This window comes from Saccharothrix sp. AJ9571, from assembly GCF_021725495.1.
Lineage (GTDB): Bacteria > Actinomycetota > Actinomycetes > Mycobacteriales > Pseudonocardiaceae > Amycolatopsis > Amycolatopsis magusensis.
On sequence record NZ_CP091382.1, the window covers coordinates 4,479,080 to 4,534,527 of the forward strand.

General features: G+C 70.0%; 60 protein-coding genes (2 of these 60 running past the window's edge). 44 read left to right on the forward strand and 16 right to left on the reverse strand.

Annotated elements, in window-relative coordinates; genetic code table 11:
• From pucL to L3Q67_RS20590, 5 genes are all read right to left on the reverse strand, one after another.
• Positions 1–23, reverse strand: partial view of a urate oxidase gene (gene pucL, locus L3Q67_RS20570; protein ID WP_499191012.1) — the 5' portion only. 850 nt of this gene lie to the left of the window's left edge; the window shows 23 of its 873 coding nt (coding positions 1–23); its start codon is at positions 21–23; the stop codon falls past the left edge of the window.
• Between the two features lie 2 nt (positions 24–25).
• On the reverse strand, positions 26–340 hold the full coding sequence (gene uraH, locus L3Q67_RS20575; protein ID WP_499191013.1) for a hydroxyisourate hydrolase: 315 nt from the start codon (positions 338–340) through the stop codon (positions 26–28).
• Positions 337–828, reverse strand: coding sequence for a 2-oxo-4-hydroxy-4-carboxy-5-ureidoimidazoline decarboxylase (gene uraD / locus L3Q67_RS20580; RefSeq protein ID WP_499191014.1), 492 nt, complete (start codon positions 826–828; stop codon positions 337–339). Before uraD ends, uraH begins: the two co-directional genes overlap by 4 nt.
• Positions 829–889: 61 nt before the next feature.
• Positions 890–1,276, reverse strand: coding sequence for a helix-turn-helix domain-containing protein (locus tag L3Q67_RS20585; RefSeq protein ID WP_499191015.1), 387 nt, complete (start codon positions 1,274–1,276; stop codon positions 890–892).
• Positions 1,277–1,522, reverse strand: coding sequence for a YkoF family thiamine-binding protein (locus L3Q67_RS20590; protein WP_499191016.1), 246 nt, complete (start codon positions 1,520–1,522; stop codon positions 1,277–1,279).
• 97 nt (positions 1,523–1,619) lie between these two features.
• Between L3Q67_RS20590 and allB the strand changes: the two genes are divergently transcribed.
• Positions 1,620–2,942, forward strand: a complete 1,323-nt coding sequence (allB, locus tag L3Q67_RS20595; protein ID WP_499191017.1) for an amidohydrolase family protein — start codon at positions 1,620–1,622, stop codon at positions 2,940–2,942.
• Between the two features lie 12 nt (positions 2,943–2,954).
• A complete protein-coding gene (gene alc / locus L3Q67_RS20600) occupies positions 2,955–3,953 on the forward strand; it encodes an allantoicase (RefSeq protein WP_499191598.1) in 999 nt (332 codons plus the stop codon).
• A gap of 103 nt (positions 3,954–4,056) precedes the next feature.
• On the opposite strand, the gene L3Q67_RS20605 is transcribed toward alc, so the two are convergent.
• Both L3Q67_RS20605 and L3Q67_RS20610 read right to left on the reverse strand, forming a co-directional pair.
• Complete coding sequence (locus tag L3Q67_RS20605) at positions 4,057–4,533, reverse strand: CoA-binding protein (protein WP_499191018.1); 477 nt, start codon at positions 4,531–4,533, stop codon at positions 4,057–4,059.
• On the reverse strand, positions 4,530–5,819 hold the full coding sequence (locus L3Q67_RS20610) for an O-acetylhomoserine aminocarboxypropyltransferase/cysteine synthase family protein (protein ID WP_499191019.1): 1,290 nt from the start codon (positions 5,817–5,819) through the stop codon (positions 4,530–4,532). The genes L3Q67_RS20605 and L3Q67_RS20610 overlap by 4 nt, the downstream gene beginning before the upstream one ends.
• A 60-nt stretch (positions 5,820–5,879) precedes the next feature.
• Between L3Q67_RS20610 and L3Q67_RS20615 the strand changes: the two genes are divergently transcribed.
• Positions 5,880–6,764 (forward strand): aldo/keto reductase, encoded by an 885-nt coding sequence (locus L3Q67_RS20615; RefSeq protein WP_499191020.1) that lies wholly within the window; start codon positions 5,880–5,882, stop codon positions 6,762–6,764.
• 52 nt (positions 6,765–6,816) lie between these two features.
• Here the strand turns inward: L3Q67_RS20615 and L3Q67_RS20620 are convergent, their stop codons facing one another.
• Entirely contained in the window at positions 6,817–7,428 is a 612-nt protein-coding gene (locus L3Q67_RS20620) for a (2Fe-2S)-binding protein (protein ID WP_499191021.1), read from the reverse strand.
• On the reverse strand, positions 7,425–8,249 hold the full coding sequence (locus tag L3Q67_RS20625; protein WP_499191022.1) for a class I SAM-dependent methyltransferase: 825 nt from the start codon (positions 8,247–8,249) through the stop codon (positions 7,425–7,427). The genes L3Q67_RS20620 and L3Q67_RS20625 overlap by 4 nt, the downstream gene beginning before the upstream one ends.
• Positions 8,250–8,534: 285 nt before the next feature.
• Between L3Q67_RS20625 and L3Q67_RS20630 the strand changes: the two genes are divergently transcribed.
• From L3Q67_RS20630 to L3Q67_RS20735, 22 genes are all read left to right on the forward strand, one after another.
• Complete coding sequence (locus L3Q67_RS20630; protein ID WP_499191023.1) at positions 8,535–9,866, forward strand: ammonium transporter; 1,332 nt, start codon at positions 8,535–8,537, stop codon at positions 9,864–9,866.
• Positions 9,863–10,201 (forward strand): P-II family nitrogen regulator, encoded by a 339-nt coding sequence (locus tag L3Q67_RS20635; protein WP_423584435.1) that lies wholly within the window; start codon positions 9,863–9,865, stop codon positions 10,199–10,201. The genes L3Q67_RS20630 and L3Q67_RS20635 overlap by 4 nt, the downstream gene beginning before the upstream one ends.
• 5 nt (positions 10,202–10,206) lie before the next feature.
• Positions 10,207–12,519 carry a bifunctional uridylyltransferase/uridylyl-removing enzyme gene (locus tag L3Q67_RS20640; protein ID WP_499191024.1) on the forward strand — a complete coding sequence of 771 codons (2,313 nt, stop codon included), beginning with the start codon at positions 10,207–10,209 and terminating at the stop codon, positions 12,517–12,519.
• 109 nt (positions 12,520–12,628) lie between these two features.
• Positions 12,629–12,949, forward strand: coding sequence for a hypothetical protein (locus L3Q67_RS20645; protein ID WP_499191025.1), 321 nt, complete (start codon positions 12,629–12,631; stop codon positions 12,947–12,949).
• A gap of 38 nt (positions 12,950–12,987) precedes the next feature.
• A complete protein-coding gene (gene ku, locus L3Q67_RS20650) occupies positions 12,988–13,860 on the forward strand; it encodes a Ku protein (RefSeq protein WP_499191026.1) in 873 nt (290 codons plus the stop codon).
• A gap of 282 nt (positions 13,861–14,142) precedes the next feature.
• The gene (ffh, locus tag L3Q67_RS20655; RefSeq protein WP_499191027.1) at positions 14,143–15,699 is read left to right on the forward strand and encodes a signal recognition particle protein; all 1,557 of its coding nucleotides are present in this window, start codon (positions 14,143–14,145) and stop codon (positions 15,697–15,699) included.
• Positions 15,700–16,764, forward strand: coding sequence for an amidohydrolase family protein (locus L3Q67_RS20660; RefSeq protein WP_499191028.1), 1,065 nt, complete (start codon positions 15,700–15,702; stop codon positions 16,762–16,764).
• Positions 16,765–16,840: 76 nt separating this feature from the next.
• Positions 16,841–17,581: a CPBP family intramembrane glutamic endopeptidase gene (locus L3Q67_RS20665; RefSeq protein ID WP_499191029.1), complete on the forward strand. Its 741-nt coding sequence runs from the start codon at positions 16,841–16,843 to the stop codon at positions 17,579–17,581.
• A 131-nt stretch (positions 17,582–17,712) separates the two neighbouring features.
• Entirely contained in the window at positions 17,713–18,513 is an 801-nt protein-coding gene (locus L3Q67_RS20670) for a CPBP family intramembrane glutamic endopeptidase (protein WP_499191030.1), read from the forward strand.
• 166 nt (positions 18,514–18,679) lie between these two features.
• The gene (gene rpsP / locus L3Q67_RS20675; RefSeq protein ID WP_499191031.1) at positions 18,680–19,123 is read left to right on the forward strand and encodes a 30S ribosomal protein S16; all 444 of its coding nucleotides are present in this window, start codon (positions 18,680–18,682) and stop codon (positions 19,121–19,123) included.
• The gene (locus L3Q67_RS20680; RefSeq protein ID WP_113693495.1) at positions 19,120–19,359 is read left to right on the forward strand and encodes an RNA-binding protein; all 240 of its coding nucleotides are present in this window, start codon (positions 19,120–19,122) and stop codon (positions 19,357–19,359) included. Before rpsP ends, L3Q67_RS20680 begins: the two co-directional genes overlap by 4 nt.
• Positions 19,360–19,369: 10 nt before the next feature.
• Positions 19,370–19,885 carry a ribosome maturation factor RimM gene (rimM, locus tag L3Q67_RS20685; protein WP_499191032.1) on the forward strand — a complete coding sequence of 172 codons (516 nt, stop codon included), beginning with the start codon at positions 19,370–19,372 and terminating at the stop codon, positions 19,883–19,885.
• Positions 19,885–20,640 (forward strand): tRNA (guanine(37)-N(1))-methyltransferase, encoded by a 756-nt coding sequence (gene trmD, locus L3Q67_RS20690; protein WP_499191033.1) that lies wholly within the window; start codon positions 19,885–19,887, stop codon positions 20,638–20,640. The genes rimM and trmD overlap by 1 nt, the downstream gene beginning before the upstream one ends.
• A gap of 161 nt (positions 20,641–20,801) precedes the next feature.
• Positions 20,802–21,155, forward strand: coding sequence for a 50S ribosomal protein L19 (gene rplS, locus L3Q67_RS20695; RefSeq protein WP_209669498.1), 354 nt, complete (start codon positions 20,802–20,804; stop codon positions 21,153–21,155).
• 30 nt (positions 21,156–21,185) lie between these two features.
• Positions 21,186–22,127 carry a S26 family signal peptidase gene (gene lepB / locus L3Q67_RS20700; protein WP_499191034.1) on the forward strand — a complete coding sequence of 314 codons (942 nt, stop codon included), beginning with the start codon at positions 21,186–21,188 and terminating at the stop codon, positions 22,125–22,127.
• A gap of 4 nt (positions 22,128–22,131) precedes the next feature.
• Positions 22,132–22,938 (forward strand): ribonuclease HII, encoded by an 807-nt coding sequence (locus L3Q67_RS20705; protein WP_499191035.1) that lies wholly within the window; start codon positions 22,132–22,134, stop codon positions 22,936–22,938.
• Entirely contained in the window at positions 22,935–23,258 is a 324-nt protein-coding gene (locus tag L3Q67_RS20710; protein WP_113693489.1) for a DUF2469 domain-containing protein, read from the forward strand. The genes L3Q67_RS20705 and L3Q67_RS20710 overlap by 4 nt, the downstream gene beginning before the upstream one ends.
• A 132-nt stretch (positions 23,259–23,390) precedes the next feature.
• Positions 23,391–23,771, forward strand: coding sequence for a YraN family protein (locus L3Q67_RS20715; RefSeq protein WP_499191036.1), 381 nt, complete (start codon positions 23,391–23,393; stop codon positions 23,769–23,771).
• 477 nt (positions 23,772–24,248) lie between these two features.
• Complete coding sequence (locus L3Q67_RS20720) at positions 24,249–25,766, forward strand: YifB family Mg chelatase-like AAA ATPase (RefSeq protein WP_499191037.1); 1,518 nt, start codon at positions 24,249–24,251, stop codon at positions 25,764–25,766.
• The gene (gene dprA / locus L3Q67_RS20725) at positions 25,763–26,950 is read left to right on the forward strand and encodes a DNA-processing protein DprA (RefSeq protein WP_499191038.1); all 1,188 of its coding nucleotides are present in this window, start codon (positions 25,763–25,765) and stop codon (positions 26,948–26,950) included. Before L3Q67_RS20720 ends, dprA begins: the two co-directional genes overlap by 4 nt.
• 177 nt (positions 26,951–27,127) lie before the next feature.
• The gene (locus L3Q67_RS20730; protein WP_499191599.1) at positions 27,128–28,120 is read left to right on the forward strand and encodes a tyrosine recombinase XerC; all 993 of its coding nucleotides are present in this window, start codon (positions 27,128–27,130) and stop codon (positions 28,118–28,120) included.
• Positions 28,092–29,090 carry a FliA/WhiG family RNA polymerase sigma factor gene (locus L3Q67_RS20735; RefSeq protein ID WP_499191039.1) on the forward strand — a complete coding sequence of 333 codons (999 nt, stop codon included), beginning with the start codon at positions 28,092–28,094 and terminating at the stop codon, positions 29,088–29,090. Before L3Q67_RS20730 ends, L3Q67_RS20735 begins: the two co-directional genes overlap by 29 nt.
• A gap of 8 nt (positions 29,091–29,098) precedes the next feature.
• On the opposite strand, the gene L3Q67_RS20740 is transcribed toward L3Q67_RS20735, so the two are convergent.
• Positions 29,099–29,635 carry a M23 family metallopeptidase gene (locus L3Q67_RS20740; protein WP_499191040.1) on the reverse strand — a complete coding sequence of 179 codons (537 nt, stop codon included), beginning with the start codon at positions 29,633–29,635 and terminating at the stop codon, positions 29,099–29,101.
• 376 nt (positions 29,636–30,011) lie between these two features.
• Between L3Q67_RS20740 and rpsB the strand changes: the two genes are divergently transcribed.
• The 5 genes from rpsB (at position 30,012) to L3Q67_RS20765 (ending at position 34,194) form a co-directional block, all read left to right on the forward strand.
• A complete protein-coding gene (rpsB, locus tag L3Q67_RS20745) occupies positions 30,012–30,920 on the forward strand; it encodes a small ribosomal subunit protein uS2 (RefSeq protein WP_499191041.1) in 909 nt (302 codons plus the stop codon).
• 94 nt (positions 30,921–31,014) lie between these two features.
• Positions 31,015–31,839, forward strand: a complete 825-nt coding sequence (tsf, locus tag L3Q67_RS20750; RefSeq protein ID WP_209669478.1) for a translation elongation factor Ts — start codon at positions 31,015–31,017, stop codon at positions 31,837–31,839.
• Between the two features lie 97 nt (positions 31,840–31,936).
• On the forward strand, positions 31,937–32,683 hold the full coding sequence (gene pyrH / locus L3Q67_RS20755) for a UMP kinase (protein WP_209669475.1): 747 nt from the start codon (positions 31,937–31,939) through the stop codon (positions 32,681–32,683).
• A 61-nt stretch (positions 32,684–32,744) separates the two neighbouring features.
• On the forward strand, positions 32,745–33,302 hold the full coding sequence (gene frr / locus L3Q67_RS20760) for a ribosome-recycling factor (protein ID WP_499191042.1): 558 nt from the start codon (positions 32,745–32,747) through the stop codon (positions 33,300–33,302).
• 19 nt (positions 33,303–33,321) lie between these two features.
• Positions 33,322–34,194, forward strand: coding sequence for a phosphatidate cytidylyltransferase (locus L3Q67_RS20765; protein ID WP_499191043.1), 873 nt, complete (start codon positions 33,322–33,324; stop codon positions 34,192–34,194).
• On the opposite strand, the gene L3Q67_RS20770 is transcribed toward L3Q67_RS20765, so the two are convergent.
• Positions 34,191–34,547 (reverse strand): VOC family protein, encoded by a 357-nt coding sequence (locus L3Q67_RS20770; protein ID WP_499191044.1) that lies wholly within the window; start codon positions 34,545–34,547, stop codon positions 34,191–34,193. The two genes, L3Q67_RS20765 and L3Q67_RS20770, sit on opposite strands and share 4 nt — an antisense overlap.
• On the reverse strand, positions 34,547–35,392 hold the full coding sequence (locus L3Q67_RS20775) for a VOC family protein (protein ID WP_499191045.1): 846 nt from the start codon (positions 35,390–35,392) through the stop codon (positions 34,547–34,549). The genes L3Q67_RS20770 and L3Q67_RS20775 overlap by 1 nt, the downstream gene beginning before the upstream one ends.
• A gap of 151 nt (positions 35,393–35,543) precedes the next feature.
• On the opposite strand from L3Q67_RS20775, the gene L3Q67_RS20780 reads away from it, so the two are divergent.
• Positions 35,544–36,356 carry a class I SAM-dependent methyltransferase gene (locus L3Q67_RS20780; RefSeq protein ID WP_499191046.1) on the forward strand — a complete coding sequence of 271 codons (813 nt, stop codon included), beginning with the start codon at positions 35,544–35,546 and terminating at the stop codon, positions 36,354–36,356.
• Here the strand turns inward: L3Q67_RS20780 and L3Q67_RS20785 are convergent.
• On the reverse strand, positions 36,302–36,913 hold the full coding sequence (locus tag L3Q67_RS20785; protein WP_499191047.1) for a PadR family transcriptional regulator: 612 nt from the start codon (positions 36,911–36,913) through the stop codon (positions 36,302–36,304). The genes L3Q67_RS20780 and L3Q67_RS20785 overlap by 55 nt on opposite strands.
• 119 nt (positions 36,914–37,032) lie before the next feature.
• Between L3Q67_RS20785 and rlmN the strand changes: the two genes are divergently transcribed.
• The 4 genes from rlmN (at position 37,033) to L3Q67_RS20805 (ending at position 41,680) form a co-directional block, all read left to right on the forward strand.
• Entirely contained in the window at positions 37,033–38,139 is a 1,107-nt protein-coding gene (gene rlmN / locus L3Q67_RS20790; RefSeq protein WP_499191048.1) for a 23S rRNA (adenine(2503)-C(2))-methyltransferase RlmN, read from the forward strand.
• 28 nt (positions 38,140–38,167) lie between these two features.
• The gene (locus L3Q67_RS20795) at positions 38,168–38,443 is read left to right on the forward strand and encodes a hypothetical protein (RefSeq protein ID WP_499191049.1); all 276 of its coding nucleotides are present in this window, start codon (positions 38,168–38,170) and stop codon (positions 38,441–38,443) included.
• Positions 38,444–38,748: 305 nt separating this feature from the next.
• Positions 38,749–39,699: a hypothetical protein gene (locus tag L3Q67_RS20800; protein WP_499191050.1), complete on the forward strand. Its 951-nt coding sequence runs from the start codon at positions 38,749–38,751 to the stop codon at positions 39,697–39,699.
• 226 nt (positions 39,700–39,925) lie between these two features.
• Positions 39,926–41,680 (forward strand): hypothetical protein, encoded by a 1,755-nt coding sequence (locus L3Q67_RS20805; RefSeq protein WP_499191051.1) that lies wholly within the window; start codon positions 39,926–39,928, stop codon positions 41,678–41,680.
• A 31-nt stretch (positions 41,681–41,711) separates the two neighbouring features.
• On the opposite strand, the gene L3Q67_RS20810 is transcribed toward L3Q67_RS20805, so the two are convergent.
• Positions 41,712–42,701: an SEFIR domain-containing protein gene (locus tag L3Q67_RS20810; RefSeq protein WP_499191052.1), complete on the reverse strand. Its 990-nt coding sequence runs from the start codon at positions 42,699–42,701 to the stop codon at positions 41,712–41,714.
• A 205-nt stretch (positions 42,702–42,906) separates the two neighbouring features.
• Here L3Q67_RS20810 and L3Q67_RS20815 point away from each other — a divergent pair, with 205 nt between their 5' ends.
• Genes L3Q67_RS20815 through L3Q67_RS20830 form a run of 4 tightly spaced genes read left to right on the forward strand, consistent with a single transcriptional unit; the run spans position 42,907 to position 48,877 of the window.
• On the forward strand, positions 42,907–43,488 hold the full coding sequence (locus L3Q67_RS20815) for a TIR domain-containing protein (protein WP_499191053.1): 582 nt from the start codon (positions 42,907–42,909) through the stop codon (positions 43,486–43,488).
• A gap of 3 nt (positions 43,489–43,491) precedes the next feature.
• Entirely contained in the window at positions 43,492–45,099 is a 1,608-nt protein-coding gene (locus L3Q67_RS20820; protein ID WP_499191054.1) for a KGGVGR-motif variant AAA ATPase, read from the forward strand.
• Positions 45,100–45,137: 38 nt separating this feature from the next.
• Entirely contained in the window at positions 45,138–45,767 is a 630-nt protein-coding gene (locus tag L3Q67_RS20825) for a hypothetical protein (protein WP_499191055.1), read from the forward strand.
• Entirely contained in the window at positions 45,767–48,877 is a 3,111-nt protein-coding gene (locus L3Q67_RS20830) for a helicase HerA domain-containing protein (RefSeq protein ID WP_499191056.1), read from the forward strand. Before L3Q67_RS20825 ends, L3Q67_RS20830 begins: the two co-directional genes overlap by 1 nt.
• A 12-nt stretch (positions 48,878–48,889) precedes the next feature.
• Here L3Q67_RS20830 and L3Q67_RS20835 read toward each other — a convergent pair whose 3' ends face one another.
• The gene (locus L3Q67_RS20835) at positions 48,890–49,936 is read right to left on the reverse strand and encodes a beta family protein (protein ID WP_499191057.1); all 1,047 of its coding nucleotides are present in this window, start codon (positions 49,934–49,936) and stop codon (positions 48,890–48,892) included.
• 243 nt (positions 49,937–50,179) lie between these two features.
• On the opposite strand from L3Q67_RS20835, the gene L3Q67_RS20840 reads away from it, so the two are divergent.
• Complete coding sequence (locus tag L3Q67_RS20840; protein ID WP_499191058.1) at positions 50,180–50,722, forward strand: EF-hand domain-containing protein; 543 nt, start codon at positions 50,180–50,182, stop codon at positions 50,720–50,722.
• 2 nt (positions 50,723–50,724) lie between these two features.
• On the opposite strand, the gene L3Q67_RS20845 is transcribed toward L3Q67_RS20840, so the two are convergent.
• Positions 50,725–50,982 carry a DUF2631 domain-containing protein gene (locus L3Q67_RS20845; protein ID WP_499191059.1) on the reverse strand — a complete coding sequence of 86 codons (258 nt, stop codon included), beginning with the start codon at positions 50,980–50,982 and terminating at the stop codon, positions 50,725–50,727.
• A gap of 92 nt (positions 50,983–51,074) precedes the next feature.
• Here L3Q67_RS20845 and dxr point away from each other — a divergent pair, with 92 nt between their 5' ends.
• From dxr to L3Q67_RS20865, 4 genes are all read left to right on the forward strand, one after another.
• Positions 51,075–52,283: a 1-deoxy-D-xylulose-5-phosphate reductoisomerase gene (gene dxr, locus L3Q67_RS20850; protein ID WP_499191060.1), complete on the forward strand. Its 1,209-nt coding sequence runs from the start codon at positions 51,075–51,077 to the stop codon at positions 52,281–52,283.
• 3 nt (positions 52,284–52,286) lie between these two features.
• The gene (locus tag L3Q67_RS20855) at positions 52,287–53,513 is read left to right on the forward strand and encodes a M50 family metallopeptidase (RefSeq protein WP_499191061.1); all 1,227 of its coding nucleotides are present in this window, start codon (positions 52,287–52,289) and stop codon (positions 53,511–53,513) included.
• A 121-nt stretch (positions 53,514–53,634) separates the two neighbouring features.
• Positions 53,635–54,786: a flavodoxin/ferredoxin-dependent (E)-4-hydroxy-3-methylbut-2-enyl-diphosphate synthase gene (gene ispG, locus L3Q67_RS20860; RefSeq protein WP_499191062.1), complete on the forward strand. Its 1,152-nt coding sequence runs from the start codon at positions 53,635–53,637 to the stop codon at positions 54,784–54,786.
• Positions 54,787–54,804: 18 nt separating this feature from the next.
• A protein-coding gene (locus tag L3Q67_RS20865; RefSeq protein WP_499191063.1) for a helix-turn-helix domain-containing protein crosses the window boundary here: on the forward strand, positions 54,805–55,448 show its 5' portion. The gene runs 187 nt beyond the window's last position; the window shows 644 of its 831 coding nt (coding positions 1–644); the start codon lies at positions 54,805–54,807; the stop codon falls past the right edge of the window.

The window sequence follows — 55,448 nt, forward strand, 5'->3', positions numbered from 1 at the left end:
TTCGGCCCCAGCGTGATCCCCACGGTCAGCTCCCCCGGTAAGTGGAGTAGGCGAACGGGCTGAGCAGCAGCGGCACGTGGTGGTGCGCGCCGGGATCGCTGATCCGGAAGGTCAGCGACACCTCGGGGAAGAAGGCGTCCGGCCCGAGGTAGGAGCCGGTGTCGAAGGTGAGCCGGTAGACCCCGGCGGGCAGGGTTTCCGGGCCGAGGTCGCGGATGCGGCCGTCGTCGTCGGTCCGTCCCTTCGCGACGGTGGTGGTCCCGTCGGAGAGCTCCACCTCGATCCCGGCCGCCGGGCGGCCGGTCGCGGTGTCGAGGACGTGGGTGGTCACCAGGCTCATGCGACGGCCTTTCCCAAGCGCAGTACGGCGATCTTGCTCAGTTCCCGACCGGCGACGGTGATCTCCTCGGCCGGGTCGTTGTCCATTCTGGACCGCAGGTCGGCGAGCAGTTCGGCGCCGCCGCGCCCGCTCGCGCACACCAGGTACACCCAGCCGAAGCGCTCCTCGTAGGCGGCGTTCGCGGCCCGGAACTCGGCGGCGGCTCGATCGTCCACTCCGGACTGTTCCGAGCGTGACCAGTCGGACGAAGTACCTTTGGTGTCAGGCTTTTCGCCGATCCGGGGGTGGTCCGCGATGGCGAGGTGGACCTCGTCGGCGGTGAGTGGATCGGCCGCCTTCGCCGCGGTGTCCAGCAGGGCTTCGCGGTCGGCGTACGGGCGCGCGGCCAGCACGGCGTCCGCCCACCGTGGAACGGCGAGGCAGGCCAGCAGCAGTGCGCGTGCTTCGGCGGTGGTGGCTTCGTTGAACCCGGCCAGATCGACAGTCACGGGCGGCTCCCGGGTCGGGGCGTGGTGGTTGGGAGACGGTACGTCGAGCTTCAGGCGGGCGTCAACAACTTGTTGAATTCCGGTCTTCTGGCTGATCTCGGTTCAGGTAGTTGTAAACGGTGAACCGGGTGACCCCGAGCGATTCGGCGATGGTGGCCACGCCTTTCCGCATGGTGAAAGCACCGCGTTCTTCCAGCAGCCGCACGGCCCGTTGCTTCCCGGCCCGGTCCAGCAGGTGCAGTTCGCCCCCGAGTTCGGCTTCCACCTCGTGCACCAGTCGCCCCAGCGCACCCGTCAGCTCGGCGCCGGGCAGCCGGACCGCGCCGACGAGTTCACCCTCCCAGCGCAGCGGCACGTCCTCGGGGCGCCGGTCGGCCGGGGCGACCAGGGTGGCGTCGATGCGGTCCAGCAGGGGCGCGATCGCGGTCACCAGCGGGTGCTCGGGCATTCAGCCGTCCCTGGTGTCGCGCAGTTGGAGGGTCAGCCGGGTGGCGCCACCGGTCAGCGCGGCACGGGCGATCTTGGGCAGGGCGGCCAGCACGGCCTCGGCCTCACCGCGGACCGAGGTGCCGAGCGGGCCGAAGTCCGTTTCCAGGCCCGCGGCCAGCGCGGCCTGCCGGGCCAGCTCGGCGTGTTCCGGGGGCGGGCCCTCGCCGAGGAAGGGCTCCGTGGTGAACTCCGCTTCCAGTTCCACGCCGCGACGGTAACCCGCGCGACGCGGATTTTGTAGGTTCCTCCATTGACCCGTCACGCGCTTCGTGCGGAAAGTGATCACCGGAAGGGAGCCGAGAGTGGACCTGGTCTTGCGAGCGCCGAGGGTGATCACCCCCGACGGGGAGGTCGCGCGGGCGGTCGGGGTGACCGGCGGCCGGATCACCGCGATCGAACCGCTGGACGCCGGGCTTTCCGCCGATCGGGTGGTCGAGCTGGACGGGGACGTGGTGCTGCTGCCCGGGCTGGTGGACAGCCACGTGCACGTCAACGACCCCGGGCGCAGCGAGTGGGAGGGCTTCGGGACGGCCACCGCCGCGGCCGCGGCCGGCGGGGTCACCACGATCGTGGACATGCCGCTGAACAGCCTGCCGCCCACGGTCGACGTGGCCGCGCTGGAGGTCAAGCGGAAGTCGGCCGAGGGCCGCGTGCACGTCGACGTCGGGTTCTGGGGTGGCGCGATCCCCGGCAAGCTGGACCAGTTGCCCGCGTTGCACGAAGCCGGTGTGTTCGGCTTCAAGTGCTTCCTGCTGCACTCCGGCGTGGACGAGTTCCCGCCGCTGGACGCCGCCGGACTCGCGGATGGCCTGCGCACGGTCCGCGAGATCGACGCGATGATGATCGTGCACGCCGAGGACTCCGACGAGATCGAGCGCGCCCCCGAGGTGACCGGCGGGCACTACGCCGACTTCCTGCGGTCCCGGCCGCGTGGCGCGGAGAACCTGGCGATCGCGCACGTGCTCGACGAAGCCCGGCGGACCGGAGCGCGGGTGCACATCCTGCACCTGTCCTCCTCGGACGCCCTGCCGATGCTCGCCGAGGCCCGCCGCGACGGCGTCCGGGTTACCGTGGAGACCTGCCCGCACTACCTGAGCTTCATCGCCGAGGAGATCGTCGACGGTGCGACGCAGTTCAAGTGCTGCCCGCCGATCCGCGAGGCGGCGAACCGCGAACTGCTCTGGCAGGGGCTCGCCGACGGTGTGATCGACTGCGTGGTCAGCGACCACTCGCCGTGCACCCCCGAGCTGAAGCGGTTCGACAGCGGCGACTTCGGTGAAGCCTGGGGCGGGATTTCGAGCCTGCAGGTCGGCCTGCCCGCGGTGTGGACGCAGGCCCGCGCACGCGGCCATTCGCTGGCCGACGTCGTGCGCTGGATGGCGCTGCGGCCCGCCGAGCTGACGGGACTGCGGCACAAGGGCCGGATCGAGGTGGGCGCGGACGCCGACTTCTGCGTGTTCGCCCCCGACGAGGCTTTCGTGGTCGACGTGGCGAAGCTCCGGCACCGCAACCCGGTGAGCGCGTACCACGGGCGGCCGCTGGCCGGCGTGGTGCGCGGCACCTGGCTGCGGGGCCGGGAGATCACCGGGGAGCAGCCGTTCGGCGAGCTCCTGACCCGATCGTGACCGAGAGGAGTGCTGGTGACTGACCGTCCTGAATGGACATCCGAGCCGGATCTGGCCTCGCGCCGCAACGGCGGTGGCGTGGTGTGGGCGAACGACGAGCTGTTCGCCGAACGGGAGAACCTGATCAAGCCGGGGCGCGCGGAGTTCCAGCCGTGGAGCTTCGGGCACAAGGGGCAGGTCTACGACGGCTGGGAGACCCGGCGGCGCCGGGAGGACGGGGCCGACCAGGCCGTGGTGCGCCTGGGCCTGCCGGGCAGGATCACCGGCGTGGTGGTCGACACGGCGTTCTTCACCGGCAACTACCCGCCCTACGCCTCGGTGGAGGCGGTCGCCGCCGACGGGTATCCGAGCCCGGCCGAGCTGGCGGACCTGGAGTGGGACACCGTCGTGCCGCGGTCGCCGCTGCGGGGTGACTCGGAGAACTTCTTCGAGACGGTGTTCACCAAGCGGTACACCCACGCGCGGCTGACCATCTACCCCGACGGCGGGGTGGCGCGGTTCCGGGTGCACGGCAGGCCGGTGGCCGATCCGTCGCTGCTGAACCCGGGTGCACTGGACCTGGCCGCGCTGGAGAACGGCGCCAGGGTGGTCGGCTGCAGCAACATGTTCTACTCGTCGCCGAGCAACCTGATCGCGCCCGGCTTCGCCGCGGTGATGGGGGAGGGCTGGGAAACCGCCCGCCGCCGCGACGACGGCAACGACTGGGTGTCGGTCGAACTGGCCGGTGAAGGCGTGCCGCGGCTGGCGGAGCTGGACACCACCCACTTCAAGGGCAACGCGCCCGGCTGGGCCTCGCTGAGCGGATCGGTCGACGGCCACGAATGGTTCGAGGTGCTGCCGAAGACCCGGTTGCAGCCGGACACGCGACACCGGTTCCCGCTGCCGGACGCCCAGGCCACCTCGTACGTACGCCTGGACGTCTACCCGGACGGCGGCATGGCACGCCTGCGCCTGCTCGGCGGTCTGACCGACCGGGGCCGCGCCACACTGGAACAGCGCTACCAAACCTAAACCAAACCCGGCCCCCAGCCACCCGCCGAATGCTATGAGTGGGGCATTACTTGCAATGAATGCAAGTAATGCCCCACTCATAGCGTTTGCCCGGGGGCGGGAGCTAGGTGAAGTCGGCGCGTTTGGAGCTGATGACGCCGGTGTCGAAGCCCGCCAGGTGCAGGCCGCCGGCGAAGCGGGCGTGCTCGATCTTCACGCACCGGTTCATCACCACGTCCAGGCCCGTGCCGGCCGCCCGGTCCGCGACCGGTTCGTGCCGCAGCCCGAGTTGCAGCCACAGCGTCCGGGCGCCGGCCTCGATGACCTCCTCGGCCACGCCGGGGAGGTCATCGTGCTTCCGGAACACGCTCACCAGGTCGACGTCGGGCACCTCGGCCAGCGACGGGTAGACCGGCTGCCCGAGCAACTCGTCGAGCCGCGGGTTCACGAAGTGCACGCGGTACCGGCTCGACGAGAGCAGGTACGAAGCCACGAAGAAGCTCGGCCGCGCCGGGTTCGCCGAGGCGCCGACGATCGTCACGGACTCGGTGCGCGTCAGCAGGCCGCGGCGCTCGCGTGCGGTCGGCTCGGTCCAGCTCATCCGCGCACCGCCTGGTCCAGGGCCTGATCGAGGTCCCACAGGATGTCGTCGGTGTCCTCCAGGCCGACCGACAGGCGGACCAGGTCCGGCCCCACACCGCCCGCGCGCAACTGCTCGTCCGAGAGCTGCTGGTGCGTGGTCGACGCCGGGTGGATCACCAGCGTGCGCGCGTCCCCGACGTTCGCCAGGTGCGACAGCAGTTCCACCGATTCGACGAACTTCTCCCCAGCGGCCCGGCCACCGCGCACCCCGAACGAGAACACCGCGCCGGGGCCGTCGGGCAGGTACTTCCGCGCGCGTTCGTGGTGCGGGTGCGACGGCAGGCCCGCGTAGCTCACCCAGGCGACCCGATCGTCGGCTTCCAGGTACTCGGCGACCTTGCGCGCGTTCGCCACGTGCTCGGTCATCCGCTGCGCGAGCGTTTCGACGCCTTGCAGCAGCAGGAAAGCCGAATGCGGGGAGAGCACCGCGCCGATGTCCCGCAGTTGTTCGACGCGCAGCCGGGTGCAGAAGGCGTACTCCCCGAAGTTCTCCCAGTACTTCAGGCCGCCGTAGCTGTCCACCGCCTCGGTCATCCGCGGGAACTTCCCGTTGCCCCAGTCGAACTTCCCCGACTCGACCACGATGCCGCCGAGCGTGGTGCCGTGGCCGCCGAGGAACTTCGTCGCCGAGTGCAGCACGATGTCCGCGCCGTGCTCGATCGGGCGGCAGAGGAAGGGCGTGGCCAGCGTGGCGTCCACGACCAGCGGGAGGTCGTGCGCGTGCGCCAGGTCGGCGAGCCCGCCGAGGTCCGCGATCGCGCCACTGGGATTGCCGATGACCTCGGCGTAGAGCAGGCGGGTCCGGTCGGTGATCGCCGCCGCGTAGCCGTCCAGCGCGGTGCCGCTGACGAAGGTGGTGTCCACCCCGAACCGCCGCAGCGTCCCGTCGAGCTGGGTGATCGTGCCGCCGTAGAGATCGCTCGCCGCGACGATGTGGTCGCCCGATTCGGCCAGCGCGGCGAAGGTGAGGAACTCGGCGGCCTGCCCGCTGCTGGTGGCCACGCCGCCGATCGCGCCCTCCAGGCTGGCGAGCCGTTCCTCGAAGGCGGCCACCGTGGGGTTGCCGATCCGGCTGTAGATGTTGCCGTACTTCTGCAGCGCGAACAGCGAAGCGGCGTCGGCGGTGTCTTCGAAGACGAAGCTGGTGGTCTGGTAGATCGGCACCGCGCGGGCGCCGGTGGTGCGGTCGGGCGTGCCGCCGGCGTGCAGGGCGCGGGTGCGAAAGCCCCAGGAGCGCTCGTTCATCGACCGCGACGGTACTCGGGAACATCACCGGGTAGCCAGTGGTTGGCCATCGTGTTCCACATGTCGAAGCAGGGAGCGATACACGTGACGAACAGTGCGACACCGGGTGGGGTCTTCCGGATCGGCGGCGACCTGCCCGTGCACCGGCTGGGCTACGGGGCGATGCAGATCACCGGTGACGGCGTCTGGGGCGAGCCCGCCGACCGCGACGGCGCGCTGGCCGTGCTCCGGCGCACGGTCGACCTCGGCGTCAACTTCATCGACACCGCCGACTCCTACGGCCCCGACGTCAGCGAAGAGCTGATCCGCGAGGCGCTGCACCCCTACCCCGAAGACCTGGTCATCGCGACCAAGGCCGGGCTGACCCGTACCGGGCCGGGTCAGTGGATCCCCGTCGGCAGGCCCGCCTACCTGCGCCAGCAGCTCGAACTGAGCCTGCGCAAGCTGGGCGTGGACCGCATCGACCTGTTCCAGCTGCACCGGATCGACCCCGAGGTGCCGCTGGCCGACCAGGTCGGTGAGCTGAAGCTGCTCCAGCAGGAGGGCAAGGTCCGGCACATCGGGCTGTCCCAGGTCGGCGTCGCCCAGCTGGTCGAGGCCTCGCAGACCGCCGAGATCGCCACCGTGCAGAACCTCTACAACCTGACCGACCGGGGCTACGAGGACGTCCTCGACTACGCCACCGAGCACGGCATCGGCTTCATCCCGTGGTTCCCGATCGCCACCGGGGAACTGGCCAAGCCGGGCAGCGTGCTGGAGCAGGCCGCGAAGGACCACGGCTCGACCCCGGCCCAGCTGGCGCTGGCCTGGCTGCTGCGGCGGTCGCCGGTGGTGCTGCCGATCCCGGGCACCCGCTCGGTGGCGCACCTGGAGGAGAACGTCGCCGCCGCCCAGATCGAACTGACCGACGCCGAGTTCGAGGCGCTTTCCGCGCTCGGTTCCTAAGCGCCGCTGTCTCCCGTGACCTCGCCGCCACGCCGGAGGCGTGGCCAAAATCTCAGCCGAAACCCCGGAGGCGTTCCGCGCGTTCCTCCGGGGTTTGGCGCGGGCAGCTCGCGCACTTCTCCGCGCGCGGGATCTCGTAGATCAGGCAGCAGGAGGCCCTTTTCACGATGGTGGTCCGGCCGACCTGGGTGAACCGCGGTCGCGGCAGGTTCGGCCCGATGGCTTCGGCGAGCTGCCCGGCCAGGTCGACGGCCCTGGCCGCGTCGCCGGACCAGAGCAGCCGGTTCGCGATCGAGTCGGTGGCGATGGCCCACAGCGCGTTCTCGGTGGCGCCGCACACCTCGCTCATCGGCGGGATGACGGCCGAGAGCATGGCGTGCATCGCCCGGCCCAGTTCGAGCACGCCGCCGTCGAGCACGCGGTCCGAGCGCGCTTCGATGTAGCGGCCGTCGGGCTGCATGGTGAGCGTCAGCGCGTCGAGTGACGGGTCGGCGATCTTGCCGGTGAACAGCGATTCGGTCGAGGGCGCCACGAGCACCGAGGACGCCGAGTACCAGCGGACCGTGCCCAGCACCCGCGGCCCGGCCGACCGGCCGTACATCCGCTCGGCGGTCTTCAGGTCCTCGCGCAGCCAGGCAGGGTCGGCGAGCACGGTCGCTTTCATCGAAACACCGACAAGGTGAAGGAGCCGGTGACGTCCACCGGCTCGGTGATCTCGGCCAGCCGTTCCGCCCGGCCGTCCCGGTGCAGGTGGTGCGCCGCCGGTCCCATGCCGACGACCTGCCGCACCGCCGCCGGTTCGAGCTGTAGCCGGTAGCTGATCTCCTCGCGGTGGTCGAGGGCGAAGTGCGCGGCGAGCGAGCTGTCCAAGCGCTGCTCCTTGTCCTCCCCGATGCCCAGCACCGCCGAGCCCAGCTCCGCGAGGTGCCCGGGATTGGGGGAGACCACGACCAGCGCGCCATCCGGCCGCAGCACCCGGCGGAACTCCGAAGCGTTGCGCGGCGCGAAAACATTGAGCACCACCGACGCGGCACCGTCGGCGACCGGCCACGGCTCCCACAGGTTCCACACCGCGGCCCCGATCGCCGGATGCGCCTTGGCGGCCCGCCGCAGGGCGATCGCGGAGACGTCCAGCGCGAGTCCGTACGAGTCCTCGGGCAACGCCTGCGCGAGGTAGTACCCGGTGCCCGCCCCCGCGTCGACGACCAAACCGGGTTCTCGACAAAGGCGCGCGACCTGAACGGCGACCGCCTCCGCGAGCGGCCGGTAGTGCCCGGCAGCCAGGAACCCGACCCGTGCCGCGACCATCTCGGCGGTGTCCGCTGTCCCGGCGGGGATCTTGGCGTGCAACAGGTTCACGTAACCCTGCTTCGCCAGATCGAAGGAATGCCCGCGCTCGCACCGCAACGCGCGCCCCTGTTCGACGAGGGGTTCGCCGCACACCGAACACCGCAACGCGCGGACGACCGGCTCGGGCAAGTGCATGCGCCCATTCGATCACGAGTCCCCCACCGCGCGCCGTGGCCGGTGGCTGAACGCCGTTACGTCGTTCGGCTCAGTACGCCGCCACCCGGCCTGACCTGCGCCGGGCGCCGACCATAACGGTTCCGTTTCGGGAACGGACACCAACGGCCGAGTAGTGGGAAACGTACCCGTAACAAAGGGCGCACCCGGGTTCACAGAGCCGAAACGTCCCTGGTCATCCCGTGCAACACGACTTTCCCATGATTTGCCGCAATTGCGAATCGGCGATCTTCTCGAGGAGGAAGCGTGGAAGGGAATACGGCCTGGTTGCTCACCAGCGCCGCCCTGGTGCTGCTCATGGTCCCAGGGCTGGCGTTCTTCTACGGGGGGATGGTCCGATCCAAGAGCGTGCTGAACATGCTCATGATGAGCTTCGGCTCACTGGGCGTGGTGGGTGTGCTGTGGGTGGTCTTCGGTTATTCGGCCACCTTCGGGGACGACATCGGCGCCGGTCTGCTCGGTGACCCGTTCGAGGCGCTCGGCCTCAGCGGCCTGATGGGCGCGGAAACCCTGTCCAGCACGGGATTCGCCGCCTTCCAGGCGATGTTCGCCATCCTCACCGTGGCGCTGATCTCCGGCGCGGTGGCCGACCGGGTGCGCTTCGGCACCTGGCTGCTGTTCGCCGGTCTGTGGGCGACCATCGTCTACTTCCCGGTGGCGCACTGGGTCTTCGCCTTCGACGCCACCGACGACGTGACCGGCGAGACCACCAAGTCCGGTGGCTGGATCGCCAACGACCTCGGCGCGCTGGACTTCGCCGGTGGTACCGCGGTGCACATCAACGCCGGTGCCGCGGCGCTGGCGCTGGTGCTGGTGATCGGCAAGCGGGTTGGCTGGCCCAAGGAGCCGATGAAGCCGCACAACCTGCCGTTCGTCATGCTCGGCGCGGGCCTGCTGTGGTTCGGCTGGTTCGGCTTCAACGCCGGTTCGGCGCTGGCGGCGAACAACATCGCCGGTGTCGCGTTCATCAACACCCTCACCGCGACCTCGGCCGCGCTGCTCGGCTGGCTGCTCATCGAGCGCATCCGCGACGGGCACGCCACCAGCCTCGGCGCCGCGTCCGGCGTGGTGGCCGGGCTGGTCGCGATCACCCCGGCGTGTGCCTTCGTCGACACCTGGGGCGCGTTGTCCATCGGCGCCATCGCCGGCATCCTCTGCGCGCTGGCGGTCAGCCTCAAGTACCGCTTCGGCTTCGACGACTCGCTCGACGTGGTCGGCGTGCACCTGGTCGGCGGCCTGGTCGGCACCCTGCTGATCGGCTTCTTCGGCACGGTCGGCGTGAACGAGGGCAGCAAGGACGGCCTGTTCTACGGCGGCGGTCTCGAACTGCTCGGCACGCAGGCGATCGGCGCGTTCTCGGTGCTCGGTTACTCGTTCGTGGTCACCGCGATCATCGGCCTGCTGCTCAAGTTCACCCTCGGCTTCCGGCTCCCGAAGGACGAAGAGGTCGTCGGCATCGACGAGGCGGAGCACGCCGAGACGGCCTACGAGTTCGGCGGCGGCCGGGGCGGGCGCGCCGCGACCACGGGTTCCGGGGTGTCCGGGACGGCCAAGAAGCTCGAGGGGAGCAAGGCATGAAGCTCATCACCGCGATCGTCAAGCCCTTCACGCTCGACGACATCCGCTCGGCGCTGGAACAGCTCGGTGTCCTCGGCATGACGGTGAGCGAGGTCCAGGGGTACGGCAGGCAGAAGGGCCACACCGAGGTCTACCGCGGGGCCGAGTACGCGGTCGACTTCGTCGCCAAGATCCGGGTCGAGGTGGTCACCGACGACGCCAACGTGGAGAAGGTGATCGAAGCGATCGTCGACGCCGCGCACACCGGCAAGATCGGTGACGGCAAGGTCTGGGTGACCTCGGTCGAGACGGTGGTCCGGGTACGGACCGGCGAGCGCGGGACGGACGCGCTGTAGAAACCGTGGACGCCGGGGAGCTGGTTGAAGCAGCGAAGAAGCTGCTGGAGGGCCGCCACGGGCGGTTGGGCGCGGCGGCCCTCCGAGCGGCTTTGGTGGATCTCTACGAGTTCTGGCTGAGCCGTGCCGCCACGGCGGCCGGCGTGGACACCGCGGAACCGGGTGTCGCGCTGGTCGCCGTCGGCGGGCTCGGCCGCCGGGAGCTGGTGCCGTTCTCGGATCTGGACCTGGTGCTGGTGCACAACGGGAACACCGGTGTCGGAGACATCGCCGACGCGATCTGGTACCCGCTGTGGGACGCGCGGATTGGTCTCGACCATTCCGTGCGCACGCCGGGGGAGGCGTTGAAGGTGGCGGCGGAGGACCTCCGCACCGCGGTCGGCCTCCTGGACGCCCGGTACCTGGCCGGCGACCGCGAACTGGCCGACCGGCTGGCTTCCGCCGCGCGCGAGGCCTGGCGGCGGACCGCCCGCAAACGCCTGGAGGAGTTGGCCGTTTCGGCGCGCCAGCGCTGGAAGCGCAGCGGGGAGATCGCGCAGTCGGCGGCTCCCGATCTCAAGCACGGGCGCGGCGGGCTGCGTGATCTGGGCCTGCTCGACGCCTTCGCCGCGGCCCAGCTCGCCGATCGGCCGGGCGAAGAACTGCTGGCGGCCAAGGAACTCCTGCTCGACGTCCGCACGGAGTTGCGGCGTGAACTCCGCCGGGACCGGGACGTGCTGAGCCCGCCCGACGCGGAGACCGTCGCCGCGGAACTCGGCTTCGGTGATCGGTTCACGTTGGCGCGCAAGCTTTCCGGTGCGGGCCGCGCGGTCAGCTACGCGGTCGACACCGTGTTGCGCTCGGTCGAGGTCGCGCCGAGGACGCGGTTCGGCAGGCGCCCGGCTCGCACGCCGCTGGACGACGGCGTGGTGTTGCACGGCAACGAGGTCTCGCTGGCCAGGGACGCTGTTCCGGCCCGCGATCCGGCCTTGCTGCTGCGGGTGGCGGCGGCTTCCGCGCGCACCGGGCGGCCGATCGCCCAGGGCACCCTGCGCACCCTCGCCGACTCCGCTCCGGAACTGCGCGCCCCGTGGCCGGCTGGTGCCAGGGACGCGCTGACCGAACTGCTGGGTGCGGGCGAAGGTCTGCTGGACGCCGTCGAGGCGCTGGACCGGACCGGGTTGTGGGCGCGGTTGTTCCCGGAGTGGGGTGCCGTGCGGGACCTCCCGCCACGCGAACCCGTGCACTCCTGGACGGTCGACCGGCACCTGGTGCAGGCGTGTGTCGAAGCGGCCAAGCTGACCACCACGGTGTCCCGGCCCGACCTGCTGCTGCTGGGCGCGTTGCTCCACGACATCGGCAAGGGTCGCACGGCCGACCACTCCGAACTGGGTGCCAAGATCGCCGCACAGGTGGCCACCAGGATCGGACTGTCCGAAGTGGACACCGCGGTGGTGGGCGCCATGGTGCGCCACCACCTGCTGCTGCCGGACACCGCCACCCGCCGCGACATCAGCGAACCGGCCACCGTGCAGCGCGTGGTGAAGACGCTGGACCACGACCCGCTGCTGGTGGACCTGCTGCAGGCGCTGGCCAAGGCCGATTCACTGGCCACCGGCCCCGGCGTGTGGACCGAGTGGAAGTCCGGCCTGATCGCCGAACTCGCCGGACGCTGCCGGGAAGCACTGCAGGGCAAGGTGCTCGGTTCACCGCAGCCGCTGGACAGCGCGCAACGCGAACTGGTCGAGCGGGCCACGGTCTCCGGTCAGCCGCAGGTGGACATCTCGTCCGAAGGCAACGTCGCCACCGTCGTGCTCGCCGCGCCCACCCAGTCGGAGCTGCTCGCACCGGCGGCGGGCGTGCTCGCCTTGCACTCGCTGGAAGTGCACACGGCGATGCTGCACGGGCACAACGGCGGCCGGGTCGGCGTGTTCACCGCGTCGCCGAAGTTCGGCTCGCTGCCCGATGTGACGCTGCTGCGGGAGCAGTTCGCCCGTGCGCTGGGCGGAGCGCTGCCGTTGACGCAGAAACTCGCCGCGAAGGAGCGCGACTACGCCAGTGCCGCGGTCGAGACCAGCGGGCCGAAAGTGCTCTGGTTCGACGACGAGACCAGCGGTTCCACCACGGTGGTGCTCGAACTGCGGGCCACCGACCGGATCGGGCTGCTCTACCACGTGGCGGGCGCGCTGCGGCGGTGCGAGGCGGAGGTGCGCTGGGCCAAGGTCGCCACGCTCGGCGCGGCCGTGGTCGACTCGTTCGCCATCGCGCCGCGCCACGGCAGGCTCGACCGCGAATGGCGGGACCTGATCGAGCAGGCGGTGCTCGCGGCAGCGAGCTGACCTGCCTGTTCGGGGTGTCGCGCGAATCGCGGCGGGTGACGGTGGCAGTATGTCGCCGTCGGTGTGGCCTGGCGGATCGTGGCGAGTGGGCGGTGACATGGGTGACAGGATGAGCGGACCGGTGATCCCCGGCTCGATCGTGGCCGCGCACCTGGAGGCCTGCGCCGCCGAACTGGCGGGCACCGCCGAGGTCGGCACCGCCGGTGAACTCGCCGATGTGCTCGAACACCTCGCCGCCGGGCAGCGCCAGCTCTCGCTCGCACTGACGCGGCTGGCCGGTGTGGTGCGCGGCAGCCAGGTCGACGGCGCGCTGACCGAGGTGCTGGAAGCCGCCGCCAGCGCGGCCGGGTACTCCGCCGACGCGATCGCGGAGAGTGAGCCGGTGCTCGGCGCACTGCTGCAAACAGCCGACGAGGACACCCGTTTGTAGCTGGTGAGGGCCGCTTTCGCCGGATTACGCTCGAACACATGCGCGCGGTGTGGAAAGGCACGATCGGATTCGGCGCGTACGCCATCCCGGTGAAGGCGTACAGCGCCACCTCCGACCGCGCCTCCGGCCTGACCCAGGTGCACCTGACCGACGGCGGCCGCATCCAGCACCGGCGCTTCTGCGAGGCCGACGGCGCCGAGGTGCCGCCCGGCGAGGTCGGCAAGGGTTTCCCGCTGGTGGGCGGGGACGTGGTGGTGCTCTCCGAGGAGGACCTGGCCTCGCTGCCGCTGGCCACCGCGCATTCGATCGACGTGCTCTCGTTCGTGCCGATGGAGCAGGTCGACCCGGTCTACTTCGCCAGGACCTACTACCTCGAGCCGGAGGTCGCCGGTACCAAGGCCTACGTGCTGCTCAGCGAGGCCATGCAGCAGGCGGGCCGGGTGATGGTGGTCAAGGTCGCCCTGCGCCAGCGCGAGACGCTGGCCGTGATCCGCGTACGCGACCAGCTCCTGCTGCTGGAGACGATGCTCTGGCCGGACGAGGTGCGCGAGCCGGACTTCCCGTTCCAGCACGAGGACATCGACGTGCACGTGTCCGAGGTCCGGCTGGCGGCCCGGCTGATCGACCGGCTGGCCGGTGACTTCGAGCCGGAGAACTACGTCGACCACTACCAGTCCGCGCTGAACGACCTGATCACCGCGAAGGCCGACGGCGGCGAGGTCGCGCGACCGGCCGCGGCCGTGCAGAACGCCGGGGTCACCGCCCTGCTGGCCGCGTTGCAGTCCGGCGCCGAGGTGCACGAGGGCGGCAGTCCGATCGAACGGGCCCGGAACGCGGCGGAAAAGGCCGCCGAGGCCGCCCAAGCCGCCAAACGAGCCGCTGGGCGGAAGACCGAGCCCGTCACCGAGTGACCGATCCGGCCTTTGAGTAGATCTACCTGCTTCGAATGGGGGTCTTCCCCCTGCCGTGACCTGCGCCGGACCGGCAAGCTTCCAGTCAGCGCGACGGACGGGGATTCGCCCGGTACTGGGGGTCGGACGAAGGCCCGGACCGTCCGCGCGACGCGAAGCCCGGCCGGCCCGGAGGAGGAGCGGACCGGCCGGGCTCCATCGTCGACTACCCTGCAGAGGATGCAGGTGCGGTGTTCCGCCCGCAGGCCTGCACCCTGACGACGACTGCTGGAGCGCACACCCGTGTTCGACACCCTCTCCGATCGCCTCACTTCGGTCCTGCAGAACCTGCGTGGCAAGGGGAAGCTCTCCGACGCCGACATCGACGCCACCGCGCGCGAGATCCGCATCGCGCTGCTGGAGGCCGACGTCGCGCTGACGGTGGTGCGCGCGTTCATCGCCAAGGTCAAGGAGCGCGCCAAGGGCGCCGAAGTCTCCGAGGCGCTGAACCCCGCCCAGCAGGTCATCAAGATCGTCAACGAGGAACTGGTCGCCATCCTCGGCGGCGAGACCCGGCGGCTGAACCTGGCGAAGAACCCGCCGACCGTGCTGATGCTCGCCGGTCTGCAGGGTGCCGGTAAGACCACGCTCGCCGGCAAGCTGGCGCTGTGGCTGAAGAAGCAGGGCCACGCGCCGCTGCTGGTGGCCTGCGACCTCCAGCGCCCGAACGCGGTCAACCAGCTGCAGGTGGTCGGTGAGCGCGCCGGGGTGACGACCTTCGCGCCGGAGCCGGGCAACGGCGTCGGCGACCCGGTCGACGTGGCCCGCCGCGGGATCGACGAGGCCAGGCACTCCCAGCACGACATCGTCATCGTCGACACCGCGGGCCGCCTCGGTGTCGACGAGGAACTGATGCGCCAGGCCGCGGACATCCGCGACGCGGTCCAGCCGGACGAGACCCTCTTCGTGGTCGACGCGATGATCGGCCAGGACGCGGTGACCACCGCCGAGGCCTTCCGCGACGGCGTCGGCTTCACCGGCGTGGTGCTCACCAAGCTCGACGGTGACGCGCGCGGTGGTGCCGCGCTGAGCGTTCGCGAGGTCACCGGCCAGCCGATCCTGTTCGCGTCGAACGGTGAGAAGCTCGAGGACTTCGACCTGTTCCACCCGGACCGGATGGCCGGCCGGATCCTCGGCATGGGTGACATGCTCACCCTGATCGAGCAGGCCGAGCAGGCCTTCGACCAGGAAAAGGCGGAGCAGGCCGCGCAGAAGCTGGGCAGCGGCGAGCTGACCCTGGAGGACTTCCTCGAGCAGATGCTCGCGGTGCGCAAGATGGGCCCGATCGGCAACCTGCTGGGCATGCTGCCCGGCGCCGGGCAGATGAAGGACCAGCTCGCGCAGGTCGACGACAAGTCGCTGGACCGGCTGCAGGCGATCATCCGCGGCATGACCCCGGCCGAGCGGGCCGACCCGAAGATCATCAACGCCTCCCGCCGCCAGCGCATCGCCAAGGGCTCCGGCGTGGCCGTGCGCGAGGTCAACGACCTGGTCAACCGGTTCTACGACGCCAAGAAGATGATGCAGCAGATGGCGGGCCGGTTCGGCTTCGGCGGTGCCGGCAACAACCGGAAGAACAACCGCAAGGGCAAGAAGGGGAAGAAGGGCAAGGGGCGCGGCCCCACGCAGCCCAAGATCAAGGGCGGCTTCCCCGGCGGCCTGCCCGCGCTGCCCCCCGGCGGTTTCCCGGGTGCCGGTCCCGCCGGTGGCATGCCCGACCTCTCCCAGCTCGGCGGCAGCCTGAACGACCTGCCGCCCGGATTCGACCCCTCGAAGTTCAAGCTGCCCAAGGGCAAGTAGATGGCGTACCGCCTCAGCGGCGTGGTGCTGCCTTCCGGCGAGCACCGCGACCTGTGGATCGACGGCGACCGGATCAGCTTCGACCCGGTCGACGGTGCCGAGACGCTGGCCGAGGACGTGTTCCTGGTGCCGGGGCTGGTCGACGCGCACTGCCACCCGGGTATCGGCGCGGAGAACCTCGAAGAGGCGGCCGCGCAGGCGCTGACCGACCGCAGGGCCGGAACGCTGCTCATCCGCGACTGCGGCGTGCCGTTCGACATCTCGTCGTTGCAGCAGCGCGAGGACCTGCCGCGGATCATCCGCTGCGGCAGGCACCTCTCGCTGCCCAAGCGGTACGTGCCGGGGCTCGGCATCGACCTGGACGGTCCCGACCAGTTGCCCGGCGCGGTGGCCGAGCAGGCGGCGGCCGGTGACGGCTGGGTCAAGCTCGTCGGCGACTGGATCGACCGGTCCGTCGGCGATCTCGCGCCGCTGTGGCCCGACGACGTGCTCGCCGAGGCGGTCAAGGTCGCGCACGACGCGGGCGCCAAGGTCACCGCGCACGTCTTCGGCGCCGCCGCCCTGCCCGGCCTGCTGGCCGCGGGTGTGGACTGCCTCGAACACGGCACCGAACTGTCCGGGGAGCAACTCGCGGACATGGCCCGGCGCGGCATCGCGCTCGTGCCGACCCTGGTGAACATCAACGAGAACTTCCCCGGCATCGCCGACGCCGCCGCCAGGTACCCGGTCTACGCCGCGCACATGCGGGACCTCCACCAGCGCGTCGACGGGCTCGTACAGGCCGCGCTGGACGCCGGGGTGGCCGTCTACGCGGGCAGCGACGCGGGCGGCATGATCGACCACGGCCGGATCGTCGACGAGATCGAACTGCTCCACCGGGCGGGCATGTCGCGCACCGAGGCGCTCGGGGCCGGTGCCTGGGCCGCCCGCGACTGGCTCGGCCACCAGTCCATCGCCGACGGCGCCCCGGCCGATCTGCTGGTGCTGACCGCGGACCCGCGCGAGGACCTGGACGCACTTCGCCACCCGTCGCACATCATCCTGCGCGGTACGGTCACTTCCTGAGACGGGCCGGGTTCAGCCGGTAGCCACCGGCCCCTTAGCGTGAGCGCGCGAAGGTCATTCCGGCGGCGGAGGTGCGGTGGCTCAGGCGGACGAAAACCCTCCGGCCGTCGGTGACGGCCTGGTGCGTGGCGCCCACTGGGGCCTGCTCGCGTTCATCGCCGGATTCGGCGCCTACCACCTGATGAACCTGGTGCTCACCGCCGTGCTCTCCGGCCGGTTCACCGGGTTCGACGACGCCGAGGAGATGCCCGACCTCGGCCCGCTCCTGCTGCTCGCGTTCGTGCCGAACCTGATGCTCGGCCTGGCGCCGGTGCTGGCCGCCCGGCGCTGGGGCTCCTTCCGCGAACTGGGCGTGCTGCCGAACCTGCGCGACATCAAGATCGGCCTGGCCTGCGGTGGTTTCGCGCTGCTCGCCGGATATCTGACGAACCTGGTGCTGCTCCCGGTCTTCGGCACCGACCTCGAGTCCGGCAACCCGCTGGCGGGGCTCGCGCAGGGCGTCGGCGACCACCCGGTGTGGCTCGCGCTCGCCGCGCTGATCGTGGTCCTCGTCGCACCGCTGACCGAAGAGGTGCTCATCCGGGGCGCGCTGTGGGCCGGACTGACCGCCCACCGCGTCCCGCAGTGGGCGGTACTCGCGCTCACCGCGGCGATATTCGCCCAGTTGCACGGAGAACCGAGCCGCACACTGGCGTTGTTCGTACAGGGCCTCGCGATCGGCGCGGCCCGCCTGCTCAGCGGGCGGACCGGATCGAGCGTGGTGGCACACGCCGCGAACAACCTGCCACCCGCCTTGCTCCTGCTCGGCGCGCCGTAACCCCCGTGCGGCCCCGTAATCCCTCCTGTCGCCCACCGCCACCCTCGACGGAGCTCCGCCCGATATTCCCTCCCGTCGCCCACCACCACCCTCAACGGAGCTCCGCCCGATATTCTCGGTACCTGCCCGAAATGCGAAGAACCCCGGAGGACGGCTTGAGCGCGATGGAGGGGGAATCCATCCAGGGCCCCGAGCCGGTGCCGGCGGTGGCCGGGCTGCCGGACCACCGCTGGGGCCTCGGTGCCTTCCTGCTGGTCGAGGCGATCTTGCTCATCTCGGCCGCGCTGGTGCTCGCCGCGCTCGGCCCGGTACCCGCCGGGCAGCCGCTGCCGGTCGGGCACGTGCTGGTCGGCACCATCACCCCCACCGTGGTCGCCGCCTCCGCCGCGGTGCTGATCACCCGGCTGCGCGGCAACGGCCCGCTGGCCGACCTGCGGCTCTCCTGGAACTGGGCCGACGTCAAGATCGGCCTGCGCCTCGGCGTGGTCGGGCTGGTCTTCACCACGGTCGGCGCCTTCGTCTGGACGCAGATCGTCGGCGAGCAGAACGCCTCCTCGGCGATCAGCGCGCTGGTCGAGGACCAGCCGATGTCGGTGACCGCGGCGGTGATCATGTTCCTCTACCTGTGGCTGCTCGGGCCGATCTGCGAGGAGATCATCTACCGCGGCCTGCTCTGGGGCGCGGTGGAGCGGCTGAACTGGGGCAACGAGAAGTGGGGCAGGGTGGCCGCCTTCCTGCTGTCCACCGCGGTGTTCGCGGTCAGCCACCTGGAACCGCTGCGGACCACGCTGCTGCTGCTCATCTCGATCCCGATCGGGCTGGCGCGGCTGTTCACCGGCAGGCTCCTCGGCAGCATCGTGGCACACCAGATGAACAACTTCCTGCCCGCGGTCGCCATCCTGCTCACCACACTCGGCATCGCCACCCTGTAGACGGGCCCGCGTGGGGCGTCTGGCAGAATGTTCGATTGCTTGCCCCGGCCGGACCCTCTCACCGCGCCGGGGCCGAACACACCTGACCTCCGGGCGTCGCATTCGTCCCCACTCGGATCGCGCGGCCGACCTTGCACCAGAGAGAAACTGAGGAGTACCCACACCCGTGGCCGTCAAGATCAAGCTTCAGCGCCTCGGCAAGATCCGTGCGCCGTACTACCGCATCATCGTCGCCGACGCGCGCACCCGCCGGGATGGCAAGGCCATCGAGACGATCGGCAAGTACCACCCGAAGGAAGAGCCCAGCTTCATCGAGGTGAACTCCGACCGCGCCCAGCACTGGCTCGCCGTCGGCGCGCAGCCGACCGAGCCGGTCCAGCGCCTGCTCGAGATCACCGGTGACTGGCAGAAGTTCAAGGGCCTGCCGGGCGCCGAGGGCACCCTGAGGGTGGCCGAGCCGAAGCCGTCCAAGCAGGACCTGTTCAACGCCGCCCTCGCGGCCGCGGGCGAGGAGCCCTCGGCCGAGGCCACCACGCCCAAGAAGAAGGGCGGCAAAAAGGCCGACGCCGACAAGGCCGAAGCCAAGGCCGAGGAGAAGACCGAGGCGTGAGCTTTCTCGCGGACTCCCTTGAGCACCTCGTGCGCGGGATCGTCGACAACCCGGACGAGGTCCGGGTCGAACTGATCACCACGCGTCGCGGCCGCACCCTCGAGGTGCACGTCCACCCCGACGATCTGGGCAAGGTGATCGGCCGGGGCGGGCGGACCGCCACCGCCCTCCGCACCGTCATGGGCGGAATCGGCGGCCGAGGTGTGCGGGTCGACGTGGTCGACACCGACCACTGATCCCGCGCTGATGGAGGTTGTCGTCGGCCGGGTGGCCAAGGCACACGGCATTACCGGCGAACTCGCCGTCGACGTGCGGACCGACTCCCCGGAGCAGCGGTTCGCCGTCGGCGCCGTGGTGCTCGCCCGCCCGCGCGGCGGTGACCCCCGCGAACTCACCGTGGCAGCCGCCCGCTCGCACAGCGGGCGGCTGCTGGTGCGTTTCGAGCAGGTCCCCGACCGCACCGCGGCCGAGGAACTCCGGGGCGCGTTGCTGCTCGGGGACACCGCGGATCTGCCGCCCACCGCGGATCCCGACGAGTTCTACGACCACCAGCTCGAGGGCCTGCGGGCCGAGCTGACCGACGGCACCGCGGTCGGCACCGTGATCGAGGTGGTGCATTCCCTGGGCGGCGAGCTGCTTTCGCTCGACCGCGACGGGAAAACCGTGCTGGTGCCGTTCGTGCGGGCCATCGTGCCGGTGGTGGACGTGGCAGGCGGCCGGGTCGTGCTCGACCCGCCGGAAGGCCTGCTGGACCTCGAGTGATGCGCCTCGACGTGGTCACCATCTTCCCCGAGTACCTCGACCCGCTGCGGGCCGCGCTGCTCGGGCGCGCGATCGATCGCGGGCTGATCGAGATCGGCGTGCACGACCTGCGCGACTGGACCCACGACGTGCACCGGGCGGTCGACGACGCGCCGTACGGCGGCGGTCCCGGCATGGTGATGAAGCCGCAGATCTGGGGCGACGCGCTCGACCAGGTCTGCGGGGAGCACACCCGGCTGGTGGTGCCGACGCCCGCCGGTCGCCCGTTCACCCAGCAACTAGCCCACGAATACGCCGCGGAGAAGCACCTGGTCTTCGCCTGCGGCCGCTACGAGGGCATCGACCAGCGCGTGATCACCGACGCGGCGCGCCGCATGCCGGTGGACGAGGTGTCCATCGGCGACTACGTGCTGGTCGGTGGCGAGGCCGCGGTGCTGGTTATGGTCGAGGCGGTGGTCCGGCTCCTGCCAGGGGTGCTGGGCAACGCGCGCTCGGCCGAGGAGGACTCGTTCTCCGACGGCCTGCTCGAAGGGCCCAGCTACACCCGGCCGGAGGTCTGGCGCGAGCTGGCCGTGCCGGAGGTGCTGCGCTCGGGCAACCACGCGCTGATCGACCGCTGGCGGCGCGACCGGGCGCTCGAACGGACCGTCGAGCGCCGTCCGGAGTTGATCTCCGCGTTGCCCGACGGCAGTCTCGACAAGCACGACCGGGCCCTGCTCGCGCGGCTCGCCGAGGAGTCGGCACGGGGCGAGTGATCCGCCGCCCGGCGGGTCTGCAATACTTGACCGGTTGGCGCGAGAGGAACCCCCACGGGTTCGCGCGCCTGCCAACCCCCTGGGCCGGCCGCTGTGACCGGCGTGCGCCCGGACGTATGGCAAGACGAAGACGTTACATCACAGACGAGGACGGACCACCGATGAACACCCTGGACGCCCTGGACGCGCAGTCGCTGCGTTCCGACATCCCGGACTTCCGCCCGGGCGACACGCTGAAGGTGCACGTCCGAGTGATCGAGGGCAACCGCGAGCGCCTTCAGGTCTTCCAGGGCGTGGTCATCCGCCGTCAGAACGGCGGCATCCGCGAGACGTTCACCGTCCGCAAGGTGTCGTTCGGCGTCGGCGTGGAGCGCACCTTCCCGGTGCACAGCCCGAACATCGCGCAGATCGAGGTGCACAAGCGCGGCGACGTCCGCCGGGCCAAGCTGTACTACCTCCGTGAGCTGCGCGGCAAGGCCGCGAAGATCAAGGAGCGCCGCGAGCCGGCTTCCTGATCCGGTAGCGGATTCCCGTAGCCTGGCGTCGTGGCCGAACCTGTGTCTTCAAACGCTGCCGAGGACGATCCCGAACGCTCCGAGTACCACGACGGAGCCGCGGAGGAGACCAAGGGCGGTGCCCACCGCAAGCGTGGCAAGGGCAAAGCGAAGAAGAAGCGCCCGTTCTGGGTGGAGCTGCCGATCCTGATCGTCGTCGCGCTCGTGCTGACGTTCGTCATCCAGCAGTTCTTCTTCCGCGTCTACATGATCCCCTCGGGATCGATGGAGACCACCCTGCACGGTTGCGAGGGGTGCACCGGCGACCGCATCCTGGTCGACAAGATCACCTACGATTTCGTCGACCCCACCCCCGGTGACGTGGTGGTGTTCAAGGGTCCGGACCCGTGGGTGGAGAACGAGGCGCTCCCGGAGGAGTCCTCGAACCCGGTCGGCCGGTTCTTCCGGAGCATCGGCTCGGTGTTCGGCCTCGCGCCGCCCGACGAGCGCGACTTCGTCAAGCGCATCATCGCGATGCCGGGCCAGACGGTCGAATGCTGCGACACGCAGAACCACGTCGTGGTCGACGGCAAGGCGCTCGACGAGCCGTACCTGCACTTCGAGGACGGCACCGGCGTGCAGGCCCCGTTCGAGCCGGTCAAGGTGCCGCTCGGCTCGGTGTGGGTGATGGGCGACAATCGCAACAACTCCTCCGACTCCCGCATGCAGGGTGGCGGTGGCGAGCGCGGTGCGGTGCCGCTGGAGAACATCATCGGCAAGGCCAGGATCATCGTGCTGCCGCCGGGCCGCTGGGGCGGCGTGACGGATCACAACCCGCAGGAAGCCGCGCAGCCCGCCGTGCTCGGCATGAGCGCTCCCGCCTGGCAGCAGGGCATCCCGCTGGGCATCGGCGTGGTGGCCGCCTGGCCGACGGTATGGGCCGGTCGCAAGCTCGGAACGGGCTTGCGCGGGACGGCGACCCGGAAGCGCTAGCCGCGTGACAGGGCTGAAGCCGCCACGCGCGGTCATCCGCGGGGAGAGTTCGTGGGGGCTGCAGGCCGCGCTGGAACGGCGTGGCCTCGGCCCGGTCGCCGGGGTGGACGAGGCCGGGCGGGGAGCCTGCGCCGGTCCGCTGGTGGTCGCCGCCTGTGTGCTCAAGCCCGGTGACGGCGCCCGGCTGACCGAGCTGACCGACTCGAAACTGCTCACCGCGGCCGCCCGCGAGCGGGTCTACGAACGCGTGCTGGCCAGGGCGGTCGACTATTCGGTGGTGGTCATCCCCACCGAGGAGGTCGACGCCCGCGGCATCCACGTGACCAACGTCGAGGGCATGCGGCGCGCGGTGTCCCACCTGCGGGTCGCGCCCGGCTACGTGCTGACCGACGGCTTCGGGGTGCCGGGCATGCCGGCGCCGAGCCTGCCGGTGATCAAGGGGGATCGCGTGGTCGCCTGCGTCGCGGCCGCGTCCGTGCTGGCCAAGGTGACCAGGGACCGGATCATGGGGGATCTGCACAACGAGTACCCGGTGTACGGCTTCGACGTGCACAAGGGGTACACCACCACCGAGCACGGCGCCGCGCTGACCGAGCACGGACCCAGTGCGGTGCACCGGTGGTCCTACACCAACGTGGCCGTCGCGGCCGCGGTCCACCGGCGCGAGCCACCCCATCGGGTGCTGCTCACCGCGGCGGCTTTGCACGCCACGGCGGCGCCGGTGCGTGCCCTGGACGACGGTCTGGGTCAGAATGGACTCTTCGCCGCCGACTGGCACGTGAACTCGCAAGGAGGGGCCCGGATTTCATGAGTGCCGAGGATCTCGAGAAATACGAGACCGAGATGGAGCTGTCGCTGTACCGGGAGTACCGCGACATCGTCAGCCAGTTCGCGTATGTGGTGGAGACCGAACGGCGGTTCTACCTGGCCAACGCGGTGGACGTGCAGGTCCGCGACGGTGGTGGTGAGGTCTACTTCGAGGTGCGGATGTCCGACGCCTGGGTCTGGGACATGTACCGCCCCGCCCGGTTCGTCAAGCACGTCCGCGTGATCACCTTCAAGGACGTCAACGTCGAGGAACTGGACAAGCCCGACCTGCGCCTGCCGGAAGGCGGTCCCTTCTCCGGCTGAGTCCTGACGGCGGGTTGTCCACAGCTCCCCAGTTGTCCACAGCCCCGCTCGAGCGCTCTGGCCTGCGCCTTTCCACCCTGGCACCGTCGTGATCGTCAACCAACGATCACCGACCCCGGGGGAGTAGCCGTGATGGGGACGCAGGCGCGGCCGTCATACGAGCATCGACAACGACTGGGCCGCCGCGGCGAGGAGCTGGCGGCAGCGCACCTGGCCAGGACGGGCCTGGTCATCCTGTCCAGGAACTGGCGCTGCCGCGAAGGCGAACTGGACCTGGTCGCCACCGACGGCCGCACCCTGGTCGTCTGCGAGGTCAAAACGCGCTCGGGCACCGGCTACGGCCTGCCCGCCGAAGCCGTGGACCCGGAGAAGGCCGCCCGCATCCGCCGCCTGGCAGGCCGCTGGCTCGAACACTTCCGCGTGCGCTGGTGCCCCCTGCGCTTCGACGTCATCGCCATCCAGCACCCACCCACCGGCGAACCGGAGCTCACGCACATCCAGGGAGCCTTCTGATGGCCCCCACACCAACCTGCCCCCACACTCGCGCTCATCCCACCGCCGAGCCGGGATCACGAGCCGCTCACACACTCCTCATCAGCCCGAGGCTCGCGGCACCTTTGCCACCCCGCCGCCGATCCGCCCGCCACGACGCCCATCCGATCCCGTCGCCACCCGCCACCTCCGAGCCGCGTTCACCAGGCGCGCAAGCGGTCGTCGCCAGGTCGGGGCTCATGGCAACCCCACGGCACGGGTCCAGCAACGTCCCACCGCATGATCCGAAGCTTCGAGTTGCCCTGGCGCTCATCCTCGGGCTGAGACCCGTGGCGCCAACGCCACGCCGCCGCAAGCTCCGACTCGCAGCGATTGTCCTCATCCAGCGACGATCAAGCGCCACCATCCTCCAACTGGGAGGACGAGCTGACATGGCGCTCCCAGACAACCGGCCCTACCGAGCCGGTCCCGAGCGCCAGTCTCGCGGGGTGAGCTGAGATGCCGCTGGCACGCAGTTGGTCGGTGGCCCTGCTCGGCATCGACGGCCGGGTGGTCGAAGTCGAAGCCGACATCGGGGCCGGGATGCCCGGGATGAAGCTGGTCGGCCTGCCCGATCCGGGTCTGAAGGAGGCCAAGGACCGAGTCCGCGCGGCTGTGCGCAACTCCGGTCAGAAGTGGCCAGAGCAGCACGTCACCCTCGGCCTCTCACCCGCGAACCTCCCGAAGCTCGGCTCCGGCTACGACCTGAGCATCGCCGCCGCGGTGCTTGCGGCCAGCGGCGCGGTGTCCGGCAGCAAGCTGCTCGGCACGGTGCTGCTGGGTGAACTAGCGCTCGACGGCCGGATCCGCCCGGTGCCCGGCGTACTGCCCGCGCTCCTCGCCGCCCGCAGGGAAGGGCTCAAGCGAGCGGTGGTGCCCATCGACTCGATGTTCGAAGCGGCGCTCGTGCACGACATGGAAGTCGTCGGCGCCGGTCGCCTTCGGGATCTGCTCGCCTGGATGGACGACATCGAGAGCCTTCCTCTTCCCGAACCGGCCACCGAGATCCCACCGCCGTCCGTGGCCGACCTCGCCGACGTGATCGGCCAGCCGGAGGCACGCTGGGCACTGGAGGTCGCCGCGGCGGGTGGTCATCACCTGCTGCTCGTCGGGCCACCCGGCGTCGGGAAGACCATGCTCGCGAGGAGATTGCCGGGCCTGCTCCCGGAGCTGTCCCGCGAGGAATCGCTCGAAGTCACCGCCGTGCATTCGATCGAGGGCAAGCTGTCCCGGTCATCCCCGCTCATCCGGATCCCACCGTTCGCCGATCCACACCACAGCATCTCGCTCGCCGCCCTGATCGGCGGCGGGGCTGACATCGCCAAGCCCGGCATGATCAGCCGCGCGCACCGAGGCGTCCTCTTCTTGGACGAAGTCTGCGAATTCGGCGGAGAGCGCCTCGAATCCCTGCGCACAGTCCTCGAAGACGGCGAAGTCCGGCTCGCCCGGCGGAAGGGCGTCGTCTGCTATCCCGCACGGTTTCAGTTGGTGCTGGCGACGAACCCCTGTCCTTGCGCGCCACCGCGAGAAGCCGACTGCTCGTGTTCGCCGTCTGTCCGGCGTCGCTACTTCGGCCGACTTTCGGGCCCCTTGCTCGACCGCATCGATCTCACCGTTCGCCTTCGCCCGCTGACAGCCATGCATGCTCACGCGCACGAATTCGACGAGCCGGAACCGACCGCGAGGGTGCGCGATCGGGTGCTTCGCGCGAGGGAACGCGCAGTCAAGCGCTGGGCCGAACACGGCTGGCGCACGAACGCGGAGGTGCCCGGGCCGGTACTCCGCCGCGAATACGCCCTGCCGCGCGAAACCACCGCTCTTCTCGACCGCAGCCTGAACATGGGTGCGGTCACCGCCCGCGGTGTGGACCGCTGTCTACGCGTCGCATGGACGTTGAGCGATTTGGCGGAGGTCGATCGTCCCGAGGCGGATCATGTGGCCGCCGCTCTCGGCTTTCGTGATCGGCGGGCGGCATGACCGAGAGGCGCGCTGACCCGGAAATCCGGCTCGCGAGGTCCTATCTGTTGCGGGTGGCCGAACCGCCCGCGATGGCGCTCACTGCCTTCATCCGCGTGTACGGGCCGGTTCGCGCGGCCAGGTTGGTGCGCGAGGGAGAGTGTCCGGATGCCGTACTGGCCGAGACATCCGCCCGCCGGACACTCGATCGGGCGAAATCGGACCTGGCGGAGGCCGAGCGGAACGGGGCCCGGCTGGTCGTGCCGGAGGACGGCGAATGGCCTGCCTGGCCGTTGCTCCCGTTCGACCAGGTGACCCAGCGCGGCTTGCGCGGGTTCGCACCGCCGATCGCGCTGTGGGTTCGTGGCGACGGCAGGCTCGACGAAGCGGTCATGTCCGCGGTGGCGGTCGTCGGCGCGCGAGCGGCGACGAGCTATGGCGAGCACACCGCGACCGAAATAGCGTACGGCCTGGCCCAGCGCCGGATGCCGGTGTTTTCCGGGGCTGCGTATGGCATCGACGGCGCGGCACACCGAGGTGCGCTCGCCGCCGGTGGGGTGACGGCGGCGGTACTCGGCTGCGGTCTGGACGCCGGTTACCCAGCGGGCCACGTCGGGCTGCTCAAGAAGGTCGCGGAGACCGGACTCGTGATCAGTGAGTACCCCTTCGGCGTGCCGCCGGCGAGGCACCGGTTCCTGGTGCGTAACCGGCTGATCGCCGGACTCACCGAGGGCACGGTCGTCGTCGAGGCGGGCGTCCGCAGCGGGGCACGCAACACGGCGACCACCGCCGGCGTGCTCGGCAAGGTGGTGATGGCGGTTCCCGGCCCGATCGGCTCGTCGATGTCGGCGGGCTGCCACCAGATGATCCGTGAGTCGGCCGCGACGCTGGTCGGTTCGCTGGCCGACGTGATCGAGACCGTCGGCAAGCTCGACTCGTCGTCGGCCGGGCGAACCCCGCGTCCACGCCGGACCACCGACGGCCTCGGCGAGGAGGCCATGCGCGTCCACGGAGCGCTCGAACTCCGGGAGGGCAGGTCCGCCGAGCAGATCACCACCGAATCGGGTGTACCGATCCACCGGGTTCGTGCGGTGTTGCCGGAACTCGAACTGGACGGCCTGGCCATCCGGGCCGAAGACGGGTGGCACCTCACCAGCCGATCACGCCCGGTGACACCCGCGGGAGGAGGCCACCAAGGTCAGTGACGAACTCCCAGGGCGACAGTCGTCGAATGGTTGCTTTGAGTAGCGATATCACGTCGTTCTGCCGGGAGGGTGTGGCGATGCTTGACCACGCGCCGGTGATCCCCCAGCGTTTCGGGCATGTCGTCACGAAGCGTCCCCGAAATTGAGCGGGGGGTGAAGGCACGCGGGCACGGAGGCCTGGTGCGCCTGCGGGCCGCGTTGCCCGGAAACGCTCGTGAACTGATCGGCGAGTACGAGCGGCACCTGGAGTTGGAGCGCGGGCTTTCGGCCCACACGGTCCGGGCTTATGTGGGCGACGTGGTCTCGTTGCTCGGATTCCTGCACGGGGTCGGCAACGCGGACGACGGGAATGAAGACGGCGACGAAGCGGCGGCCGAGGACATGGCGGCGCTGGCCGGGCTGGACGTGGGGGAGTTGCGGGCCTGGCTGGCCGAGCAGCACCAGGCCGGGGTCAGCCGGACCACGTTGTCCCGGCGGGCCGCGGCGGCGCGGACGTTCACGGCGTGGGCCCATCGCGTCGGCAAGCTGGAGCAGGATCCGGGCAGTCGGCTGGTGGCGCCGCGGCCGCATCGGACGTTGCCCGGGGTGCTCCGGCCGGAGCAGGCGCAGCAGGTGATGAGCGCGTCGAGCGCGGGAGCGGCCGAACGCGATCCGGTTGCGCTGCGTGACCACGCTTTGCTCGAACTGCTGTATGCCACGGGCATCCGGGTGTCCGAGTTGTGCGGGCTCGACGTGGGGGACGTGGAGTTCGATCGCCGGGTGGTCCGGGTGCTCGGGAAGGGCGGCAAGGAGCGGACCGTGCCGTTCGGCGTGCCCGCCGAGAAGGCACTCCGGTCCTGGCTGGACGAGGGGCGTCCGGTGCTGGTGGAGCGGGCGAAAGGGGCTGCGGCGAAGGCGCTTTTCCTCGGCGTCCGGGGTGGCAGGCTGGACCCCCGCTCGGTACGCCGGGTGGTCCACGACGGGGTCGGCTCGGTACCCGGCGCGGTGGACATGGGACCGCACGGCCTCCGCCATTCGGCTGCCACGCACCTGCTGGAGGGTGGTGCTGACCTTCGCAGCGTTCAGGAACTACTCGGTCACGCTACGCTTGCCACCACTCAGCTTTACACTCACGTCACCGTCGAGCGGCTGAAGGCGATCCATGACCGGACCCACCCCCGTGCCCGCTGATCGCGGGGGCGGCGGGGGGACAGCCTTTCCGCCACCCGGCGAACCGCCCGACCGAACCACCCAGCACGAGCACGGAGACAGACCTGAGAGTGCAGTTGAAGACGGCAAATTGCCCCGTGACGCAGCGCGTTCTCAGCGGGACTCTGAGACATCCACAGCGAAGGGCGGTCCCGTGACCGCCACCGAGACCAGCCGGAGCGAGACCGGCGACGTGGAGGCGGGCATCAACGCGTTGTGGCGGCAGTTCGCCCGAGCGCCCGAGCAACGCCTCCGCGATCGGCTGGTGCTGCACTACGCACCGCTGGTGAAGTACGTCGCCGGCCGCGTCGGCACCGGCCTGCCCACCCACGTCGATGTCGGCGACCTCGTGCAGTCCGGCATCTTCGGCCTGGTCGACGCCATCGAGAAGTTCGAGCCGGAGCGCGGGCTGCGCTTCGAGACCTACGCCATGCAGCGCATCCGCGGTGCGATCCTGGACGACCTCCGTTCTCAGGACTGGGTTCCCCGGGTGGTCCGCAGCCGGGCCAGGGAGGCCGAGCGTGCGATGGAACGCCTCGGCGCCCGCCTCAACCGCACCCCGACCGACGCCGAACTGGCGGCCGAGCTCGAGATCAGCGTCGACGACCTGCGCGATCTCTACGGCCAGCTCCAGCTCACCAGCGTAGTCGCGCTGGAAGACCTCGTCGCGGTGGGCAAGGACAGCGGCTCGCTGGTCGACACCCTGCCCGACGACGACGCCGTCGACCCGGTGGCCGTGCTCGTCGACCAGGACAACCGCCGCCAGCTGGCCGAGGCGATCGCCCAGCTGACCGAACGCGACCGGATCGTGGTGAGCCTCTACTACTTCGAGAGCCTCACCCTCGCCGAGATCGGCAAGGTGCTCGGCGTGACCGAGTCACGGGTCAGCCAGTTGCACACCAGGGCGGTGCTCCGTCTGCGCGCCAAGCTCGTCGAGCAGGCGGGTGTCTGACTGACACGTCAACCGGGGTCCCACGGCTTCAGCCGCAGCCGCGTGGTCTCCAGCACCAGGGGCAGCGGATCCAGGTACTCCAGCCCGCGGCGCACGCCCCAGTGCAGGCAGACCGCGACCGTGCACTCCGGGTGTCCGGCGACGACCGTGCCGATCACCTGCCCCGAGTACACCTGGTCCCCGGCGGCGACCTGGGGCACCAGCGGCTCGTAGGTGGTGCGCAGATCGCCGTCGTGGTCGACCGACACCACCCCGCGACCGGCGATCGTCCCGGCGAACACCACGTAACCGGTGCCCGCGGCGAACACCTGCTGGTCCGCGGCGGCCGCCAGGTCGACCCCGCGGTGGCCGGGGCCGAAGTCGGTTTCCGGCGCGTCGAAACCACGGATCACCTGCGGACGCGGGTGCAGCGGCCAGGTGAACCGCGGCTCCTCGGCGGCGACCGCCGGTGCCACCGGGCTGTGCAGGCCGAGGCCGCCGAATGCCAGCACCACCAGCACCAGTTGGGGGATGCGGTGACGTGGGAGAATGGGTGTGAGGTCCATGACTGGGACTCTGCCGGGACGGGCGGGGCGGTGGGGGCCGAGCGGGGAATCTGTGGACAACCGGTGGTGTTGTGGATGGGCCGGGGGTTTCGCGGCCGCCGGTGAGCGGCCCCGCAAAGCGGAGGCGTACACTGTTCGCGCGGTCTGCGGAAGAGCGGATCGACTTCGCGTGCGATGTGCATGCTCGGGGTGGGCCAGCACGATTTCCACCCGGAACGAACGATGTCCGGCGGTCCCATCCGGCGCCCAGCGCCGAACGGGTTCGGGCATCGGCACCGCACCAGGGCGACCGTCCACCCGGGCGGTCGCGGCAACCGAGCAAGCGTCACCGGGCCAGGCCCGGGGCGCACGACACAGAAGAGGTGCGAATCCGGCCATGGCCGTCGTCACCATGAAGCAGCTGCTCGACAGCGGCGTGCACTTCGGGCACCAGACCCGGCGCTGGAACCCGAAGATGAAGCGTTACATCTTCACCGAGCGCAACGGCATCTACATCATCGACCTGCAGCAGACGCTGACCTACATCGACCGCGCCTTCGAGTTCATCAAGGAGACCGTGGCGCACGGTGGCAGCATCCTGTTCGTCGGCACGAAGAAGCAGGCGCAGGAGGCCATCGCGAACGAGGCGCTCCGCGTCGGCATGCCCTTCGTCAACCAGCGCTGGCTGGGCGGCATGCTCACCAACTTCCAGACCGTGCACAAGCGGCTCCAGCGCCTCAAGGAGCTCGAGTCGCAGGAGCAGACCGGTGGTTTCCAGGGCCTGACCAAGCGCGAGATCCTGACGCTCACCCGCGAGAAGGACAAGCTGGAGAAGACCCTCGGCGGTATCCGCGACATGGCGAAGGTTCCCAGCGCCGTGTGGATCGTGGACACCAAGAAGGAGCACATCGCCGTCGGCGAGGCGCGCAAGCTGAACATCCCGGTCGTCGCGATCCTCGACACCAACTGCGACCCGGACGAGGTCGACTACCCGATCCCGGGCAACGACGACGCGATCCGGTCGGCCGCGCTGCTGACCAAGGTCGTCGCCGAGGCCGCCGCCGCCGGTCTGATGGCCCGCTCGGGCCGCAACGGTTCGGCCGCCGAGGGCAAGGACAAGCCGGAGCCGGGCGTCGCTTCCGACGAGCCGCTCGCCGAGTGGGAGAAGGAGCTGCTGTCCGGCTCCGAGAACGCCCCCGCCGCCGAGAGCGCTCCGGTCGCCGAGAGCGCTCCGGTCGCGGAGGACGCTCCGGCTGCGGAGAGCGCCCCCGCCGAGGCGCCCGCGGAGCAGACGACCTCCGCCTGATCCACCCTTCGCCCGCGTGGCCGGACCCCGGTCCGGCCACGCGGGCCATTGACTCGAATCCCTGCGCGTACCGAAGAAGGACGGAAAACGCACGATGGCGAACTACACCGCCGCAGATGTGAAGCGCCTGCGCGAGCTCACCGGCGCCGGCATGATGAACTGCAAGAAGGCGCTGGAGGAGAACGACGGCGACTTCGACAAGGCCGTCGAGTTCCTGCGCATCAAGGGCGCCAAGGACGTGGGCAAGCGCGCCGAGCGCGCCACCGCCGAAGGCCTGATCGCCGGGGACGGCGGCGTGCTCGTCGAGCTGAACTCCGAGACCGACTTCGTCGCCAAGAACGCCGACTTCCAGGCCCTCGCCGCGAAGATCGTCGAGGTCGCCAAGACCGTGCGCACCGACGACGTGGAGAAGCTGCGCTCCGCCGAGCTGGACGGCAAGACCGTCGCCGACGCGGTGCACGACCTGTCCGCGCGCATCGGCGAGAAGCTGGAGCTGCGCCGGGTCGCCGCCTTCGACGGCACCGTCGCCACCTACCTGCACCGCCGTGGCGCCGACCTGCCGCCGGCCGTCGGCGTGCTGGTCGAGTACACCGGTGAGGGCCAGGGTGCCGCCGACGCCGCCCGCGGCGCCGCGCTGCAGATCGCCGCGCTCAAGGCCCAGTACCTGACCCGCGACGAGGTCCCGGCCGAGAAGGTCGAAGCCGAGCGGCGCATCGCCGAGCAGACCGCGCGCGAAGAGGGCAAGCCCGAGCAGGCTCTGACGAAGATCATCGAAGGCAAGGTCAACGCGTACTACAAGGACACCGTGCTGCTCGACCAGCCGTCGGTGACCGACAACAAGAAGACCGTGAAGGCCCTGCTGGACGAGGCCGGTGTGACCGTCACCCGGTTCGCCCGCTTCGAGGTCGGCCAGGCCTGAGCAAGAGTACCGGCAACGTGCCCCGTCTCCGCCGCATCGGGGACGGGGCACGGTTGCGAAGAGGCACCTGACAACCCTTGAACACGCGGAGGACGACATGACAGCGGAGCGGTCCGACGGGGCCTATCGGCGGGTGCTGCTGAAGCTCGGTGGCGAGATGTTCGGCGGCGGCGCTGTCGGCGTCGACCCCGACGTGGTGCACTCGGTGGCCGTGCAGATCGCCGAAGTCGTCCGGACCGGCGTGCAGATGGCGATCGTCATCGGGGGCGGCAACTACTTCCGCGGCGCCGAACTCTCGCAGCGCGGCATGGACCGCGACCGCGCCGACTACATGGCCATGCTCGGCACCGTGATGAACTGCCTCGCGCTGCAGGACTTCCTGGAGAAGGAAGGCGTACCGACCCGCGTGCAGAGCGCGATCACCATGGGTCAGGTGGCCGAGGCCTACATCCCGCGCCGCGCCGAGCGCCACCTGGAGAAGGGCCGCGTGGTCATCTTCGCCGCCGGCGTCGGCATGCCGTACTTCTCCACCGACACCGCGGCCGCCCAGCGCGCGCTGGAGATCGGCTGCGACGTGGTGCTGATGGCCAAGGCCGTCGACGGTGTCTACACCGCCGACCCCAAGACCGACCCCAGTGCCCGGATGTTCCGCGAGATCACCCACCGCGAGGTGCTCGAGCAGGGCCTGAAGGTGGCCGACGCGACCGCGTTCAGCCTGTGCATGGACAACAACATGCCGATCATCGTGTTCAACCTGCTCACCGAAGGGAACATCGCCCGTGCGGTCGGCGGTGAGCGGATCGGCACTCTGGTCAGCACCCCCGCCGTTGGGGTGCCCGCCTAGACCTGCTGGGATCATCCGGCGGAGAACACCACCAGCGGCGCTAGACGAGCAAGGAGTAGCCGTGATCGACGAGACCCTCCTCGACGCCGAGGAGAAGATGGAAAAGGCCGTTTCCGTCGCCAAGGACGACCTCACCTCGGTACGCACCGGACGGGCCACACCCTCGATGTTCTCCCGGATCGTCGTCGAGTACTACGGCGCGCCGACCCCGCTGAACCAGCTGGCCAGCGTGAACATCCCCGAGGCCAGGATGGCCGTCGTGAAGCCGTACGACCAGACCCAGCTGAACGCCATCGAGAAGGCGATCCGCGAGTCCGACCTCGGCGTCAACCCGAGCAACGACGGCCAGATCATCCGCATCGTCATCCCGCAGCTCACCGAGGAGCGGCGCAAGGAGATGGTGAAGGTGGCCAAGAGCAAGGGCGAGGACGCCAAGGTGTCCATCCGCAGCGTGCGCCGCAAGGCCAAGGAAGAGCTCGACCGCATCCAGAAGGACGGCGAAGCGGGCGAGGACGACGTCACCCGTGCGGAGAAGGAGCTGCAGAACCTGACCGACAACTACGTCGGCCAGGTCGAGGAGCTCGTCAAGCACAAAGAAGCAGAGTTGCTCGAGGTCTGATCCGGTGGGGGAGACGAGCGTGAGCGGGGAACGCGAGGACGCGGCCGATTCGGCGGAGCCCGCCGAAAAGGCCGCGAAGGCCTCGCGGGCCGGCCGGAACCTGCCGGCCGCGATCGGGGTCGGGGTGGCGCTCGGTGCCGTGATCCTGGTTTCGCTGTTCACCGTGCGTTTCCTGTTCATCGGGGTGATCGCGGCGGCGATCGCGGTGGGCACCTACGAACTGGCCGGAGCGCTCAAGCGCGCGGCGAACATCCGGATCGCGCTGGTCCCGGTGCTCGTCGGCGGGCAGGCGATGATCTGGCTGGCCTGGCCGTTCGGCCGGGAAGGGGCGCTCACCGCGTTCGTGCTGACCGTGCTCGCCTGCCTGCTGTGGCGGCTACCCGGCGGCGCGGACGGGTACCTGCGCGATGTCGGCGCTTCGGTGTTCGCCGCCGCGTACCTTCCGCTGTTCGGTGCCTTCGCGGCGATGCTGGTGCCGCCGGAGGACGGAGTCGGGCGCGTGCTCGCCTTCATGATCGGCGTGGTCGCCTCCGACACCGGCGGGTACATCGCCGGCGTGCTCAAGGGCAAGCATCCGATGGCGCCGACGATCAGTCCCAAGAAGACCTGGGAGGGCTTCGGCGGCTCGATGCTCGCGGGCATCGTCGCCGGGTCGCTGACGCTGACCCTGCTGCTGGACGGGCAGGTCTGGCAGGGCGTGCTCTTCGGTGCCGCCATCGTCTGCGTGGCCACCCTGGGCGATCTGATGGAGTCGCTGATCAAGCGTGACCTGGGCATCAAGGACATGGGCAACCTGCTGCCCGGCCACGGCGGCCTGATGGACCGGCTGGATTCACTGCTGCCGTCGGCCGTGGTGTCCTGGCTGCTGCTCTCGGCCTTCGTGCCAGCCTAGGACTTGTCGATCACGCAGAACCGGTTGCCCTCGGGGTCCGCCAGCACCACGAAGTCGGCGTTCTCGGGGTAGTCCGCCCAGTCCACGCGGGACGCGCCGAGGTCGATCAGGCGCTCGACCTCACCGGCTTGGTCCGCGGTGTACAGGTCCAGGTGCACCCGTGGTTTCTCCTGGACCGGCGTCTTCGACAGACCCAGCGAGATGTGCGGACCCTCGCCGTCGACCGGGGCGAGCACCACCCAGGTGTCGTCGCCCTCTTCGCGCGGGCGGTAGTCCAGTGCCGCGCACCAGAACGCTTCCGCGCGCCGGACGTCCGAAGCGCCCAGCACCACCGAGCCGACGTGCAGCCCCATCAGTCGTCGTAGGGGTCGTCGACCTCGGCGCCGGTGTACTGCGCGTCGATCACCTGCGTGTGGTCGATCACCGAGAACACCGAGCCGTGCGGGTCGGCGAGCACGGCCACCCGGCCGAACGGGGTGTCGTAGGGCTGCACCACCACGGTGCCGCCGAGCATCAGGGCGTGCCCGGCCGCGGCGTCCGTGCCGCGTGCGGGGTCGACCTGGAAGTAGATCATCCAGTGCGCCGGGGTGCCCTCGCGGTATTCGGAGCCCATCACGTAGCGGTAGAGCACGGGCTGGTGGTCCAGCCGCCATTCCGCGTAGTCGATGGTCTCGCTGCCGATGTGGTGCACGTTGTAGTTGAACAGCCGCGAGTAGAACTGGTCGACCACCGCGCCGTCTGTGGTGTTGAGGTCGGCGCCGGAGAAGGTGTTCGGCGCACCGGTGGCGAACTCCCATGCCGGTCCGGGCTGCCAGAAGACGATCGGCGTGCCGGTCGGGTCGAGTGCGTGCAGGATGTTGCCGCGGCCCGGGATTTCGACCGGGCCGAGGGTCACCACGCCGCCGAGGTGCTCGACCCACTCCGCGGTGCCCGCGGTGTTGTGCACCGAGAGGTGCACGATCCAGCCCGGTGGTTGCGACGCGGCTGCGTGGTACATCCCGGCGACGGCGAACCCGCCGAACGAGCCGAGCGAATAGCGTCCGTCCGAGGTGGCCGGATCGCGTTTGAGTTCGAAACTCCAGCCGAAGAGCCCGTTGTAGAAGGCTTCCGCCTCGGGTATGTCCGGACTGGCGAGTTCCACCCAGCAGGGGACCCCCGGCGACAGAATGGGTTGCGTGGCGGCCGAACCAACCGACATGAGTGAGCTCCCTCGGCTTCGTGACCCGATCTTACGACTCGTTCGGGGGTTGTGCTTAACCCAAAGTCATCGAGCGGCAAGCAAACCGCGGGGGAGTTGGGACTTTTCGGTGAAAACGGACAGGATTGCCGGTGCCGCCTAAGCTGTAGTCGTGCGGCGCTCCCTCTTCCGCCACCGGCCGACGGTGGACATCCTGCCCAGCCCCAACATCTGGTACTACCCGGCGGCGTACGAACTGGAGAACCGGGCGCAGGACGTCGATGGTGAGATCTGGCGCGTGCTCGGTGAGGAATGCGAGTGGACCGGGCTGGACGTGCTCGACGTCGGCTGCGGTGACGGCTTCCACCTCCCGCGGTTCGCCGGTTCGGCCCGTTCGGTGGTCGGCGTCGAACCCCATCCGCCACTGGTCCACCGCGCCCGCGAGCGGCTGGCCGACCGGACCGGCGTGCGGGTGCTCCACGGTGCGGCACAACGACTTCCGCTCGCGGACGCGAGTGTGGACCTGGTGCACGCGCGGACCGCCTACTTCTTCGGTCCCGGCTGCGAGCCCGGGTTGCGGGAGGCGGAGCGGGTGCTGCGACCCGGTGGCGTGCTGGTGATCGTCGACCTCGATGTGACGCACGAGCCGTACGGGAGCTGGATGCGGGCCGATCTGCCCGACTACGACCCGGCCGGCGTGGAACGGTTCTTCGCCGAGGAGGGCTTCGGCTGCCGCCGGGTCGAAACGCGCTGGGCGTTCGACGACGCGGCGGGCGCCGAGCAGGTGCTGAAGATCGAGTTCAGCCCCGCGGTCGCCGCGAAGGCCACGGCGGAAGTGTTACGCCGCAACGCTTCCGGCGGTGCGGTGACCTTCCCGGTGGGCTATCGCGTGCACGTTCGCCGCAAGCCCACCGGGCTGGTCGTCCCCGGTCATTCGGTTTCTTCGTCGGCGGGGTCGGGTTCGTCCTCGCCGAGCACCCCGTAGATCGTCCGGCGGGCTTCGTTGAGCGCCCGCACGGCCTTCTCCTGCTGGTCGGCGGTGCCGGCCTGCGAAACCTGGAAGACCGCGGCCATCAGGGACATGCTCGCCGAGCGGAGGCTGGCCTCGTTCGGGTCGACGTCGCGGGTGATGGTCTCCCACGGCGGGGTGTCCAGCCGCTCGGTGGCGGCGCGGCCCTCGTCGGTGAGCTGGAAGAGGCGCTTGCCGCCCTCTTCGGTGGCCGACACCAGGCCCTCGTCGGCGAGCAGTTGCAGGGTCGGGTAGATGGAGCCGGGGCTCGGCTTCCACAGCCCGTCGCTGCGCTCGCTGATCTCGGTGATGATCTCGTAGCCGTGCCGCGGCTGCTCCGCGAGCAGCAACAGGATGGCCGCGCGGATGTCACCGCGGCGTCCCCGTCGTCCGCCGTGCCGCGGGTGGCCACCGGGTCCCCGGCCGCGTCCTCGCGGTCCGAAGCCGAAGCCCCAGCCGCCGGCGAAGTCCTCGAAGGGTCCGCGTGGGCCGAAGGCACGCCTGCCGAATTCCTGTGCGAAGGGTGGTCGCATGGTGGTGATCCTTTCACGTTAGCTTGCGATGCACTCACGATATATCGGAACCGTTCGTTTGACAACCAGCGGGCCGCGAGCTCGGTCACACTGGGGGGACGTGGGAGAATGAACCCGTTATGACTGCCCTCCCCCTAGTTTTCGACGCGCCCAAGCGCGGGCTGCCGCCGCGGCACCTCGCGGACCTTTCCGCCGAAGAGCGCGCGGCCGCCGTCGCCGAGCTGGGTGAGAAGCCCTTCCGCGCGAAGCAGCTGTCGAACCACTACTTCTCGCGGCTGACGGTCGACCCCGAGCAGATGACCGACATCCCGGCCGCGTCGCGGCAGCGGCTGGTCGGCGAGCTGATGCCGCCGCTGCTGACCGAGGTCAGGGCGCTGGCGTGCGACGACGGGAGCACGCGCAAGACGCTGTGGCGCGCGCACGACGGCACGCTGGTGGAGAGCGTGCTGATGCGGTACCCGGACAGGGCGACGCTGTGCATCTCGAGCCAGGCCGGCTGCGGCATGGCGTGCCCCTTCTGCGCGACCGGGCAGGGAGGCCTGGATCGGAACCTGTCGACCGCGGAGATCGTGGACCAGGTCCGCTCAGCCGCCGCCGTGATGCGTGACGGCGAGATGGCGGGTGGGCCGGGGCGCCTGTCGAACATCGTGTTCATGGGCATGGGCGAGCCGCTGGCGAACTACAAGCGCGTGGTGGCGGCGGTGCGGCGGATCACCGATCCCGCGCCCGCCGGGCTGGGTATCTCGCAGCGTTCGGTGACGGTGTCGACGGTGGGTTTGGCGCCGGCGATCCGGAAGCTGGCGGACGAGAAGATGCAGGTGCGGTTGGCGGTGTCGCTGCACACACCGGACGATGAGCTGCGGGACACGCTGGTGCCGGTGAACAACCGGTGGTCGGTCGACGAGGTGCTGGACGCGGCGCGGTACTACGCGGAAACGTCGGGGCGCCGGGTGTCGATCGAGTACGCGTTGATCCGGGACATCAACGACCAGCCGTGGCGGGCGGATCTGCTGGCGAAGCGGCTGCGGCAGCACTTGAAGCAGTTGGTGCACGTGAACGTGATCCCGCTGAACCCGACGCCGGGGTCGAAGTGGGACGCCTCGCCGAAGCCGGTGGAGCGCGAGTTCGTGCGCCGGGTGAACGAGGGCGGTGTCTCGTGCACCGTGCGGGACACGCGAGGCCAGGAAATCGCCGCGGCTTGCGGCCAGCTCGCCGCGGAAGGTTGAGTAGTTCGATGATGGAGAGTTCGTTTTGATGCTTGCGCCCAGCCTGCTCGACCCGGCGGCGGAGAAGTTGATGCTCACCGACGTCACCGGCCGCAGCGCCACGGATGTCGCCCGCGTCGCGCGTGAGCTGCTCGGCGAGCGGTTCGATTCGTGCACGTTCACCTACGTGCTCATGCGCGCCTTCGACGTCGAATTCCACGCTGCGTGCCAAGCCTCCCGCTGGCACGAGTTCGACAGCGGCCCGCGCGCCCTGTCGGACGCCGACCTGGAAACCCTGCTCAGCCCCTGGCTCCCCGCCCGCTGACCCACCGCGGACGGCTCAACGCCCGAGTTGGTTGCGGTTTGCCAACTTCGGGCGCCCACCGGTGATGCCCTGCGCACCGGCGACGACGGTATGACTGTGCGGTAGCTGATCCGGCGCCGGAGCGGCTCCGGCGATTGTATTAGTGCATGCGTCGTCGGCGTGGTGGCAATGGTTTCCCTGTTCTGCTTATTGCCGGGAAAGGAAACCACGGCATAACGATCGTGATGGCGCTCGTTGACCGGCTGGACAGGGTGGATGGCGATGGTGAGTATTGGTGCTCGTCCGTGAGCCGCGTGGGAGGTCTGGTGAACTTGAGCGCGACGGTGCTGGTGCAGGAACTGAAACTGTTGCGGAAGGGCCGAGGGATTTCCGCGACTCAGCTCGGCGAACGCGTCGGGCCGGCGTTGCGGGCGGTGTGCCGGATTTCCGGCAACGAGGACGCCGCGGAGATCCGGCGGAAGGTTTCCGATCGGCTGCGTGCGCTCATCGCCCCGCTGCCCAGCGATTTGAGCACGGTGGTGCTGGCGGCGCTGGGCTTGCACGAACAGGCCCGGAATCCGTTCTACCAGGAGCGCGTGCACTGGGCTGCCCGCGAACTGGACCGCGACGACCGGACGATCCGCCGTCGCATCGACGAGGGCATCGAGCAGGTCGCGGAACTGGCCCTCGCCGCGGCACCGGTCGCGGCGCCCGGTGACCCGAGTCGCAGTTGGCACACCGAAAACCTGCGCGTGACGCTGTCGCTCGACCAGCCGGTGCCGGAGGCCTTCGAGTTCCGCAAGATCGTCGCCGACGCCGACGACATCGCCGAACTGGACCTCGCCCTGACCCTGACCACGCCGGTGGACAGCGGTCGCTCGGTGCGCGAGGACGACCTCCAGGTCGACGTGTTCCACGGTGGACTGCTGGCTGCCCGGGTGATGGAGTCCAGCGACCGGGCCGGGCTGGCGTTGCGGCTGCCGTCGCCGCTGCGCCGCGGTGAGCGGCACGAACTCGCCCTGCGATTCCGGGCCGCTTTCCGGTATCCGCATTACGTCTGCGTGCCACGGCACCCGGTCGACCTCTTCGAACTCCACGTGCGCTTTCCCAGTCCGGCTCCGGCGGAAATCCTGCTGCTGGACCAGGTGTTCCAGGAGGACGCCAAGAACAATGGGGTCAAGGGTCCGGTATTGGTGCCGGACGGCTCGGGGGAAATCCACGTCGAATTCCGCGATCTGATGCCGGGTTTCGCTTACGGTGTGCGCTGGACGCAATGATTCCGATGGCTCGTGGCCGGTCCGCTGTCGTAGTGGGAAAATATGACCCGATTCCCTGACTCCGCTGGGCGGTGACCACGGACAGGACACCGGCCGTACCCTTCTGGACAATTGCTGGTCAGGTCCCGATTCCGGCCCGCTTTCCCTGGTGCGCCCCGGTTCCGCTGTCTAGGTTCCCTGAGCCATGACCCTGGGAAGTGCGGATGCAGCATTGCCGAAGCTGCGCTTGACCGACCTGAAACCGTACCTGTCCGTGATCCTGCTGGAATGCACGGCCGATGACCCCCAGCAGGCGTTCGGACGATTGCACCGGTTCCTGCGCGAAGCCGCGGGCGACCCGGGTGGCGGGGACAACGCCCGCCTGCTCGCCGAAGTGGAGCTGCGCCCTGGCGACCTCGGCGACGAGGTCGGCTCGGTGGACGAGCTGGGCGTCGAACAGGTCCTCGGCATCGCTCGCGAGGTGACCGGGACGCCGGGCTGGGCCGAACCGGACGCCGGCTTCGTCGACGTCACCAACCAACTGTCCGTCGCCGTCCGACGGCACCGGCTGGTCGCCGTGTATTCGACCTTCGTCGGCGACACCAGGATCAGCCGGTGGCTCCGCCAGGAAGCGGCACCTTTCCGGTTCGTCCCGTCGGACCGGCTGACCGCAACCTTCCGCGGCGACGGCAAGATGCTGTGGCTGCGAGGTGGGCAGCGTCGTCCCGCCGACGCCGATGCCGCGCTGGAGGACGGCCAGTACGCGCTGTCGGCCGCGAAGGTCGCCTACCTGCCGGATGACGAGAGTGCTCTGCTGCGCGATCTGATCACCGTCTCTCCGGGGAGCTTCCGGGTTTCATGGAAGCGGACTTCGCCCTTCGCGATGTTCCTCGCGGCCGTCGGCGAGGTCCTCCGCACGGTCGAACTGGCGTTGAGCGCCGAGGAAGTGCCCGCACCCCTGGCCGCCGAAGCTGCCGTGCCGCGGGTCGCTCTCGGCCAGGTGCGCGGTGCTTACGACGTTCTGGTGCAGGTGCCCGCCGATGCCGACGAGGAACGGGCTGAGCGCGCGGAGCTCATCCGCTCGGCCATCCTCGACGTGCGCGGCGATTCCGGTTCCGCGCAGGCGTTCGTCGACGTGGGCCGTCAGGGTGCGGTGGCGGGCACCTTGGTGGTCAAACCGGTCGAGGACGCCGGGAACGTCCGCCTCGACGTGCGCTTCAGCGGTGTGCCCTCGACCGAGGGGAGCGCGCGTGAGGTCAAGGAAGCCATCGCGGACGACAACCTGCTCACCGTGTACTACGAGTCAGGCCACCTGTTCGACGGTCACCAGATGGTCCGGCGTGAGCTGGACTCCAGCCCCTACCCCAACCTCGCCTTCGAGGACTTCTCCGGGTTCGCGGTCATGAAGGCGAAACCCGCCACCGGGGAGGACCAGGCGATCCACCACGCCATCGCCACCCACGGCGACGACTCGCTGTACGCCTGGGTCGTCCGGCGCTTCGGTGGCGAGTGGTTGTTGTGCGACGACGGTGCCGGAGACGTCGCCGACTTCCTGCACCTCACCGACGACGGCACGCTGACCGCCATCCACGTCAGCGCCGCCCACAGCGCGGGCCGGGGCAGGCGCATCGCGGTGACCCCGTTCGCGCAGGTGGTCAGACGGGCCGTGGACAACATCCGGCTGCTGGACACGGATTTGCTGGCGGAGCGGCTGTCCGCACCCCGCATCGCCACCCCGGCGGCCTGGCACGCGGGAAACCGGATCACCAGCGCCGAGTTCGTGCACCAGTTGAAGGCCAGGGTGGCGACCGACCGCACGAGGGTGGTCGTCGTCCAGCCCCATCTGCTGCGGGCCTCCCACGACCTGGCCAGGGCCGATTTCGCGGCAGGCCGGTCGAGCCGGGACGTGTGCAGCCTGACGCTGCTCGACGAGGTCCTGCACCACGCGCGGCGGACCGTCACCGCGCTCTGGGACGACCTGTTCGTCATCGGCAGCGAGTAGGCCCGCCGGGGTCGCGCCTCCGGCCGCTGGTTCAGGTGGACAGACTCGGGTTCCCCCACGCCAGTTCCGGAGGCCGGCCCGGTCGGAGGCTGTTCCCCGGCCGCGCGTGCGACGGTGTGCTGCCGGGGTCCGGGCGGCACATCTCCAGGCGCAGCTTCAGCGCACCGGTGAGGTCGAGGTCGATCGCCACCGGGGTGCCGAACGCCGCCCGGTACACCGCGTGCGGAGTGCCGTCGAGGACGACCCGGAAATCCCCCACCTGGAACGGTTCGTCGGCGTCGTCGAGCACACCGGCGACCGCGGTCAGCCGCCGGTACCCGCCGCCCAGTTCGATGTCGACGAACCCCAGCGATTCCACTGTGCCAGACCCGGGACGCAACACGATGCTGTCCGCGTAGGACACGCCGTTGATCTGGGCGGTGCCGGACCGGATGCGTGCGCTGCTGGCCAGCCACGGAAGGCCGTTCGCCAGCAGTACCCGGTCCTGCGTGGGTCCCTCGGAAGTTTGGCCACCCAGCCACTGGCCGCGCTCGGGCATCGGGTGGGCACCCCGGCCGGTGATCGCCGCGATCAGCTCCGCCACACCCTCCGCCGAGAAGGTCTCGACGTGGAACCTCGTGGTGGAGAAGGCGTTGAGGAAGGTCGGGACGTCCTCGGCCGACTGACCGTGCAGGACCACCGGCAGGATCCGTTCGGTCGCGGCTCGCAGGTCCTTGGTCAGGTCGTTGCGCAGGATCGCCGTCTCGAACTGCGAGCCACGCCCTTCGTCCGGCGGTGCCGCGCCGTCGGCCCGGCGCTTGTAGTCCGGGGAAGCGATGACGAGCACGAAATCCGCTTCGGTCAGCTGCTCGATCGCCCACGCCGACCAGTCGCGTCGTTTGTTGTCGTACCACTGGTCCAGGTGCACGTCCAAGCCGATCCGCACGCGCAGGTATTCGGCGAAATCGCGGACGCGGTCCTTGTGTTCCGGTGAATCGTGCGCGTAGGTGATGAACAAACGTGGTACTTCTTGGCCGGGCATCGGTACTCCTCGGACGGGATCGTCGTGGCGTGCCCAGCATTCTCGGCGGTGTGCCCGGCGTGGCAAGGGCTTGTCCCCAGCTTGTCACGGTTCTGTCCTTTCCTTTACCGCGAGTGGATCTGTCCTGGTTTTGTCACGTTTCTCGTCTGTTTCTCGCTGTCGGCGGCGACTTACGATCGCCCGGCCCGATGATCGGTACGAAGGGGTGACCGCGCCGGTGTACGAGTACGACGTTTTCATCAGCTATCGGCGCGAGGACCACACCGTGCCCGCCTGGGTGCGTACCCATTTCCACCCGCGCCTGCTGGAGTTGCTGGACAACCAGCTCGACCGGGAAGCACGGGTCTTCTGCGACGCCGAGCTCGGTGTCGGCACCCGCTGGCCGGACGAGCTGAAGAAGGCGTTGCTGCACACGCGGATCCTGGTCCCGGTGTGCTCGCCCAAGTACTTCCGCGACGAGTGGTGCCTGACCGAGTGGCACTCGATGGCACAGCGGGAAGCGCACAGCGGCGGGGTGCGGACCCTGATCTACCCGGTGATCTTCTGCGACTCCAAGAACTTTCCCGACTGGGCGCACGAGCGGCGGATGCGTGACCTCAGGCAGTGGGCGAAGCCCTACGAGCACTTCCAGATGTCACTGGACTACCTCGACTTCCACAGCGAACTGACGCACGTCGCCGAGGAACTGGCGGACCTGCTCGACCAAGCGCCTGCCTGGCGGCCGGACTGGCCGGTGGCCACTCCCGTCGTCGGCCCGCCTCCGATGGCCAGACTGCCGAGGTTCTGACCGATGCCGGGCACCGTGGTCACCTTCTACTCCTACAAGGGCGGTGTCGGCCGCAGTTTCACGCTGGCCAACGTCGCCGTGCTGCTGGCCCGCTGGGGTCATCGGGTGCTGTGCGTGGACTGGGACCTGGAGGCGCCGGGACTGCTCGACTACTTCCGGCCGTTGTTGCGCGCCGAACCCACCGGTGGCGTGGTGGACCTGGTCGACGACTTCCTCGCGGGGAAGGTCCGCCGGGCGGCGCACATCACCTCGCTGGCCGCCGAAGGCACCCTCGATTTCATCGCGGCCGGTCGCGCGGACGACGACTACACCTCCCGCGTGCAGGCGATCAACTGGGAAAGCCTGTACGACAGGGGTTTCGGTGACTTCCTCGAGACCCGTCGCGCGCAGTGGACGGCCGATTACGACTACGTCCTGCTCGACAGCCGCACCGGTATCTCCGACATCGGCGGCATCTGCACCGCCCACCTCCCGGACCAGCTGGTCGTGTTGTTCACCGCGAACATGCAGAGCCTCCGGGGCGTGCTCGACATCGCCCGCCGGGCCAACGCCGCCCGCGACCGCCTGCCCTTCGACCGGCCGCGCCTGCCGGTGCTGCCGGTGCTGTCCCGGTTCGACACCCGTGAGGAGTACGACCGGTCGGAGAAGTGGCGGGAGACCTGCGTCAAGATGACCAAGCACCTGTTCCGCGACTGGGTCTACCAGGACGTCCCGCCGGAGGTGATGTCCCGCCACCTCACGCTGCCCTACGTCTCCTACTGGAGTTTCGGCGAGCAACTCCCGGCGCTGCTCGAGTCCAGCCCCGGTGCCGATCAGATCGGTTTCGCGCTGGAGACGCTGGCAGCGGTCATCGCGCACCAGCTGGACCGCACGGACCTGCTGGCGGAGAACCGCGACGCCTACGTCACCTCCGCGCGAGCCGCGAAGCACGACTTCGCCCACGAATTCGTGATCAGCACCACGAGGTCCACTTTGGACTTCGCGGGCAAGCTGGTGGAGGCGCTGGAACAACGGGGCCTGCGGGCACGGAAGTCGCTGTCGGGCGACCGGTCGATGCTGCCCAAGGCCGACGACGCCCGGCACCTGTGCCTGGTGGTCGACCAGAAGGTGAGCCGCTGGCAGGAGGCCGAGGTCGAGCTGTTCCTGCACCGGACGCTGGGGCAGGACCGGCGGCTCATCCCGGTGCTCACCGAGGACGCCGACCCGAGCGCGCTGCCGGGCTACGTGGGCAACCTGCGCTATCTGCGGCTGAACCAGTCACGCGGACCCGCGGACGTGGCGCAGAGCCTGGTGGACCAGCTCCACGGCAACACCGCGCTCGTCGACACCGGCGAAGTCGACCTCGCCGCCGCGCTGCGGCAGGTCTCGCGGGCGCAGCTGCGGCCGTTGCTGTGGGAGCTGGTGGACGAGGTGGTCCAGGACCTGGTCATCGCGATCGGTGACGGAGATGCCGCCCGCGCGCGGGAACTGGCGGCCGACCTCGCGGTGGCGATCAGACCTCGTGCGACAGCACGCGAGGAGAACGGCTCTCGCACGCCCGCGCCCCGGACGACGACGACGGCGATTGCCTTCGCGTTGCGGGTGCTCGACGCGCGTGCGGCCAGGATTTAGGGCTTGTTCGTTGGATCCACGGTGTGAAAGGGAGCAGAATGGCCGACCGATTGCGACACCAGCAGACCGCGGTGATGTTCACCCTGATGGTGCTCGCGCGCGAAGTGTCCAACCCGGAGCTGAACACCGTTGTGGGCTTCACGCTCACCGGGGAGGAACGCAGGGAGCTCAACGATCTCGGGTACGTCCACAGCGAGAAGTCGGGGCGCTCCTTCAGCCACGAACTCACCGACAGCGGGTGGAGCTGGTGCCGTGGGGAGCTGGCGATGAAGTCACCGCCGCCGAACTCGCGCAGCAGCCTGATCACCGGGTTGTACGTGCTCCTGGGCGGTTTCGACGACTACATGAAGCGCCAGGGGCTGCAGCTGTTCGAGCTGTTCGCGCCGCGGGTCGAACTGACCCCGGACGGGATCGAGAGCCGGATCCGGGACGCCTACCGGAAACTGGCGAGGGCACCGCGGGACTGGGTCGGGCTGGTGGACCTGCGCCCGATGCTCGACGGCGCCCCGGCGAGCGAGGTCGACGCCGTGCTGAAGGAGCTGAGCCGCCAGGGACGCCTGCACCTGGCACCGGAGTCCAATCGCAAGGCCCTCACCGACGCGGACCACGAGGCGGCCATCCGCGTCGGTGGTGAGGACAACCATCTGCTCTCCATCGAGGTGTCGTGATGGACCCGCTGGCAGCGCTGTCCGCCCTCCACCTCGACTGGGCGGACACCCCCGACCACGTGTGGCGTGATTCGCCGTACCACATCGACGGGCTGCACACCGACGTGCTGTCGGACGTCGACGTGGGCATTCGCGGCGCCCTCGCCAGCCCCGGACCCAGTCCGCTGGGACTGGTGCTCCAAGGCCAGAAGGGCGTCGGCAAGACCCACCTGCTGGGACTGGTCCGCCGCCACGTGCACCGCGCCCGCGGCTACTTCTTCCTCAACGACCTCACCGCCGGAGACGCGTTCTGGGACGACACGGCTCAGGCACTACGGCGAGGTCTCCTGCAGCGGGACGAGTCAGGGGTCTCGCAGCTGGTGAGCTTCCTCCGGCGGGTGTGCCTGAGCGCCAGTGTCAGCGGTGAGGTCATGGGGCGGATCCTGGAAGGCCGCGGGCTCACCAAGGACGACGTCGACGCGTTCATCGGCGGACTGCGCCGGCTCGACCGGCAGCTCGCCGTGGAGTGCGCCGATGTGGCGCGGGCGCTGGTGCTCTACGCCAGCGACGACGTGTCCACGAACGACGTCGCCGACTTCTACCTGGGCGGGTCGGAGGAGTGGAAGACCGGGGAACGGCGGAAATGGGGTATCCGGCCGCAACCCAAGCCGCCGCTCGCCCAGGTGCAGGAGATCACGCGGCTGCTGGCGCTGACGGGACCGGTCGTGATCGGGGTCGACCAGCTCGACACGCTCATCGCGCGGTCCGCCCAGCGCACCCAGAGCGCGGGTGAGGAACAACTGCTGGTGGCGCAGATCGCCGACGGGCTGATGCGGTTGCGCGAGGTGACCCACCGGACCATGACGGTGCTGATGTGCCTGCCCGCCACCTGGATGCAGATCAAAAACCAGGGCGCCGACACCGTGCCCGACCGGTTCCGCGAGTCGCTGACGCTCGGCCGGGTGCCCACCGCCGAACTCGGCCGGGCGCTGGTCGAGAAGCGTCTCGGTGTGGCGTACCAAAGCGTCGGGTTCACGCCGCCACACCCGACGTGGCCGATCGCGCAGTCCGCGTTCAAAGGCGACTGGGAGCAGTGGACCCCGCGCGAACTGCTCAAGCGCATCGGCGCGCACATCGACGGCTGCCTGCGCACCGGCCAGGTCACGGAACTGACCTCGTTCGAGGACCACGCGCCCGTTCCGGTCGTGCCGATCCCCGTCACGCCGGATCGGTACGCCGAACTCGACAGGTGGTTCGACGAGTTGCGAGCCAAGGCCGACACTTCGGTGTTGCTGGACCACCGCACCGAGGACGAGATGATGCCCTCGCTGCTCTCGGCCGCCCTGCGCGGGTGGATCACCGAGGTGGGCGACGACGAGATGGAGTGGGCACGCCCGCCGCAGAACGGTCAGGGTGAGCTGCACGCCTGGCTGACCCGCACGCTGGACGAGGCGTCGGACCTGGAGGAGCATTGGGCGTTCCGGTCGATCTCCGCCCGGCACCACCTCGCCGTGCTGCACCGGTTGCGGAAGGCGCGCTCGGCCGTCGGACTACGGCAGGGTGCGGACAACCGGCACCTGATCCTGATCCGCAATTCGCCGTGGTCCAAGGGCGTGAAGACGCAGGCGGAGCTGAAGGCGTTCAAGGACGCGGGCGGCAGGCACCTCAAACTGTCCGATGAGGACATGCGCACGTTCTGGGCGCTCGACCGGATGTTCGCCGAGGGGGGCGCCGATCTGCACGAGTGGCTCGTCGACCGCAGGCCGGCCGGGCGGTCGGAGCTGTTGTCGGCGGTGCTGCCCGATTCACCGGCGGAAGAGCGGAAGAACGGCGCACACCTACCGCTGGTGGAGGAGCGGAAGAATGGTGCTCATCCGCCGCCCGCGGGTGATGAGATCACGCTGGGCACGGTGGTCGGCACCGGTGAGCCGGTGCGGCTCGGCCTGGCGGCCCTGCGCAAGCACGCCGCGGTGTTCGCCGGTTCGGGGTCCGGCAAGACCGTGCTGCTCCGGCGGATCGTGGAGGAGTGCGCGCTGCGCGGGGTGTCCGCGATCGTGCTGGACCCGAACAACGACCTCGCCCGCCTCGGCGACGCCTGGCCGAGCCCGCCGGACAGCTGGGGCCCGGGTGATGCCGCCCTGGCCGAGCAGTACCTGGCCGAGACGGACGTGGTGGTCTGGACCCCCGGTCGGGCGTCCGGCAAGCCGCTGGCCTTCCAGCCGCTGCCCGACTTCGCGGGCGTCCTCGACGACGAGGACGAGTTCGCCGCCGCGGTGGAGGTGGCGGTGGCGACCCTGGCGCCGCAGGCCAGGCTCACCGGGACCACGGGGAAGGTCAAGATCAGCCTGGCGGTGCTCCGGCAGGCGGTCGTGCACCACGCCCGCAGCGGGTCACGCAGCCTGCCCGGGCTCATCGAGGTGCTGTCCGACCTGCCCGAAGGGGTCAGCAACCTCAACGGCGCCAACCGCATCGCCGCGGAGCTGGCCGAGATGCTCAAAGCCGCCATGGTCAACGACCCGCTGCTGGCGGGCACCGGCGAGGTCGTCGACCCGGGCAGGCTCCTGACGCCCGCGGCCGGCAAGTGCGCGCGGGTGTCCGTGATCAGCTTCGTCGGCCTGCCCGCGGAGGAACAGCGGCAGAACTTCGTCAACCAGCTGCAGATGGAGTTGTTCGCCTGGGTCAAGCGCAACCCGGCGGGGGACCGCCCGCTCGGCGCCCTGTTCGTGATGGACGAGGCGCAGACGCTCGCCGCTTCCGGCAGCCTCACCGCGAGCACCCGCAGCACGATCGTGCTCGCGTCCCAGGCGCGGAAGTACGGCCTCGGCCTGCTTTTCGCCACGCAGGCGCCGAAGGGCCTGCACAACCAGGTCGTCGGCAACGCCATGACCCAGTTCTTCGGCAGACTCAACAGTCCCGCGCAGATCGCCGCCGCCAACGAACTGGCCAGGGCGAAGGGCAGCCCGGTCGCCGACATCTCCCGGCTGGAACGCGCGCAGTTCTACGTCGCGGGTGAGGCCTTCGGCTTCCGCCAGGTCGCGACGCCCCTGTGCCTGACCCACCACCCGGCGAACCCGCTGCGGATCGAAGACGTCCTCAGCAGAGCCCGGAACCAGGAAGAAACAGAGGAGTGAGAGGTCAGCCGGTCAAGCCGCACGCCGGGCGAGGTGAGCGAGGTGATGGGACGTGCCGAGGGCGACCGGGACGCTGCTGTCCCCGAAGCCGCCGCCCCGCCCGGACGCCGCGGTGAAGATTTCCCGGTCGCCCCAGGAGAAGTCGGCTCCCGCGTAGTCCTGGCTGTCGACCAGGTGCCGGCAGAGCTGACGGACGGTGTGGCCCCGCCCCGCTTCGTCGGGCTCGCCGTCGTCGTTGATGCGCTCACGGAGGTAGAGCCAGTTCTCCGTGCACGTGTACTTCACGCTGACGTGGTTGCTGCGGTATCCCGGACCAGGGATCGGGTGCACGACACCGTAGTCACCGAAGCGCACGTGCTTACCGCTGTTGTCCCGGACCGATCTCCAGAGCACCTCCTCGAACCGGGTCTGCTGCCAGCTCGCGGTCTGGGCCAGCATCTTGGGGATCGAGCCGCTGAGTACGGTGATCGACCTGAATCGGCCCACTGAGCCGAGTTCGGCCACGACCGTGGACACGGCGTCGACCTGTCGGGTGCTGACGCCGGAGAGGTACCGGGAATCGACGACGGCGTCCAGCTCCGCCGGTGCCACGGCAAGCTGTTCGAGCACCCGGGCGAGCGCGGTCGCGCCAGGCCTGACCCGGAGCGCGCCACCGGCTTCCAGTTCACCGCAGAGTCGGCCGATCGCGGCCAGCACCTCGCCGGGAGCGTCCGCGTGGGCTACGGGGATGAAGCGGACCGGGTAACTGGAATCGAACAGGTCCACCGGGTACGACAATTGGTCCGCCAGTGTGTTGAACGCGCCGGTGGGACCGGGGCCGAACCCAGGCGACCCCTCGGTGCCCGCGGTGTCGAGCATGCCGATGCGGCCCAGCCGATGCAGTTTCCGGAGCATCTGAGCGGCCTGACCGAGGTTGGTCAAGGTGGATCCCGTGGTGAGTTCGATGATCGGCTGGACGCGAGCCAGTTGCCCGGCATCCTGCACTGCTTCCAGCGCCTGGGATTCACCTTGTTTCGCGCGCAGGGAGACCAGCGAGTGGAAGACGCCCGGAGCGGCCATGACACCCCCTCGATCACCAGGAGTAGCTAGCGGGTCACCCGCCTTCCAGGCTAGGTGAAGCGGGGCGCCGGGCGCGTCCACCAGCCGCGCGAAGATCGAACCTGGCTGGCGGACCGGCGTGGTCGCTCTCGGTGACAGCGGGGTTCACCGGGTCGGGAAAATGGTTGACCCCTCTGGCGCGTTGTTGTGCGGCGCCGGGTTCGTCACCCTGGGGCCTTCGCTGACGTGTGAGAGGACCGCGCCGTGTCGACCGAGTTCCAGAGACGCAAGATCGCCGGAGTGTTCAACGCGATGGACGCCAACTCCGACGGGCTGCTCGAGAAGGCCGACTTCGAGGCGCTGACGGAGCGCTGGCTGGCCGTCCGCGACCGTCAACCCGAGCGCGACGCGCGCCTCAAGGCGATCATGATGGGCTGGTGGGACACCCTGCTCCACACCTCCGACTTCAACCGCGACCACAAGGTCACGCTCGACGAGGTGCTGCTCGTGGTGGACCGCCTGCACGCCATGGCCGACGTGGTCGCGGGCACCGCGCGCGCCATGTTCGAGGCGATCGACGAGAACGGTGACGGCGAGATCTCCGGCGAGGAGTACCGCAGGCTCATCGAGGCGTGGAGCGGGAAGCGGGTCAACACCGACGAGGTGTTCCCCCTGCTCGACTCCGACGGCGACGGCCGGTTGTCCAAGGAAGAGTTCGCCGAACTGTGGACCGAGTTCTGGGCCGGTGACGACCCCGAGGCCCGCGGGACCTGGGTATTCGGCCGGTTCGAGCTACCGGTCGGCTGAACCTATCGGCGCCACGCCGTGCGGCGCTTGCGCACATCCAGAATCAGGGCGAAGGCCAGGCCGATCGCGAGGCCGACCAGCCAGATGTCCTCCATCGCGTTCTGGTGGTTGCCGATCAGCATCACCAGCAGCGAGGCCACGCTGAGCCAGCCGGCGAACCGGGTGGCTTTCGGGAACGTGCCGTGCCAGCCCCATTCGGCCGACGGCTCGTCGCGGGGGTCGACCTGGTTCGACCGCTTCTCGACCGCCTTGCTCGCCACGATCACTCCATCCACCAAGCTGACTACTACCACCGAATGATCCCACACCGCGCCGACCGCCCCGCGCCCGGAGTCCGCGATAATCGTCGGCGATGACTACTTCGCGCAGCCTCCTCGTGCTCGGTTCCACCGGTTCGATCGGCACCCAGGCCCTCGACGTCGCCGAGCGCAACCCCGGACTGTTCCGGGTGGCCGGCCTCGCCGCCGGCGGTTCCGACCCGGCCCTGCTCGCCGCGCAGGCCATCGCGCACGAGGTCGAGGCCATCGCGGTGATCAAGCCGACCGCCGTCGAGGACCTGCAGCTCGCGCTGTACGCCGAGGCCCAGCGCCGCGGCTACTCGCGCGGGGAGTACCGGCTGCCGCGCATCTTCGCCGGTGCCGACTCGGTGACCGAACTCATCGCCGACGTCACCGTCGACGTGGTGCTCAACGGCATGCCCGGCTCGCAGGGGCTCGAGCCGACGCTGCGCGCGCTGGAGACCGGCGCCACCCTCGCGCTGGCCAACAAGGAGTCGCTGATCGCGGGCGGGCCGCTGGTGCTCGCCGCGGCGAAGCCCGGCCAGCTGGTGCCGGTCGACTCCGAGCACTCGGCGCTGGCCCAGGCCCTGCGCGGCGGCCGGGCCGAGGAGGTCTCGAAGCTGGTGCTGACCGCCTCCGGTGGCCCGTTCCGCGGCCGGTCGCGGGCCGACCTCGAGCACGTCACCGTGGAACAGGCGATGGCGCACCCGAACTGGTCCATGGGCCCGGTCATCACCATCAACTCGGCGACCCTGGTGAACAAGGGCCTCGAACTGATCGAGGCGCAGCTGCTCTTCGGTGTGCCCTACGCCGACATCGACGTGGTGGTGCACCCGCAGTCGATCGTGCACTCGATGGTCACCTTCACCGACGGCTCGACGCTGGCCCAGGCGAGCCCGCCGGACATGCGGCTGCCGATCGCGCTGGCGCTGAACTGGCCGGACCGGGTGCCCGGCGCGGCGTCGGCCTGCGACTTCTCCCAGGCCGCGAGCTGGACCTTCGAGCCGCTGGACCACGAAGCCTTCCCGGCGGTCGAGCTGGCCAGGAGCGCCGGGCTGGCCGGTGGGTGCGTTCCGGCGGTCTACAACGCGGCGAACGAGGAAATGGTGGCCGCTTTCCGCGCGCAGAACGCTCGCTTCACCTCCATCGTGGACACTGTTGCCCAGGTGGTGGACGCCGCCGACGACTGGCGGCGCGAACCCCGCGACGTCGAGGACGTGCTGGCCGCGGAGCAGTGGGCTCGTGCCCGCGCCGCGGAGATCAACCGGGCCGGAGGGAAGTAGGGCGTGCTCGCCTACATTTTGGGAGTGGTGCTGTTCGCGCTGGGCATCTGCGTTTCGGTCGCCCTGCACGAAGCAGGCCACATGATCACCGCCAAGGCCTTCGGCATGAAGGTGCGACGGTACTTCGTCGGCTTCGGGCCGACGGTCTTCTCGTTCCGCCGCGGCGAAACCGAGTACGGCCTGAAGTGGATCCCGCTCGGCGGTTTCTGCGACATCGCCGGCATGACCGCGCTCGACGAGGTCACCCCGGACGAGGCGCCGCGCGCGATGTGGCGGCAGAAGACCTGGAAGCGGACCGTGGTGATGGCCGCGGGTTCGGTGACGCACTTCATCCTCGGCTTCGTGGTGCTCTACTTCATGGCGTTCACCATGGGCCTGCCGAACCTCGAGCGGAACCCGGCGCCGGTGATCGGCGCGGTCTCGCAGTGCGTGCGGGACGCGGCCACGCTGCAGGAGAACAACAACCCGGTGTGCCAGCCCGGTGACCGCGCGCCCGCGCTCGAAGCGGGCATGAAGCCGGGCGACCAGATCGTCTCCATCAACGGCACGCCCACCCCCACCTGGGAGGACATGCTCCGGACCATCGGCGCCGCCGGTGGCCCGACCCCGATCGAGGTCAAGCGCGGCGATCAGACGCTGCTGCTGACCGTGGACGTGCCGAAACTGGTGCGGCCCAAGGCCGACGGCTCCGCGGGCACCGAGATGCGGGGTGCGATCGGCGCGGCCAAGCAGGACGACTCGGTCCTGCAGTACGGCCCGATCGCGGCGATCGGCGGTGCGGCGACCTTCACCGGCGACATGTTCGTGCAGACCTGGCAGCGGATCGTCGAGTTCCCGCAGCGCATCCCGGCGGTGGTCGAGTCGATCTTCGGCGGCGAGCGCGACCCGGAGACGCCGATGAGCGTGGTCGGCGCGAGCCGGATCGGCGGGGAGGCGGTCGAGCACGGCCTGTGGGAGATCTTCCTGCTGCTGCTGGCCAGCCTGAACTTCTTCGTCGGCGTGTTCAACCTGCTCCCGCTGCTGCCGATGGACGGCGGGCACATCGCCATCGTCTGGTACGAACGGGTGCGCGACTTCTTCCGGAAGCTGCGGGGGAAGGCCGCCGGTGGTCCGGTGGACTACACAAAGTTGTCCGCGGTCACGATGGTGTTGGTCTTCCTCGGCGGAGCGGTGGTCCTGCTCACCGTGACGGCGGACATCGTCAACCCGATCCGCATCATGCCCAACTAGAAAACCTCAGTTCAGAGGCTTGTGAACACCTGTCAGCCGCCCGCACTCGCCGGAAACCGGGTGCGGGCGCGCCGGTATCGTGGGGGGTGTCATAGCCGCTGACACCTTCGCAGAGGAATCGATGACAGTCGCGCTTGGAATGCCCGCCCTGCCCCCGCCCGTACTCGCCGAGCGCCGCAGGACCCGACAACTGCGGGTGGGCTCGGTGGGCGTCGGCAGCGACCACCCGATCTCGGTCCAGTCGATGACCACCACGCTGACCTCCGACGTGAACGCGACCCTGCAGCAGATCGCCGAACTGACCGCGGCGGGCTGTGACATCGTCCGGGTGGCCTGCCCGAGCGCCGACGACGCCGAGGCGCTGCCCGCGATCGCGAGGAAGTCGCAGATCCCGGTGATCGCCGACATCCACTTCCAGCCGAAGTACGTCTTCGCCGCGATCGAGGCCGGGTGCGCGGCGGTCCGGGTCAACCCCGGCAACATCCGCAAGTTCGACGACCAGGTCAAGGAGATCGCGCAGGCGGCGAAGGACCACGACACGCCGATCCGGATCGGCGTGAACGCGGGTTCGCTGGACAAGCGGATCATGGACAAGTACGGCAAGGCCACCCCCGAAGCGCTGGCGGAGTCGGCGCTGTGGGAGGCGAGCCTGTTCGCCGAGCACGACTTCCACGACATCAAGATCTCGGTCAAGCACAACGACCCGGTGGTCATGGTGCGTGCCTACGAACTGCTGGCCGAGCAGTGCGACTACCCGCTGCACCTCGGCGTGACCGAGGCGGGCCCGGCGTTCCAGGGCACCATCAAGTCGGCGGTGGCCTTCGGCGCGCTGCTGCGCCAGGGCATCGGCGACACCATCCGCGTGTCGCTGTCGGCGCCGCCGGTCGAAGAGGTCAAGGTCGGCATCCAGATCCTGCAGTCGCTGAACCTCAAGGAGCGCAAGCTCGAGATCGTGTCGTGCCCGTCGTGCGGGCGCGCGCAGGTGGACGTCTACACGCTCGCCGAGCAGGTCACCGCCGGGCTCGAGGGCATGGAGGTGCCGCTGCGCGTCGCGGTGATGGGCTGCGTGGTGAACGGGCCTGGCGAGGCGCGTGAGGCCGACCTCGGCGTCGCTTCGGGCAACGGCAAGGGGCAGATCTTCGTCAAGGGCGAGGTCATCAAGACCGTGCCCGAGCACGCGATCGTGGAGACGCTGATCGAAGAGGCCATGCGCATCGCCGAGGAGGCGGGCGAGTCGACCGGTACCGGTGAGCCCACCGTCACCGTCGGCTGAGCGGTTTACGCCGGTCAGGTGAGTGACCAGTGGGCGGCCCGGCCGCCGCACCCGGCCCTGCGGCAGGCGGTGCGGCGGTACGTCGGCTACACCCAGCACGGCGTCACGCTGCCCGTGCACCGCGGCCTGCCCTCGCGTTCGGTCACGCTGATCATCAGCCTGGCCGAGCCGATCCGGGTGATCGGCGGGCCGGGCGCCGAGCACGGCCCGTTGCGGCGGCACTGCGTGGTCGGCGGCCTGCACCTGGCGCCGGTGCTCATCGGACAGGATTTTCACCAGCAGGGCCTGCACATCGAGCTGAACCCGCTCGGCGTGCGGGCCCTGCTCGGCGTCTCGGCCACCGAACTCGCCTCGACCACGGTCGACGCCGGTGAGCTGCCCGTGCCGTGGGCCCGCGACCTGCCCGCCCGCCTGCACGAACTGCCGGACTGGGCGGCCAGGTTCGCCCTGCTGGACCGCGAGCTGGCCGCCACCGTCGCGCCGGTGACGCTGGTGTCGGAGATCCAGTGGGCGTGGCGGTCGATGGTCGCCGGGCACGGGGGTGTCGGCGTCTCCGAGCTGGCCGAGGAGATCGGCTGGAGCAGGCGGCACTTCAGCGAACGGTTCGCGCGTGAGGTCGGTGTCTCGCCGAAGCAGGCCGCGCGGCTGATGCGCTTCGAGCG

Bases quoted from the DNA above. Each gene is read 5' to 3' on its own strand.
- L3Q67_RS20605 (WP_499191018.1), bottom strand. From the start codon at position 4,533: ATGAGCTGGACCGAGCCGACCGCACGCGAGCGCCGCGGCCTGCTGACG.
- L3Q67_RS20615 (WP_499191020.1), top strand. From the start codon at position 5,880: ATGTCGAAGCAGGGAGCGATACACGTGACGAACAGTGCGACACCGGGT.
- L3Q67_RS20830 (WP_499191056.1), top strand. From the start codon at position 45,767: ATGGACCCGCTGGCAGCGCTGTCCGCCCTCCACCTCGACTGGGCGGAC.
- L3Q67_RS20720 (WP_499191037.1), top strand. From the start codon at position 24,249: ATGCCGCTGGCACGCAGTTGGTCGGTGGCCCTGCTCGGCATCGACGGC.
- rplS (WP_209669498.1), top strand. From the start codon at position 20,802: ATGAACACCCTGGACGCCCTGGACGCGCAGTCGCTGCGTTCCGACATC.
- rimM (WP_499191032.1), top strand. From the start codon at position 19,370: ATGGAGGTTGTCGTCGGCCGGGTGGCCAAGGCACACGGCATTACCGGC.
- rpsB (WP_499191041.1), top strand. From the start codon at position 30,012: ATGGCCGTCGTCACCATGAAGCAGCTGCTCGACAGCGGCGTGCACTTC.
- L3Q67_RS20775 (WP_499191045.1), bottom strand. From the start codon at position 35,392: ATGTCGGTTGGTTCGGCCGCCACGCAACCCATTCTGTCGCCGGGGGTC.
- ku (WP_499191026.1), top strand. From the start codon at position 12,988: ATGCGCGCGGTGTGGAAAGGCACGATCGGATTCGGCGCGTACGCCATC.
- L3Q67_RS20740 (WP_499191040.1), bottom strand. From the start codon at position 29,635: ATGGACCTCACACCCATTCTCCCACGTCACCGCATCCCCCAACTGGTG.
- L3Q67_RS20820 (WP_499191054.1), top strand. From the start codon at position 43,492: ATGCCGGGCACCGTGGTCACCTTCTACTCCTACAAGGGCGGTGTCGGC.
- dprA (WP_499191038.1), top strand. From the start codon at position 25,763: ATGACCGAGAGGCGCGCTGACCCGGAAATCCGGCTCGCGAGGTCCTAT.
- L3Q67_RS20585 (WP_499191015.1), bottom strand. From the start codon at position 1,276: ATGCCCGAGCACCCGCTGGTGACCGCGATCGCGCCCCTGCTGGACCGC.
- L3Q67_RS20785 (WP_499191047.1), bottom strand. From the start codon at position 36,913: ATGCGACCACCCTTCGCACAGGAATTCGGCAGGCGTGCCTTCGGCCCA.
- rlmN (WP_499191048.1), top strand. From the start codon at position 37,033: ATGACTGCCCTCCCCCTAGTTTTCGACGCGCCCAAGCGCGGGCTGCCG.
- ispG (WP_499191062.1), top strand. From the start codon at position 53,635: ATGACAGTCGCGCTTGGAATGCCCGCCCTGCCCCCGCCCGTACTCGCC.
- L3Q67_RS20715 (WP_499191036.1), top strand. From the start codon at position 23,391: ATGGGGACGCAGGCGCGGCCGTCATACGAGCATCGACAACGACTGGGC.
- L3Q67_RS20635 (WP_423584435.1), top strand. From the start codon at position 9,863: ATGAAGCTCATCACCGCGATCGTCAAGCCCTTCACGCTCGACGACATC.
- L3Q67_RS20735 (WP_499191039.1), top strand. From the start codon at position 28,092: ATGACCGGACCCACCCCCGTGCCCGCTGATCGCGGGGGCGGCGGGGGG.
- L3Q67_RS20835 (WP_499191057.1), bottom strand. From the start codon at position 49,936: ATGGCCGCTCCGGGCGTCTTCCACTCGCTGGTCTCCCTGCGCGCGAAA.
- L3Q67_RS20810 (WP_499191052.1), bottom strand. From the start codon at position 42,701: ATGCCCGGCCAAGAAGTACCACGTTTGTTCATCACCTACGCGCACGAT.
- uraH (WP_499191013.1), bottom strand. From the start codon at position 340: ATGAGCCTGGTGACCACCCACGTCCTCGACACCGCGACCGGCCGCCCG.
- L3Q67_RS20660 (WP_499191028.1), top strand. From the start codon at position 15,700: ATGGCGTACCGCCTCAGCGGCGTGGTGCTGCCTTCCGGCGAGCACCGC.
- L3Q67_RS20610 (WP_499191019.1), bottom strand. From the start codon at position 5,819: ATGAACGAGCGCTCCTGGGGCTTTCGCACCCGCGCCCTGCACGCCGGC.
- L3Q67_RS20625 (WP_499191022.1), bottom strand. From the start codon at position 8,249: ATGCACTTGCCCGAGCCGGTCGTCCGCGCGTTGCGGTGTTCGGTGTGC.
- L3Q67_RS20620 (WP_499191021.1), bottom strand. From the start codon at position 7,428: ATGAAAGCGACCGTGCTCGCCGACCCTGCCTGGCTGCGCGAGGACCTG.
- L3Q67_RS20710 (WP_113693489.1), top strand. From the start codon at position 22,935: ATGAGTGCCGAGGATCTCGAGAAATACGAGACCGAGATGGAGCTGTCG.
- L3Q67_RS20670 (WP_499191030.1), top strand. From the start codon at position 17,713: ATGCGAAGAACCCCGGAGGACGGCTTGAGCGCGATGGAGGGGGAATCC.
- dxr (WP_499191060.1), top strand. From the start codon at position 51,075: ATGACTACTTCGCGCAGCCTCCTCGTGCTCGGTTCCACCGGTTCGATC.
- L3Q67_RS20825 (WP_499191055.1), top strand. From the start codon at position 45,138: ATGGCCGACCGATTGCGACACCAGCAGACCGCGGTGATGTTCACCCTG.
- L3Q67_RS20645 (WP_499191025.1), top strand. From the start codon at position 12,629: ATGAGCGGACCGGTGATCCCCGGCTCGATCGTGGCCGCGCACCTGGAG.
- trmD (WP_499191033.1), top strand. From the start codon at position 19,885: ATGCGCCTCGACGTGGTCACCATCTTCCCCGAGTACCTCGACCCGCTG.
- L3Q67_RS20795 (WP_499191049.1), top strand. From the start codon at position 38,168: ATGCTTGCGCCCAGCCTGCTCGACCCGGCGGCGGAGAAGTTGATGCTC.
- L3Q67_RS20770 (WP_499191044.1), bottom strand. From the start codon at position 34,547: ATGGGGCTGCACGTCGGCTCGGTGGTGCTGGGCGCTTCGGACGTCCGG.
- tsf (WP_209669478.1), top strand. From the start codon at position 31,015: ATGGCGAACTACACCGCCGCAGATGTGAAGCGCCTGCGCGAGCTCACC.
- pyrH (WP_209669475.1), top strand. From the start codon at position 31,937: ATGACAGCGGAGCGGTCCGACGGGGCCTATCGGCGGGTGCTGCTGAAG.